This is a genomic window from Streptomyces bicolor (assembly GCF_000719285.1).
Classification (GTDB): Bacteria; Actinomycetota; Actinomycetes; order Streptomycetales; family Streptomycetaceae; genus Streptomyces; species Streptomyces bicolor.
Genome location: NZ_JOFS01000019.1, coordinates 1 through 57,671, shown reverse-complemented (window position 1 = coordinate 57,671; position 57,671 = coordinate 1). Strand labels below are relative to the sequence as shown.

Annotated in this window: 43 protein-coding genes, 1 tRNA gene and 4 pseudogenes (1 of these 48 running past the window's edge); 22 read left to right on the top strand and 26 right to left on the bottom strand. The window is 70.9% G+C overall.

The window, feature by feature from the left end:
• From IF78_RS0124470 to IF78_RS0124440, 7 genes are all read right to left on the bottom strand, one after another.
• Positions 1-592, bottom strand: the 5' portion of a protein-coding gene (locus IF78_RS0124470; protein ID WP_037641126.1) for a restriction endonuclease. The gene continues 458 nt to the left of window position 1, outside the view; the window shows 592 of its 1,050 coding nt (coding positions 1-592); the start codon lies at positions 590-592; its stop codon lies off the left edge, out of view.
• A 201-nt stretch (positions 593-793) separates the two neighbouring features.
• Positions 794-2,797, bottom strand: a complete 2,004-nt coding sequence (gene pknB / locus IF78_RS0124465) for a Stk1 family PASTA domain-containing Ser/Thr kinase (protein WP_031484583.1) — start codon at positions 2,795-2,797, stop codon at positions 794-796.
• A gap of 170 nt (positions 2,798-2,967) precedes the next feature.
• Positions 2,968-4,440: a penicillin-binding transpeptidase domain-containing protein gene (locus IF78_RS0124460; protein ID WP_031484580.1), complete on the bottom strand. Its 1,473-nt coding sequence runs from the start codon at positions 4,438-4,440 to the stop codon at positions 2,968-2,970.
• A complete protein-coding gene (locus IF78_RS0124455; RefSeq protein WP_031484578.1) occupies positions 4,437-5,876 on the bottom strand; it encodes an FtsW/RodA/SpoVE family cell cycle protein in 1,440 nt (479 codons plus the stop codon). Before IF78_RS0124455 ends, IF78_RS0124460 begins: the two co-directional genes overlap by 4 nt.
• A gap of 27 nt (positions 5,877-5,903) precedes the next feature.
• Positions 5,904-7,490 (bottom strand): Stp1/IreP family PP2C-type Ser/Thr phosphatase, encoded by a 1,587-nt coding sequence (locus tag IF78_RS0124450; protein ID WP_031484576.1) that lies wholly within the window; start codon positions 7,488-7,490, stop codon positions 5,904-5,906.
• A gap of 90 nt (positions 7,491-7,580) precedes the next feature.
• The gene (locus tag IF78_RS0124445; protein ID WP_031484573.1) at positions 7,581-8,093 is read right to left on the bottom strand and encodes an FHA domain-containing protein FhaB/FipA; all 513 of its coding nucleotides are present in this window, start codon (positions 8,091-8,093) and stop codon (positions 7,581-7,583) included.
• 10 nt (positions 8,094-8,103) lie between these two features.
• Positions 8,104-8,979: an FHA domain-containing protein gene (locus IF78_RS0124440; protein WP_031484571.1), complete on the bottom strand. Its 876-nt coding sequence runs from the start codon at positions 8,977-8,979 to the stop codon at positions 8,104-8,106.
• Positions 8,980-9,484: 505 nt separating this feature from the next.
• Between IF78_RS0124440 and IF78_RS0124435 the strand changes: the two genes are divergently transcribed.
• Positions 9,485-9,568: transfer RNA gene (locus IF78_RS0124435), tRNA-Leu, on the top strand.
• 830 nt (positions 9,569-10,398) lie between these two features.
• Here the strand turns inward: IF78_RS0124435 and IF78_RS0124430 are convergent.
• The 5 genes from IF78_RS0124430 to IF78_RS0124410 form a co-directional block, all read right to left on the bottom strand.
• A complete protein-coding gene (locus IF78_RS0124430; RefSeq protein WP_031484569.1) occupies positions 10,399-11,460 on the bottom strand; it encodes a PucR family transcriptional regulator in 1,062 nt (353 codons plus the stop codon).
• 88 nt (positions 11,461-11,548) lie between these two features.
• On the bottom strand, positions 11,549-12,262 hold the full coding sequence (locus IF78_RS0124425; protein ID WP_031484566.1) for a hypothetical protein: 714 nt from the start codon (positions 12,260-12,262) through the stop codon (positions 11,549-11,551).
• Complete coding sequence (locus IF78_RS0124420) at positions 12,229-12,840, bottom strand: hypothetical protein (RefSeq protein ID WP_031484564.1); 612 nt, start codon at positions 12,838-12,840, stop codon at positions 12,229-12,231. Before IF78_RS0124420 ends, IF78_RS0124425 begins: the two co-directional genes overlap by 34 nt.
• A gap of 218 nt (positions 12,841-13,058) precedes the next feature.
• Positions 13,059-14,591, bottom strand: coding sequence for an SPFH domain-containing protein (locus IF78_RS0124415; protein WP_031484562.1), 1,533 nt, complete (start codon positions 14,589-14,591; stop codon positions 13,059-13,061).
• Between the two features lie 104 nt (positions 14,592-14,695).
• Positions 14,696-15,211 carry a hypothetical protein gene (locus IF78_RS0124410; protein WP_031484560.1) on the bottom strand — a complete coding sequence of 172 codons (516 nt, stop codon included), beginning with the start codon at positions 15,209-15,211 and terminating at the stop codon, positions 14,696-14,698.
• Between the two features lie 408 nt (positions 15,212-15,619).
• Between IF78_RS0124410 and IF78_RS43870 the strand changes: the two are divergent.
• Positions 15,620-17,525, top strand: a pseudogene (locus tag IF78_RS43870) (NAD-binding protein).
• 170 nt (positions 17,526-17,695) lie between these two features.
• Here IF78_RS43870 and IF78_RS0124400 read toward each other — a convergent pair.
• A pseudogene (locus tag IF78_RS0124400) lies at positions 17,696-17,897 on the bottom strand (DM13 domain-containing protein); the annotation flags it as partial.
• A gap of 417 nt (positions 17,898-18,314) precedes the next feature.
• Here IF78_RS0124400 and IF78_RS0124395 point away from each other — a divergent pair.
• Positions 18,315-19,853 carry an alanine/glycine:cation symporter family protein gene (locus IF78_RS0124395; RefSeq protein WP_031484556.1) on the top strand — a complete coding sequence of 513 codons (1,539 nt, stop codon included), beginning with the start codon at positions 18,315-18,317 and terminating at the stop codon, positions 19,851-19,853.
• 81 nt (positions 19,854-19,934) lie between these two features.
• Here the strand turns inward: IF78_RS0124395 and IF78_RS43865 are convergent.
• A pseudogene (locus IF78_RS43865) lies at positions 19,935-21,203 on the bottom strand (cation:proton antiporter).
• A gap of 250 nt (positions 21,204-21,453) precedes the next feature.
• On the opposite strand from IF78_RS43865, the gene nhaA reads away from it, so the two are divergent.
• Complete coding sequence (nhaA, locus tag IF78_RS0124385; protein ID WP_031484554.1) at positions 21,454-22,749, top strand: Na+/H+ antiporter NhaA; 1,296 nt, start codon at positions 21,454-21,456, stop codon at positions 22,747-22,749.
• 207 nt (positions 22,750-22,956) lie between these two features.
• On the opposite strand, the gene IF78_RS0124380 is transcribed toward nhaA, so the two are convergent.
• Together IF78_RS0124380 and IF78_RS0124375 are read right to left on the bottom strand one after the other, a co-directional pair.
• Positions 22,957-24,066 carry an SPFH domain-containing protein gene (locus IF78_RS0124380; protein WP_031484552.1) on the bottom strand — a complete coding sequence of 370 codons (1,110 nt, stop codon included), beginning with the start codon at positions 24,064-24,066 and terminating at the stop codon, positions 22,957-22,959.
• A gap of 25 nt (positions 24,067-24,091) precedes the next feature.
• A complete protein-coding gene (locus IF78_RS0124375; RefSeq protein ID WP_031484551.1) occupies positions 24,092-24,529 on the bottom strand; it encodes an NfeD family protein in 438 nt (145 codons plus the stop codon).
• A 69-nt stretch (positions 24,530-24,598) separates the two neighbouring features.
• On the opposite strand from IF78_RS0124375, the pseudogene IF78_RS46380 reads away from it, so the two are divergent.
• Positions 24,599-24,880: pseudogene (locus tag IF78_RS46380) on the top strand (alanine:cation symporter family protein); the annotation flags it as partial.
• A gap of 818 nt (positions 24,881-25,698) precedes the next feature.
• Here the strand turns inward: IF78_RS46380 and IF78_RS0124365 are convergent.
• From IF78_RS0124365 to IF78_RS0124355, 3 genes are all read right to left on the bottom strand, one after another.
• Entirely contained in the window at positions 25,699-26,397 is a 699-nt protein-coding gene (locus tag IF78_RS0124365) for a ribosome-inactivating family protein (protein WP_031484549.1), read from the bottom strand.
• A 258-nt stretch (positions 26,398-26,655) separates the two neighbouring features.
• Positions 26,656-30,378 carry an nSTAND1 domain-containing NTPase gene (locus tag IF78_RS0124360; protein ID WP_031484547.1) on the bottom strand — a complete coding sequence of 1,241 codons (3,723 nt, stop codon included), beginning with the start codon at positions 30,376-30,378 and terminating at the stop codon, positions 26,656-26,658.
• Positions 30,379-30,530: 152 nt separating this feature from the next.
• The gene (locus IF78_RS0124355) at positions 30,531-30,893 is read right to left on the bottom strand and encodes a DUF1304 domain-containing protein (protein ID WP_031484546.1); all 363 of its coding nucleotides are present in this window, start codon (positions 30,891-30,893) and stop codon (positions 30,531-30,533) included.
• A 180-nt stretch (positions 30,894-31,073) separates the two neighbouring features.
• Here IF78_RS0124355 and IF78_RS0124350 point away from each other — a divergent pair, with 180 nt between their 5' ends.
• Positions 31,074-32,414 (top strand): glycosyltransferase 87 family protein, encoded by a 1,341-nt coding sequence (locus IF78_RS0124350; protein ID WP_078662564.1) that lies wholly within the window; start codon positions 31,074-31,076, stop codon positions 32,412-32,414.
• Between the two features lie 336 nt (positions 32,415-32,750).
• Here the strand turns inward: IF78_RS0124350 and IF78_RS0124345 are convergent, their stop codons facing one another.
• Entirely contained in the window at positions 32,751-33,401 is a 651-nt protein-coding gene (locus IF78_RS0124345) for an FMN-dependent NADH-azoreductase (protein WP_031484542.1), read from the bottom strand.
• Positions 33,402-33,532: 131 nt separating this feature from the next.
• On the opposite strand from IF78_RS0124345, the gene IF78_RS0124340 reads away from it, so the two are divergent.
• From IF78_RS0124340 to IF78_RS0124325, 4 genes are all read left to right on the top strand, one after another.
• Entirely contained in the window at positions 33,533-33,898 is a 366-nt protein-coding gene (locus IF78_RS0124340) for a winged helix-turn-helix transcriptional regulator (protein WP_031484541.1), read from the top strand.
• Positions 33,899-34,108: 210 nt separating this feature from the next.
• On the top strand, positions 34,109-35,584 hold the full coding sequence (locus IF78_RS0124335) for a DUF2252 domain-containing protein (protein WP_031484539.1): 1,476 nt from the start codon (positions 34,109-34,111) through the stop codon (positions 35,582-35,584).
• Positions 35,585-35,824: 240 nt separating this feature from the next.
• The gene (locus tag IF78_RS0124330) at positions 35,825-36,766 is read left to right on the top strand and encodes a hypothetical protein (protein ID WP_051828143.1); all 942 of its coding nucleotides are present in this window, start codon (positions 35,825-35,827) and stop codon (positions 36,764-36,766) included.
• A 106-nt stretch (positions 36,767-36,872) separates the two neighbouring features.
• Positions 36,873-37,220 (top strand): rhodanese-like domain-containing protein, encoded by a 348-nt coding sequence (locus tag IF78_RS0124325; protein WP_031484535.1) that lies wholly within the window; start codon positions 36,873-36,875, stop codon positions 37,218-37,220.
• A gap of 3 nt (positions 37,221-37,223) precedes the next feature.
• On the opposite strand, the gene IF78_RS0124320 is transcribed toward IF78_RS0124325, so the two are convergent.
• Positions 37,224-38,357 (bottom strand): acyl-CoA dehydrogenase family protein, encoded by a 1,134-nt coding sequence (locus IF78_RS0124320; RefSeq protein ID WP_031484533.1) that lies wholly within the window; start codon positions 38,355-38,357, stop codon positions 37,224-37,226.
• Positions 38,358-38,636: 279 nt separating this feature from the next.
• Between IF78_RS0124320 and IF78_RS0124315 the strand changes: the two genes are divergently transcribed.
• Genes IF78_RS0124315 through IF78_RS0124305 form a run of 3 tightly spaced genes read left to right on the top strand, consistent with a single transcriptional unit; the run spans position 38,637 to position 41,475 of the window.
• On the top strand, positions 38,637-39,497 hold the full coding sequence (locus IF78_RS0124315) for a DUF5819 family protein (RefSeq protein WP_031484531.1): 861 nt from the start codon (positions 38,637-38,639) through the stop codon (positions 39,495-39,497).
• Positions 39,494-40,732 (top strand): HTTM domain-containing protein, encoded by a 1,239-nt coding sequence (locus IF78_RS0124310; protein WP_031484530.1) that lies wholly within the window; start codon positions 39,494-39,496, stop codon positions 40,730-40,732. The genes IF78_RS0124315 and IF78_RS0124310 overlap by 4 nt, the downstream gene beginning before the upstream one ends.
• On the top strand, positions 40,729-41,475 hold the full coding sequence (locus IF78_RS0124305; RefSeq protein ID WP_031484528.1) for a TrmH family RNA methyltransferase: 747 nt from the start codon (positions 40,729-40,731) through the stop codon (positions 41,473-41,475). The genes IF78_RS0124310 and IF78_RS0124305 overlap by 4 nt, the downstream gene beginning before the upstream one ends.
• A 35-nt stretch (positions 41,476-41,510) precedes the next feature.
• On the opposite strand, the gene paaN is transcribed toward IF78_RS0124305, so the two are convergent.
• Positions 41,511-43,205: a phenylacetic acid degradation protein PaaN gene (gene paaN / locus IF78_RS0124300; protein ID WP_031484527.1), complete on the bottom strand. Its 1,695-nt coding sequence runs from the start codon at positions 43,203-43,205 to the stop codon at positions 41,511-41,513.
• A 160-nt stretch (positions 43,206-43,365) separates the two neighbouring features.
• On the opposite strand from paaN, the gene IF78_RS0124295 reads away from it, so the two are divergent.
• The gene (locus IF78_RS0124295) at positions 43,366-44,883 is read left to right on the top strand and encodes a 3-hydroxyacyl-CoA dehydrogenase (protein WP_031484525.1); all 1,518 of its coding nucleotides are present in this window, start codon (positions 43,366-43,368) and stop codon (positions 44,881-44,883) included.
• A complete protein-coding gene (locus IF78_RS0124290; RefSeq protein ID WP_031484523.1) occupies positions 44,880-45,470 on the top strand; it encodes a TetR/AcrR family transcriptional regulator in 591 nt (196 codons plus the stop codon). Before IF78_RS0124295 ends, IF78_RS0124290 begins: the two co-directional genes overlap by 4 nt.
• A gap of 37 nt (positions 45,471-45,507) precedes the next feature.
• Here IF78_RS0124290 and IF78_RS0124285 read toward each other — a convergent pair whose 3' ends face one another.
• Positions 45,508-45,993, bottom strand: a complete 486-nt coding sequence (locus IF78_RS0124285; protein WP_031484521.1) for an Lrp/AsnC family transcriptional regulator — start codon at positions 45,991-45,993, stop codon at positions 45,508-45,510.
• A gap of 190 nt (positions 45,994-46,183) precedes the next feature.
• Here IF78_RS0124285 and pdhA point away from each other — a divergent pair, with 190 nt between their 5' ends.
• From pdhA to IF78_RS0124255, 6 genes are all read left to right on the top strand, one after another.
• Entirely contained in the window at positions 46,184-47,329 is a 1,146-nt protein-coding gene (gene pdhA, locus IF78_RS0124280; RefSeq protein WP_031484518.1) for a pyruvate dehydrogenase (acetyl-transferring) E1 component subunit alpha, read from the top strand.
• The gene (locus IF78_RS0124275) at positions 47,326-48,330 is read left to right on the top strand and encodes an alpha-ketoacid dehydrogenase subunit beta (RefSeq protein WP_031484516.1); all 1,005 of its coding nucleotides are present in this window, start codon (positions 47,326-47,328) and stop codon (positions 48,328-48,330) included. Before pdhA ends, IF78_RS0124275 begins: the two co-directional genes overlap by 4 nt.
• Positions 48,330-49,844: a dihydrolipoamide acetyltransferase family protein gene (locus tag IF78_RS0124270; protein ID WP_031484514.1), complete on the top strand. Its 1,515-nt coding sequence runs from the start codon at positions 48,330-48,332 to the stop codon at positions 49,842-49,844. Before IF78_RS0124275 ends, IF78_RS0124270 begins: the two co-directional genes overlap by 1 nt.
• A gap of 81 nt (positions 49,845-49,925) precedes the next feature.
• Positions 49,926-50,894, top strand: coding sequence for an NTP transferase domain-containing protein (locus IF78_RS0124265; protein ID WP_031484512.1), 969 nt, complete (start codon positions 49,926-49,928; stop codon positions 50,892-50,894).
• Positions 50,891-52,270 carry a molybdopterin molybdotransferase MoeA gene (locus tag IF78_RS0124260; RefSeq protein ID WP_031484510.1) on the top strand — a complete coding sequence of 460 codons (1,380 nt, stop codon included), beginning with the start codon at positions 50,891-50,893 and terminating at the stop codon, positions 52,268-52,270. The genes IF78_RS0124265 and IF78_RS0124260 overlap by 4 nt, the downstream gene beginning before the upstream one ends.
• The gene (locus IF78_RS0124255) at positions 52,267-53,376 is read left to right on the top strand and encodes a potassium channel family protein (protein ID WP_037641123.1); all 1,110 of its coding nucleotides are present in this window, start codon (positions 52,267-52,269) and stop codon (positions 53,374-53,376) included. Before IF78_RS0124260 ends, IF78_RS0124255 begins: the two co-directional genes overlap by 4 nt.
• Before the next feature lie 12 nt (positions 53,377-53,388).
• Here IF78_RS0124255 and IF78_RS0124250 read toward each other — a convergent pair whose 3' ends face one another.
• Positions 53,389-54,237: an ABC transporter permease gene (locus IF78_RS0124250; RefSeq protein WP_031484507.1), complete on the bottom strand. Its 849-nt coding sequence runs from the start codon at positions 54,235-54,237 to the stop codon at positions 53,389-53,391.
• Positions 54,234-55,277, bottom strand: coding sequence for an ATP-binding cassette domain-containing protein (locus IF78_RS0124245; RefSeq protein ID WP_031484506.1), 1,044 nt, complete (start codon positions 55,275-55,277; stop codon positions 54,234-54,236). Before IF78_RS0124245 ends, IF78_RS0124250 begins: the two co-directional genes overlap by 4 nt.
• A 236-nt stretch (positions 55,278-55,513) precedes the next feature.
• On the opposite strand from IF78_RS0124245, the gene IF78_RS0124240 reads away from it, so the two are divergent.
• The gene (locus tag IF78_RS0124240) at positions 55,514-56,494 is read left to right on the top strand and encodes an NAD(P)H-quinone oxidoreductase (RefSeq protein ID WP_031484504.1); all 981 of its coding nucleotides are present in this window, start codon (positions 55,514-55,516) and stop codon (positions 56,492-56,494) included.
• 176 nt (positions 56,495-56,670) lie between these two features.
• Here IF78_RS0124240 and IF78_RS43860 read toward each other — a convergent pair whose 3' ends face one another.
• Positions 56,671-56,979 (bottom strand): hypothetical protein, encoded by a 309-nt coding sequence (locus IF78_RS43860; RefSeq protein ID WP_037641121.1) that lies wholly within the window; start codon positions 56,977-56,979, stop codon positions 56,671-56,673.
• Between the last annotated feature and the right edge of the window lie 692 nt (positions 56,980-57,671).

Genomic DNA, 57,671 nt, shown 5'->3' with positions numbered 1-57,671 from the left:
GCTCGATGCGCTGGACGCCTGCGCGGAGCGCGATCAGCTCCCTGCGGTGCTCGCCTGACGTTTCGATCAGGGCGTTGAACATGGGGACGACGGTCTTGCCGAGGATTTGGGTGATGCGCTGGTCGATGCGGTCGTCGAGGGAGACGACGTCGGTGGGGGTCGGGTTTTCCACAGGCTGTGTGCGGGCCAGGTACTCCATGTCGAGGAGGTAGGTACGTACATGACGAGCGACCGTGCTGTCGCGTAGGAGCATGGCGACATTGAGCACCGCCCGCCGGGAGAAAACAGTGAGGCTTCGGCGAGCCTGTGGATAACTACCCAGCGAGAGTGACATGTTGTCACTCTCGAATTTTCGAAGGTCAGAGCCTCGCAGTACGGCCATGCCGTTGGCTTCCAGCTCTTCACGGTGGCGCTTCGCCAGCTGCCGGATGACTTCGACAGTGACGTCGAAGTACGCCGCCACCATCGCCGTCGTCACATGCATCCCGTCCGGCAGCAGCGACAGCGCCTTGACTCTGTCGAGCACGTCGGTTCGTTCCAGCACGCTGTCGCGCAGGCTCTTCGACTCCAGCAGCGCCGATTCGTTGATCACGTTCTGCCCTTCCGCTTGTGGTGTGGCCGTACGGCCGGGGCAGAGCTCTGACTCCCCACCCCACCCGATCAACGAGTCGGGAAATGTGAAGACACGATCGATGCGGGAGCGAGTGTTCGGCGTGTGTGGTCGCGACTGCTGGGCATGAGTGAGCCCCGATGCCCTGCTCAGGGCATCGGGGCTCACTCATGCGGGCTGGTGTCAGTCCTCCGTGCGGGCGGACGTTCCCGTCACGCCGCCGAAGATCTGACCGCCGTCGCCGCCACCGCCGTTGCCGTTGCCGCCCTGGTCGACGGCGACCAGGTTGACCGCGGTGCCCTGGGGCACCTGGGTGTTCGGCTGGGGATCCTGGGCGAGGACCACGGCGTTGTCGTCCTGGGAGCCCTGGACGTTGCCCACCGTCAGACCCACGTCCTCGAGGGCCTTCCTGGCGTCCTTCAGGGACAGCTGGGTCACGCTCGGCACCGGCACTTGCTGCTGCGCGGCCGCCTTGCCGATCCGGATCTCCACCTGGGAGTTCTGGGGGACCTGGGAGCCGATCGCCGGGTTGGTGTCGATGACCTTGCCGACCTGGTTGGGGTCCTGGGTCTCCACCTCGACGCAGGAGCCGACCAGGTTGTTGGCCGACATCTGGACCTTCGCCTCGTCGCAGGACTTGCCCTGGACGTCCGGAACCGTGGACTGTTCCTTCTCCTTGGCGACGGTGAGGGTGATCGTCGAGCCCTTCTCCTGCTCAGTGCCACCCTCGGGGTCCTGGCTGATGACCACGCCCGGAGTCCGGTCGGACTCTTCGGTCTTCTGCTCGACCCTGAAGCCCTTGTCCTCGAGGTCGGACTTGGCCTCGGTGTATTGCGCTCCCTCCACGTCCGGAACTGTGACCTTCGGGGCACCGGTCGACACCACGACGTTGACGGTGGAGTTCTTCTTGACCTTCGTCCCGGAGTCCGGGTTCTGCGAGCAGATCTGGCCCGCGGGCTTGTTCTCGCAGGGTTCCTTCTTGGAGGTCAGCGTGAGGTCGCTGTTGGACGCCTCTTTCCTGGCCTCGGGCAGCGTCTTGCCGATGAAGTTCGGCACAGGCACCGTGTCGTTCGCCACACCGTCACCGCTGAACACCCACTTGCCGATCAGCACCGCACCCACGAGAACCAGCACCGCCGCGAGGACCAGCAGGATCGTCGAGGTGTTGGACTTCTTCTGGCGCCGCCGGTCCACGCGGTCGTCGTAGCCGTAGCCGCCGTCGTCCGGGTTCATGGGCGGCAGCATCGACGTGGCGCCGGCGTCCGTGGCGCGCAGGGCCGTGGTCGGCTGGTCGTCGGGGTAGCCGCCGTAGCCCACCGAGCCCATCGCGGCCGTGGCGGCGACGGGCTGGCCGTCGAGGCAGGCCTCGATGTCGGCGCGCATCTCGTCGGCCGACTGGTAGCGGTAGTTGGGGTCCTTGACCAGCGCCTTCAGGACGATGGCGTCCATCTCCGGCGTGATCTCGGGGTCGAAGACGGACGGGGCCTGAGCCTCTTCGCGTACGTGCTGGTACGCGACCGCGACCGGGGAGTCGCCGACGAAGGGCGGGCGGACCGTCAGGAGCTCGTAGAGCAGGCAGCCCGTGGAGTAGAGGTCCGAGCGAGCGTCCACCTGCTCGCCCTTCGCCTGCTCCGGCGAGAGGTACTGGGCGGTGCCGATGACGGCCGCGGTCTGGGTCATCGTCATGCCGGAGTCGCCCATGGCGCGGGCGATGCCGAAGTCCATCACCTTGACCTGGCCGTTGCGCGTGAGCATGACGTTGGCCGGCTTGATGTCGCGGTGGACGATGCCGCTGCGGTGGGCGTACTCCAGGCCCTGGAGGATGCCGATGGTCATCTCCATGGCGCGCTCCGGCAGCAGCTTGCGGCCGGAGTGGAGCAGTTCGCGGAGCGTCGAGCCGTCCACGTACTCCATGACGATGTACGGGATCGACACGTTGTCGATGTAGTCCTCGCCCGTGTCGTAGACCGCGACGATCGCGGGATGGTTGAGCGAGGCGGCCGACTGGGCCTCCCGGCGGAACCGGGCCTGGAAGGACGGGTCGCGCGCGAGGTCCGCGCGCAGCGTCTTCACCGCCACGGTGCGGCCGAGGCGGGTGTCATGCGCGAGGTAGACCTCCGCCATGCCACCACGACCGAGCACCTGGCCCAGTTCGTACCGGCCGCCGAGGCGACGCGGCTCTTCCATAAGCTACCTACCAGCCCTCTCCGTCGGTCCCGACCTCACCCTTGTGGGTGCGTCGGTGTGCCGTCCGGGCATACCGTACCCGGCTCATCTTGTGTGACCTGGCCAAGCCCGTAACCCGATACAGGACCGGTATCGCAACGTGCACCGATGTGAAGGGGACGTGAGCGGGGTCACTTCTTGCTGTCGATGACCGCCTCCATGACGCTCTTGGCGATGGGGGCCGCGAGGCCGCCACCGGAGATGTCGTCGCGGACCGCGTTCTCGTCCTCGATCACCACGGCCACGGCGACCGGCGAGCTGCCGTCGTCGAGCTTGGCGTAGGAGAGGAACCACGCGTAGGGGTTCTCGCTGTTGTCCACACCGTGCTGGGCGGTACCGGTCTTGCCGCCCACCTTGACGCCGCCGATCCGCGCCTTCTTGCCGGTGCCGTCCTCGACGACCGTCTCCATCATCGACTGCAGGATCTGAGCGTTCTCCGCGGACAGCGGCTTGCTCAGCTCCTCGGGGTCGGTCTTCTCGAGCGGGTCGAGGTTGTGCGTCTGGACCTCGTCGACCATGTACGGCTTCATCAGCGTGCCGTCGTTGGCGACGGCCGAGGCGACCATGGCCATCTGCAGCGGGGTGGCGGCGGTGTTGAACTGGCCGATGGAGGACAGCGCGGTCTGCGAGGGGTTCATGTCGTCGGAGAAGACCGACGCGCTGGTGCGGACCGGCGTGAACTGCTCCTCGGTGAAGCCGAACTTCTTGGCCTCTTCCAGCATCTTGTCGTTGCCGAGGTCGGAGCCGATCTTGCCGAAGACGGTGTTGCAGGACCACTGCAGGGCGACCCGGAGCGTCGCGTTCTTGCAGGGGATGTCGCCCTCGTTCTTCAGCACGGTCGTGGTGCCCGGCATGGTCCACGGCAGCGGCGTCCTGGTCTGCTGGTCCGCCTCCGTGTAGAGGCCGTTCTCCAGTGCCGCGGCCGCGGTGACGACCTTGAAGGTCGAGCCGGGCGGGTAGACCTCGCGCAGCGCCCGGTTGAGCATCGGGTCGTCGGGGTTGTTCTTCTTCTGGAGCTTCGCCCAGGCCTCTTCGTCGGAGGTGCTGCCACCGGCGATCGTCGACGGGTCGTACGACGGGAAGGACGCCAGCGCCAGGATCTTGCCGGTGGACGGCTCGATGGCGACGGCGGCACCCTTGCCGCCCTGGTTCTTCAGACCCTGGTAGGCGGCCTTCTGCGCGGCGGCGTTGAGGGTGGTGACGACGTTGCCGCCCTGCTTCTCCTTGCCCGTGATCATGTCGAGGGTGTTGCGGAAGAAGAGCCGGTCGTCGGTGCCGCTGAGGATGCCGTCGTTGATGGACTCCAGCTGGTTGGCGCCGTAGGCCTGCGAGACGAAGCCGGTGACGGGCGCCCACATCGCGCCGTCCTTGTACGTGCGCTTGTACTTGAAGTCGCCCGAGGTCTCCGTGTACCCGGTGATCGGGTCGCCGCCGACGATGATGTCGCCGCGGGGCGTGGCGTAACGGGCGATGAGGACGCGGCGGTTCTTGGGGTCGTCCTTGAGGCTGTCCGCCTTGACGTACTGCAGCCAGTTGTCCCGGATGAGCAGGGTGAGGATCAGGAGGCCGCAGAAGATCGCGATCCGGCGCAGGGGCTTGTTCATGACGGGCGGACCACCTGGGTCATCTCGGCGTCGGGGTTCGGAGCGGGGGCGGGCGCCGGACGGCGGGCGGTGTCGCTGATGCGCATGAGGATGCCGATGAGGGCCCAGTTGGCGATGACGGAGGAACCGCCGTACGCCAGGAACGGCATCGTCATACCGGTGAGCGGGATCAGGCCCATGACGCCGCCCGCGACGACGAAGACCTGGAGGGCGAAGGCGCCGGAGAGGCCGACGGCGAGCAGCTTGCCGAACGGGTCGCGGGCGGCGAGGGCGGTGCGCACGCCGCGCTCAACGATCAGGGCGTAGATCAGCAGGATCGCCATGACGCCGGCCAGGCCGAGCTCCTCGCCGAAGGTGGCGAGGATGAAGTCGGAGTTGGCGGCGAACCGGATGAGCTCGGAGTGGCCCTGGCCCCAGCCGGTGCCGAGGGTGCCGCCGGAGCCGAACGCCCACAGGGCCTGCATGGCCTGCTCGGAGTGGCCGCCGACGCCCTGCCGGCTGAGGGTGTACTCGCGCATCGGGTCGAGCCAGGCGTCGACGCGCTGCTGGATGTGCGGTTCGAAGGAGGCCACGCCGACGGCGCCGACCGCGGACATCAGCAGACCGAAGACGATCCAGCTGGTCCGCTCGGTGGCGACGTACAGCATGATGACGAACATTCCGAAGAACAGCAGCGACGTACCGAGGTCGGTCTCGAAGACCAGGATGAGGATCGAGATCGCCCAGACGACGAGGATCGGTCCGAGGTCGCGGCCGCGCGGCAGGTACAGGCCCATGAAACGGCGGCTGGCGAGGGCCAGGGCGTCTCGCTTGACCATCAGGTAGCCCGCGAAGAACACCGCGAGGACGATCTTCGCGAACTCGCCGGGCTGGATGGAGAATCCGGCGACGGAGATCCAGATCTTGGCGCCGTAGATGTTCTGGCCGAGGCCCGGCACCAGTGGCAGCAGCAGCAGGAAGAGCGCGCCGACCATGGAGATGTAGGTGTAGCGCTGCAGGACGCGGTGGTCCTTGAGGAAGATCAGGACCGCGATGAACAGGGCGATGCCCATCGCCGTGTACAGCAGCTGCCGGGGCGCGGCGGTGCCCGCCTGCTTGATCTGCTGGAGCAGTTTCGACTGGTCCAGCCGCCAGATCGCGACCAGCCCGAGTCCGTTCAGCAGGGTCGCCAGCGGCAGCAGCAGCGGGTCCGCGTAGGGGGCGAACTTCCGTACGGCGAGATGGCCGATGCCGGCGAGGAGGCCGAGGCCTATGCCGTAGCTGAGGAGGCCGGCCGGCACCTCGTCGTTGATCGCCAGGCCCACGTTGGCGTAGGCGAACACCGGAATGACAACCGCGAACACCAGCAGCGCGAGTTCGGTGTTGCGCCGGCTCGGCGCGCCGATCGCGCCGATCGTGGACGTGTGGTGGGTCGGCGAGTTCGTAGTACTGCTCATCGTGTGACGGGGCCTCTCACGGCTTGCCTACTGCGTGCCGCAGTTCGTGACGACCTTCTGCTCTTCCTCCGAGAGAGTCGGGCCGGGGCTTGGCGTCGCAGTCGGGGTCGGGGAGGTGGAGGAGGACGGGGGCGGGGTCTGGGACTTGGACGGCGATGGGTTCGGCGTCGGTGTCGCCTTGGACGTGAGGGAGGAACGGGTGGTTCCCGTGGTGCCTCCGGCCTCGCCTTCGCCGGTCCCGGAGTTCTTCGCGCTCTCGGCGGACTGCTGCGCGGACCGCTTCTTGCACGCGGAGGCCTGCACGGCGAGTTCGTCGATCTTCTTCTGGGCGTCCTTCAGGCCGCCCTCGGCGATGGTCGCCTCGACCGACTTCTGCCAGACCGGCGGCAGGTACTTGAGTTCGATCTCGGGGTGGTCCTTCTCCACCTCCGAAAGCGACACCCATGCCAGGTCCTGGCTGATGCCCCGGTAGAGGGCGACGTGGTCACCGTTGGTGCCGACGTAGTACTGCGTCTGCGTCCACTTCCAGCCGCCGTACAGGCCGCCGCCGATCACACCGAGCGCGAGGGCGATGTAGAAGGATCTCTTCAGCCACTTGCGGCCCTTGCGGGGCTTGACGAAGTCGTCGTCGGTGTAGTCGCCGAAGCTGCCCGCCGGGATGTAGCCGGTGGTGTCGCCGGAGCCGGGCGGGCCGAACTCGCCGCCCCCGCCGCCCTGTCCGGGGAACTGGCGGCCGAGCCCGGAGGCACGGCCTGCCGGGGTCTGCATGATGCCGTTGTCGTGCAGTTGGTGCTGGTTCTCGGCGACGGCGCCGACCACGACCGGGGTGTCGGACAGCTGCCCGGCGAGGGTGTCGTTGGTGTCCAGGTCGAGGACGTCGGCGATGATCACGGTGATGTTGTCGGGGCCGCCGCCGCGCAGCGCGAGCTGGATGAGCTCCTGGACGGTCTCCTGGGGGCCCTGGTAGCTGGCGAGGGTGTCCTCCAGCGTCTGGTGGGACACCACCCCGGACAGACCGTCGGAGCAGATCAGGTACCGGTCGCCGGCGCGGACCTCGCGGATGGACAGGTCGGGCTCGACATGGTCACCACTGCCCAGGGCGCGCATCAGCAGGGCGCGCTGCGGGTGGGTGGTGGCCTCCTCCTCGGTGATCCGGCCCTCGTCGACGAGGCGCTGCACCCAGGTGTGGTCCTGCGTGATCTGCGTGAGGACGCCGTCGCGCAGCAGGTAGGCCCGTGAGTCGCCGACGTGGACCAGGCCGAGGCGCTGTCCGGTCCAGAGCAGGGCGGTCAGCGTGGTGCCCATGCCTTCGAGCTGGGGGTCCTCCTCGACCATCGAGCGCAGCTGGTCGTTGGCGCGCTGGACGGCCGTACCGAGAGAGGTGAGGACGTCGGAGCCGGGGACGTCGTCGTCGAGGGCGACGATGGTGGAGATCGCCTCGGAGGAGGCGACCTCGCCCGCTGCCGCGCCGCCCATGCCGTCGGCGATGGCGAGCAGGCGGGGTCCGGCGTATCCGGAGTCCTCGTTGCCCTCGCGGATCATGCCTTTGTGCGATCCGGCGGCGAAGCGCAGTGACAGACTCATGCGCACCTCGCCCGTCGGCTCCGGGTACATCCGCACGGTGCCCACCCTCCGGTCGGGAGCGCGCCGGGGCCCGTGGTGTGGGTCGCCGCTGCGTGCTCGCTCCGCTCGCTCATTGTCGTACTACTTCCGCAGCTCGATGACGGTCTTGCCGATGCGGATCGGCGCGCCCAGCGGAATCGGTGTGGGGGTCGTCAGCCGCATTCGGTCGAGGTACGTGCCGTTGGTGGAACCGAGGTCCTCGACGATCCACTGGCCGTCGCGGTCCGGGTAGATCCTGGCATGCCGGCTGGAGGCGTAGTCGTCGTCCAGCACGATCGTGCTGTCGTGCGCCCGGCCCAGGGTGATGGTCTGGCCCTGCAGCGCCACGGTGGTGCCGGTGAGGGTGCCCTCGGACACGACCAGTTTGGTGGGGGCGTTACGGCGCTGGCGGCCGCCGCCCTGCTGGCTGCGCTGCTGCGGAGGCGCTGCCTGACGTGCGGTCTGCTGCGGTCGGGCGGTCTCGCGGCGCGAGCCGCGCTGAGTGACGCGCGTACCGAACAGGTCGCTGCGGATGACCTGCACGGCCACGATCACGAACAGCCACAGGACGGCCAGGAAACCCAGCCGCATGACCGTGAGGGTCAGCTCTGACATTGCCCCCGCTTCACCCTTCGGCTTGCCTATAGATAACGGTGGTGCTGCCCACGACGATCCGCGAGCCGTCGCGGAGCGTAGCGCGGGTGGTGTGCTGCCCGTCCACCACGATGCCGTTGGTGGACCCGAGATCCTGGATCGTCGAGGGCGTTCCGGTCCGGATCTCGCAGTGCCGGCGGGAGACGCCGGGGTCGTCGATCCGCACGTCGGCCTCGGTGCTGCGGCCCAGCACCAGCGTCGCGCGGGAGATCTGATGGCGGGTGCCGTTGATCTCGATCCAGTAGCGGGTGCGGCCGCCGGCCGCGGGCGCGGCGGGAGGACGCTGGCCGCCCGCGGGCTGCGGGTAGCCGTAGCCGCCGGGGCGGCCGCCGGGGGGCGGCGCGGCCGGCATGGGAGGTGCGCCCGCGGGCGCGGCGGCCGGCGGGTAGCCGTAGCCACCCGGGGCACCACCGGGCCGCCCGGCCGGGGCGGCGGGTGCGGGGGCCTGCCGGCCGCCGCTCTGCTGGTCGGTGGAGCCGGCGAGCGTACGGCTGCGCACGCGGTACAGGCCGGTGTCGAGGTCGTCGGCCTTCTCCAGGTTGACCTTGATCGGGCCCATGAAGGTGTAGCGCTGCTGCTTGGCGTAGTCGCGGACCATGCCGGCGAGCTCGTCGCCGAGCTGGCCGGAGTAGGGGCTCAGCCGCTCGTGGTCCGGTGCGCTCAGCTCCACGATGAAGTCGTTGGGGACGACCGTGCGGTCGCGGTTCCAGATGGTGGCGTTGTTGTCGCACTCGCGCTGGAGCGCTCCCGCGATCTCCACGGGCTGGACCTCGGACTTGAACACCTTGGCGAAGGTGCCGTTGACCAGACCTTCGAGACGCTGCTCGAACTTCTTCAGGACTCCCATGAGGCACCTCCTCCGTCGTTGCCTTCGTCCTGTGTCCCGCCGGGCGGGCACTGCCTTACCTGGTACTGCTTACTGATCGTATCCACGCGCCGGTGAATCGGCTGGTTCCCCCTGTCGGCCCGGTCGACGGGTGTCGACGCCCTCGAAGTTCCCTTCGGAGCTCCCCTTCGAACTCCTCACGGACACAGTCTTGCCATGGATCGTAGAGGGGGCCGCAAACCAGTGTCCCGCACCTGACTGTGGACCCCGACCGGCTCCTGGGGAGATGGGCGGTACCGGTACGAGGTTGATACGTGAACAGGTACTCGTTGATACGGAGCGGAGGGCGTCGCGGGTTGCCGGGTGCCCGGGGCGCGTGCCGACTGCGCTGGTGAGCGGCGGCGGGGCCGCTGGGCGGCGGGCTGCCTGGGGATAAGGGATGTGAACCCACCCTGGGCGCCGTGCTAATGTTCTGGATGTCGGAAGGCGCCGGACCGCAAGGGAAGGGCCCGAGGACACACCCAATGCGCGGGTGGCGGAATAGGCAGACGCGCTGGATTCAGGTTCCAGTGCCCGCAAGGGCGTGGGGGTTCAACTCCCCCCTCGCGCACTCTGGAGCACCGACGAAAGTGCTCTAGCTGCACCGACGGAATGGGCGGCATCGCGATGGCGATGCCGCCCATTCCTGTTTCTGCGGTGTGATGTCTGTCTCTGGGCACGGTGAAGCGGACCGTCGGTGGCTGAGGGCCGTCGGCGGTCCGTGTTCGTTTTGTGTGTCTTGCTTGAGCAGCTCTCGGGGCGCGCTCTGTGAGGAAGGTCTCAGCGCTGGGTGATGTGGCTCTTGGGGGTCCATGTGCCCAGCGGCTCGGTCCTGCGACGGCGGGTGGGCGTCGGCGGGGCCGTTCGCCGCCCAGGGCGATGGCGTCGGCCCAGGAGGCGAGCTTGCGGCGGTTGGCGTGGGCGAGCTGGAAGGCCAGGAGGAGGGTCTGGGCTGCGATGCCGCGGATTCGGAGGGTGTCGGCGTCTTCGAGGCGTTCCTGGAGGCGGTCCTTGGCGAAGCCGTTGATGCCTTCGACACTGTTGCGGAGCCGGAAGTAGCCCGTTGCCAGGCTTCGGAGCCGTACTGGAGGGGCTGCCAGAGGTTGGTGCCGGCTTCCGGTCATCGTCAGGATGATGGGTCAGCTCACCGGAGGCGGGCGGAAGGGCGGCGGCACACCGTGAACCCTGTCCGAGCGGTCATGTTCGGAGCCTGGGTACAGTCCGCCCGCCGTCCGCCAGTGACGACCAGGGACAGCGGGCGGCAACGGCCGTCCGCGCTTGGGTGGAGTTAGCTGGTTTCCCATCGGCATCAGTCAGATTGCCCACGCCATGCCCACAGCAACGACCCAGGCACCGGGGCGGTCACATGATCGCCCGGACAGCTCCTGGTCGGCACCCAGGTCAGACCTCGTTGCCGGGCCAGCCCAGCAACCGGGCGCCGATGACGGCGGTCTGCAGGGTGTAGCGGTGGACCGGGTTGGCCGGGTTGGTGCCGGTGAGCTTGTGGATGCGCTCCAGGCGGTAGGTCAGGGCCCGCACGCTCAGGCGCAGGCGGCGCGCCGCCTCGGCGGCGATGCATCCGGAGTCGAAGTACGCGGTGAGGGTGTCGAGGAGGGGCTGGGCGCCGCCGCGGGCGGCCTGGAGCGGGCCGAGGGCACTATGCACGAGGTCGGCCATGGCCTGCCGGTCGCGGGTGAGGACGGGGTAGACGAGCAGGTCGGCGGCGCGCAGCACGGGCTCCTCCAGTTCCAGGCGGTCCGCCAGGTCGAGGGAGTTGAGGGCTTCCTCGTAGGAGTGGACGACCCCGCCGGCGCCGGGGTGGGCGCGGCCGAGGGCGACCCGGCCACCGTCGGTGGCCGCGTGTGCCTGCTTGGCGAAGTACACGAGTACGTCGTCCTGGTCGCCGGGTGCGACGCAGACCAGGCGGCCGTCCTTGGTGGTGAGCAGGATGCGGCGCTCTCCGAACCGGGCGACCAGGGCGCTCTCCACCTGCCGGGTCGCCGGGTGCGTGTCGTCGACCGGCGTGGCGCCCTGGGCGACGGCGACCGAGTGGGCGCGGGAGAGGAGCAGGCCGAAGCGTTCCGCCCGTTCGGCCAGGCGACCCAGGTCACTTCGGCCGTAGAGCAGATCGTCGATGAACTCCCGCCGCGCGGCCTCTTCCTGCCTCACCGCGAGTTTCTGGGACCGTTCGTATCCTTCGGCGAAGGCGTCCACCGCCTGCTCCACGGCGGCGAGCACACGGTCGGCTCCGACGGTCGATAGGGCGGGCGAGAGCTCGCGGGCCGCGGACAGATGCCGGCGGACCAGAAGACGCAGTCCCAGGCCCGCCTCCGCGGCGCGTTCTCCCCGGGCGCGCAGGGACTCCAGCTCGTTCCGGGTGAGGCGGCGGCCCGTGGCACAGACGTCGGCCAGGATCCCGGCATAGCCCTCCAGGTACTCGTCGGGTATGGCTGACCGCGTCACGCGACCTCCTCGATGCTGATGCTCCGCCGGCGTTCCCCACGCACAGCGGACCAGAGTGACAGACGTCCGGCCGGACCCGCTTCACACCTCACCGAATGCCGCCCGCGCCTCGTTGCTGACCCCGGCCCATCAGGGCAGCGAAGTAGTCGCGCTCCCGCTGGTCGTCGAGGTTCACTCGCTCGTACGGATACCGCGGCCACAACGGGCTGCCGTCGATCCAGGGCACGACGGTGGGTGCAGTGTCCCACCAGCCGCGCAGCTCCAGGGTGCCGACCGGTGGCGGCATCCCCTGCCAGGGGTGTTTCGGATCGCCGGGCGGGTTGACCTCCAGGGAGGCTTCCGGCAGATCTTCGGGACCGCCGTGAGTGGGAAACAGGACGAGGACCAGCCCGTCGTCGAAGCCAGGGAGAAGGACGTAGCGCTTGGGCACGGGAGCGGGCGCTCGGGCAGCGCGGTGCAACGCCTTCACGACAGGCACCGCCCGCAGCGCAAGCCGCCCCAACCGAAGCGCGTAGCCCGCGGACAGGATTCCGGCGAGCAACGGGATGTGGTTCTGAAGGTCTCTCGCCCAGAGCCACCACAGCAGCAGCATCACCGCGGAGAACACCGCGTTGACCGCCGCAGGCCGTACCTGCGAGATCGCCAGCAGTACGCGGACCCGCCACCAGGGCACGGACCGGATGTCGGGCCCTTTGCGCGCAAGACGTCCGTCCCTGCCGGGACGGCTGAAACGTCGGGCGGCTTCGGCCAGCGACGCGTACGACAGGTTCAGATCCTGGGCTTGGTCTGCCGGCTCGAGCACGGCGAGCTGCGGCTGTGGTGGTGTCGATCTGTCCAGCAGCCCGTGCCGGACGGCGGCTTCCGCGTCGCGGCGACGCACGTGCTCGGATCGCGTGGGGCGCACCCGGACCAGCTGCTTCCCACCCGGTGCGCGATGACCCCGCCGGTTCGGGGGTCTCCGGCCCACCACAGCACTCCTCGGGGTTCGGGGTTGGCCAGGTGGTACCGCGGCGCCACGGTGCACACGGACAGCGGAATCAGAGATCCATCCGCCGGATGGCGCAGCACCACCCGTGGCGGTCCCTGGCTCGCCGGGATGGCGACCGCACTGCAGGCCGTCCAGGCATGCGCGGCCACGGCACGCCCGATACGGCGGGAGTTGACGAGCGCGGCCACCCCGACGGCGCCGGCGATGGGACCGCAGCCGACACAGAACACGGCGAGTGCGCGGAGCCAGCCGATGCCGGCCTCGTCCGCGCCCGGTCCGACGGTCAGCCCGACGACGAGGGCCGTGATCCCGGTACCGAGCCAGTACCAGGCCCGCCGACGGTGGTCGGCGACCGCGTGCGTGGTCGCGGGGAGGGCGAGAGCGGTCGTCATGTGCGTGCCGGGGGTGTGTCAGGCATGCGGGCACCGTCGCTTCACTACGTCTTCTGGTCCGGAGGTGTCGCGCCGGGCTGCTCGGGAGGGCTTCGGCGCGGAACCGGAGGAGCGGTCAGCAGTCGCTGAAGGGACCGACAGTGGCGTCTGCCGCAATCGCCGCAGGACGGGGCCCGGCGGCTCGATGCCGCGCGGGCCCCTGTGCCGGCTGCCTGCTCTCAGCCGATCTGGATCTTTCCGTTGGCCTCGGCGGCGGCCGGTGTGGTCGAGGGCTGGACGTCGCCGTTGCGCTGCGTGATGCTCTTCAGCAGCTCGGCGAGGTCGACTCCCGTGGTCGAGCTGAGGAGTTCGACGCCCTGGGCCACGTTGTCGGCGACGGTACGGGAGAGCTGGCTCGCGCCGTCGGTGGAGATGACCGTCATCTTGTCCACCGCGCTGAGCGGCTCCGATGCCTTCGCGACCACCTGCGGCAGCACCTCGACGAGCATCTGGAGCACGGCGGCGTCGCCGTACTGGGCGAAGGCGTCGGCCTTCTTCCGCATCGCCTCGGCCTCGGCCGCACCCTTCGCGCCGATCGCCGCCGCCTCGGCCTCGCCCTCCAGCCGCACCGCCTCGGCGATCGCCGCACGACGGGACCGCTCTGCCTCACCCTGCTTGAGGCCCTCGATCGCGTGCGCCTCGGCCAGCGCGCTGCGCTGCTGCTTCTCGCCCTCACCCGTGAGCCGGGACCGCTCGGCCTCCGCCTGCGCTGCCGCGATGCCGGCCGCCTTGTCCGCTTCGGCCTGCTTGACCCGGGCGACGCGCCTGGCCTCGGCCTCCTGTTCGGCGGCGTAGCGCTGGGCGTCGGCGGGCTTGCGGACCTGGGTGTCGAGCTGGCGGTCGGTCAGCGCGGCCTGCCGCTCGGCGACCTTCTCCTGCTGGGTGAGGATCTCCTGCTGCCGGGCCGCCTCGGCGAGCGGGCCGGCGGCGGCCGCGCGGGCGGCGGCCTCGTCGGTCTCGGCCTTGATCTCGGCCTGCTTCAGGTAGAAGGTCCGCTGCGCGACCGCGATCTCCTCCTCAGCCTTCAGCCGCGCCTGCTCGGCAGCCCGGCGGGCGACCGCCTCGGCGATGTCGGCCTCCTGCTTGGCGCGTGCGGCTTCCGGCCGGCCGAGGTCCTCCAGGTAGGAGCCCTCAGTGGTGATGTCCTGGATCTGGAAAGCGTCCAGCACCAGCCCCTGCCCCGACAGGCTCGCCTCCGCCTCCTCGGCGACCTGCCCGGCGAAGGCGGCCCGGTCGCGGATGATGTCCTCCACCGACATCCGGCCCACGATCGCGCGCAGGGCGCCGGACAGCACCTCCTGGGTGAAGCCGACGATGCCGTCCTGCTGCATCAGGAACCGCTGCGCGGCGGCCCGGATGGCGTCCTCGCTGCCGCCGACCTTGACGATCGCGACGCCCTCCAGGTTGGCCTTCACCCCGCGCAGCGTGACCGCGCCGCGCACCGCGACCGGGATGTGCCGGGAGGACAGGTCAAGGGTGAACTTCTGCTGCACGAACGGCACGACGAAGACACCGCCGCCGACCACGACCTTCTGGCCGCTGTTGTCGGTGAACACCCGCCCGGTCTCCGGATCGGTGGCCTTCTTGCCGCGCCGCCCGGTGACGATGAACGCCTCACTCGGACCGGCGACCTTGTACCGGCTGACCACGACCAGCGCGATCAGCACGAGGAGTACGAAGACTCCTCCCGCCGCGATGGCAACAGAACTCATGGTGATGTCCCCTCAGCCCTCCCTGAGGACGGCATGCGGTAAGAGATGTGTGGATGAGAACGGCACCTCGGCCGGGTGCCGGAAAATGGGACCGTTTCGCCGGGTCAGCGTTCGACCGGGCGGACGGACACAGCCGACTGCGACAGCGCCTGCTCGACCCAGACGTCGGCTCCCCGGCCCACGGCAACCGGGCTCCTGGCCGCGAACTTCCTCGGCTGCCCGGCCACGTGCACCAGCACCTCGCCGTAGCCCTCGGCGGGGATCGCGGTCACCACCGAGCCGGACGCGCCGATCAAGTCGGCGTCACGCGGAGCGGCGCCCGAGGAGTCATGCACCAGAGCCCGGCTGAGCCGGTAGGCGAACCAGCCGGTGAGGACACCGGCCGGCACTCCGATCACCGTGGCTCCCATCGGGCCCAGCCCGGTTGTCCCCATGACGATCGCCCCAGAGAAACCGAGCATGGACAAGAATCCGGCGATCACGGGCAGCGACAGCAGTCCGTCGACCAGGCCCTCGATCACGGCGACTCCGTCGAGCAGTCCCTCCAGTACGCCGTCAAGAACGAATGACAGGGCAAGGAGGACGACCCCCGCTATGCCGAGCCCGAGAAACCAGGCCATCCGCGCACACCGCCTCTCCTTGCCCTTCCCCCGTTGTGGCAGGCATCGTCACACGCGGACACCGGACGGGACATTGCCTGATCCCGGCAATCTTTACGCGCCTTTGATGCCGCACCCCGAACAGTTGGACGGTCGGCGGGCGAAGCCGTGCCGATGCTCTGTGACGCCGCGTCAGGAACCTGTACCGTTCCCAGCGGTGTGCCGGGAAGTCTGGTCGGCGATCTTGACGGAAGAAGGCGGCGAAGCTTCGCCGAACGGGGGTCCCGACGTGGTGCTCGTGACGGTCTTCAGAGTCGTCCTTGGCGCGGTACGCGCCCCTGCGCGGCGTCTCCTCCGCCTGAGCCGGGGGTGCCGTACGGCATGATCACGTTCCCTCAGCCCGCGCCTGGCGTGCCGCGTCCGGGCCACATGATCGTGTGCGGGGACGACGCGCTCGCCGAGCGGCTGGCCGCCGAGCTCGCCACGGTGTACCGGGAGCGGGTCACGCTCGTCGTACCGTCCTTGCCGCGGCCCGGCGCGAGCACCGGAAGGGCGCGCGCCGCCGCGCTGCTCGGCCGGCTACAGGCTGCCATGAACCGCACGGAGGACTCGGCCGATCCGGGTGCGACCGGCACAGCCCGCATCGTCGAGACCGCCGTCCTCGACGAAGCCGCCCTGGCCGAGATGGGAGTGCGTGAGGCCGCCGCGCTGGCGCTCGTGCATGACGACGACGAGACCAACATCCACGCCGCGCTGGCCGCCCGTCGTCTCAACCCCCGGCTGCGCCTGGTCATCCGGCTCTACAACCGCAAGCTCGGACAGCACCTGGAAGAACTCCTCGACCAGGCCGCCGCCCTCGCCGTCCCCGGCCTGGACCCCGAGGCGCTGGACACCTCCACCACCGTCCTGTCGGACGCCGACACCGCGGCACCCGCGCTCGCGGCCACCGCCGTCGCGGGCACCAGCAAGGTCGTCCAGGCCGACGGACTGCTGCTGCGTGCCGTGGAACGCACTCCACCCGGCCACGGCCGGGTCGCCCATCCAGGCCTGTGCACCCTGGCCCTGCTGTCGTCTACCACCAACGACCCGGCCGGAGCGGAAGGTTCGGACGCCAGCGGCCGGGAGGCGCCGATTCTGCTGCCGGACGACGACACGGTCGCGGGCGCCACCGGGCGCGGCACGGTGGTCCTCGAAACGGTCACGCACACCCCTTCCGGTTCCGCACCGCGTCGGCTGGCGGGGCGCGGACTGCCGCTCGGCTCGCTGTTCTCGCGCCGACTGCGCTGGTCACTGGCCGGGCTCCTGGGGTGCGTCCTGGGGGTGGCCGTCGCCACCTGGCTGACCACCGGGCACCACCCGCTGCACGCCGCCTACCTCACCTTGCTCGATCTCTTCGCGATCGGCGACCCGGCCCTCGACGAGCCCACCGCGCGTCAGGTGCTCCAGCTTCTCGCCGGATTGGCCGGCCTGCTGCTGATGCCCGTGCTGCTCGCGGCCGTCCTGGAGGCACTCGGCACGTTCCGCACGGCTTCCGCGCTGCGCCGGCCACCCCGCGGCCTGTCCGGCCATGTCGTCCTGGTCGGCCTCGGCAAGATCGGCACCCGGGTCCTGGCCCGTCTGCGGGAGCTCGACATCCCCGTGGTGTGCGTCGAAGAGGACCCGGAAGCGCGCGGCATCCCGCTCGCCCGCCGCCTGCGCGTCCCCACCGTCCTCGGCGACGCCACCCAGGAGGGCGTGCTGGAGGCGGCAAAGATCCACCGGGCGCACTCCCTGCTGGCCCTCACCAGCCACGACACCACCAACCTCGAATCCGTCCTGTACGCACGCTCCGTCAAACCGGACCTGCGGGTGGCCCTGCGCCTGTACGACGACGCCTTCGCCACCGCTGTCTACCGCACCCTGCGCACCGCCCACCCGCGCGCCCTCACCCGCAGCCGCAGCGTCTCCACCCTCGCGGCCCCCGCATTCGCCGGGGCCATGATGGGCCGCCAGGTCCTCGGGGCCATAACCCGTCGAGCGCCGTGTCCTGCTCTTCGCCGCCCTCGGTGTCGCCGGGCACCCGCAGTTGGAAGGGCGCACCATCGCCGAGTCGTTCCGTCCGGGCAAGTGGCGCGTTCTGGCGCTGGACACGGCGGAACCGGACGAGCGACTGCCGGACCTCGCCGCCACACCGGCGCACCACGGCACTGACCGACCCGGCGGACTCGTATGGGACCTGCACCCCGGCTATGTCCTCCGGCCCGAGGACCGCGTGGTACTCGCCGCGACGCGCCAGGGTCTGGCCGAACTCCTCGGCCGGCAGTCACGTCTGGGGGCGCGAACCACTGACGCATGAAGTGTGTCTCTTGATGAGCACTTGATCGTCGGATGTGTCTGTCCGGTTGGTGATCAGCGCTGCGAGGGGGGACAGGACCGAGCCGTCGATGTCGGCCCATCCGGTTCGTGGGCGCGCATGACTGCTCGACCGGCTCGTTCAGGCCCTCTGACGCGGTCCCGCGGACGAGGTCAGGTGCGCGCCAGTTCGGCCGCGCCGAAGGACACGTCGAAGCGGTCGCGCCACGTACGTCAGCCTCGGCAAGCTCATGGCCCGCCCCTTCTTCACCGGCGCGTCGGTCAGCCACACGCGCAGATCCGAGCCGTTGCCGGTGTCGAGGTCCTCCAGCCGTACGACATGGGAGCCGTCGGCGAGCCGTACGAGCTTCACACTGAGCTGGGGAAGGCGACGCGGAGGGCGCTCCGGCCGGAGGTGCCGTCGGTACGCCTACGCCGCCGCCACGGCCTGTGTGTATGCACGTTCATCAGGTGTCCGGTGAACGGATCTCCGGTTCCGCATAACGGTCCGATATCGCTCGCTGGCATTTTCGACTGTAACTGCGAGTCATGTGAGTTGAGTCACTAAAGGGATGGCCGTGGTAGAACTGCGCAACTCCGCAGGTGGCACCGCTCGACGCCACGGTGCGGAGCGGTCGGCATGCACCTGCCGCACGACCCGGGTGATCACTATCCGCATCCACGGACAGCCCGCCCAGCGTCGCCGATCGGACAACGGCGTTCGTTCAGAGACCGCACATCGACCGGCGGCACTTCCCCCGTGCCCCGGGCTCGCACCATCGAGGTAGCAACTGTGTCACTCGACTCCGTCACCCAAAACGTCGACGAAGCCGTCAGCGATTTCTTCGAACCGATAGCCAAGTGGCTCGGAGACATCGTCTTCTACGCGGTTCCCGTAGGCGGAACGGATCTTCCCCTCATCGTCGCCTGGCTCGTGGTCGCCGGTCTCGTCTTCACCGGCTGGTTCGGGTTCGTGCAGGTCCGCAAGTTCAGACTCGCGCTCGACGTGGTGCGCGGGAAGTACGACGAGAAGGGGTCGGCCGGCGAGGTCAACCACTTCCAGGCCCTGACCGCCGCTGTCTCCGGCACGGTCGGCCTCGGAAACATCGCGGGTGTGGCCGTCGCCGTCTCCATCGGCGGCCCCGGTGCCACGTTCTGGATGATCCTGTGCGGCCTGCTCGGCATGGCCACCAAGTTCGTCGAGGTCACCCTCGGCGTGAAGTACCGCGAGGTGCACGCCGACGGCACGGTCTCCGGCGGCCCGATGCACTACCTCCCGAAGGGCCTCGCAGAGCGCTTCGGGAGCGGCGGCGCCAAGCTCGGCAAGGTGCTCGCCGTCCTCGCCTCGATCATGGTCCTCTTCTTCGGCCTGTTCGGCGGCAACCTGTTCCAGACCAACCAGAGCTACGCGCAGGTCGCCTCGACCTTCGGCGGCGAAGACGGATTCCTGGCCTCCTCCGCCGGGGCCGTCCTCTTCGGCCTGCTCGTCGCCGCGCTGGTCGGGCTCGTGCTGCTCGGCGGCATCCGCTCCATCGGCTCGGTCACCAGCCGACTGGTGCCCGCGATGGCCGGCATCTACATCGTGGCCTGCCTGGTCGTCATCCTGAGCAACGTCACCCACGTACCGGACGCCTTCCAGACCATCCTGCAGGGCGCCTTCGAGGCCGACGGCGTCGCGGGCGGTGTGCTCGGTGCCCTGATCATCGGTTTCCAGCGCGCCGCGTTCTCCAACGAGGCCGGTCTCGGCTCCGCCCCGATCGCCCACTCCGCGGTCAAGACCAAGCACCCCGCGAGCGAGGGCCTGGTCGCCCTGCTGGAGCCGTTCATCGACACGGTCGTCATCTGCACCATGACCGCGCTGACCATTGTCATCGCCAACCCGGCCAGCTGGGGCGAGGCCCGCGAGAGCGGCGAAGCCGTCGGCGTCACCATCACCTCCGACGCCTTCGAGACCGTGCTGCCCTGGTTCCCGGCCGTGCTCACGATCGCGGTGCTGCTGTTCGCCTTCTCCACGATCCTGACCTGGGGCTACTACGGCCTCAAGGCATGGTCGTACCTGTTCGGCAAGAGCAAGGCCAGCGAGGCCGTCTTCAAGGTCATCTGGAGCCTGTTCGTGATCCTGGGCGCCCTGATGTCCCTCGACTCGCTGATCAGCCTCGCCGACTCCGCGCTCTTCCTGCTGTCGGTCTTCAACATCATCGGCCTGTACCTGCTCGCCCCGGTCGTCAAGCGCGAGCTCAACTCCTTCCTGGAGTTCGTCCGCGCCCGCAAGGCCGGCGAGATCAGCGACGACGGCGAAGAAGACCAGGAGCCGGTGAAGACCACCGTCTGACCGCCCCCCGGCGGCCCGGCTCCGGTACGGGCCCGTGCCCACCTCGCGCCTTGGTGGGTACGGGCCCGTACGTCTGCCCGTTTACGACCGACCGCCGGGCTCTGCCCCCTCGCGTCGCCGGTCCAGGTATCCGATGGCCGGAGTCGCCATGACTCCGTGCAGCACCACCGAGATCACCACGGTGAGGGCGACGATCGCCCACAGCTCCCGTTCCAGCCCGCCGAAGGAGTCCTGCCCCAGGGCGTAGGACAGGTAGAACAGCGAGCCGATGCCCCGGATCCCGAACACGGCGACCACGGCACGCTCCTTCTTCCCGATGGCGGTCCGTGCCTGTGCCAGCCACCCGGTCAGCGGGCGTACGACCAGCAGCACCAGCACGCTCAGCGCCGCGCCCGTCAGGGGCAGGGCGGACATGGCGCCGGCCACCAGGTATCCGCCGAGCAGGAACAGCAGCACGGCCGTGAGTAGCCGCTCGATCTGCTCGGTGAACTCGTGCAGCACCTTGTGATAGCCGTGGCTGCGCTCGGCGGCCCGGATGACGCAGGCCGTCACGAATACGGACAGGAAGCCGTAGCCGTGGAGCACCTCGGCGATGCCGTACGAGACGAAGGTGGCCCCCAGCGCCACGAAGCCCTCCATGTGCTCGGACAGCCGCAACGCCGACGCGCGCACCCGGAAGAACATCCACCCCAGCAGCCAGCCGACACCACCACCGACGGCCAGCCCCACCGCGCACTTGCCCAGCAGGTCGGTCAGCGCCCACGAACCGATCCAGTCCGCCGACCACCCCGTCCCGGCCGCGGCGGCGAGGGCGATGGCCGCGTAGACGAACGGAAAGGCGAGCCCGTCGTTGAGCCCCGCCTCACTGGTCAGGGAGAACCGCACCTCGTCCTCGTCGTGCTCGGCACCGAGCGGCTCGCCCACGCGCACCTCACCGGCCAGCACCGGATCGGTGGGCGCGAGCACGGCCCCCAGCAGCAGAGCGGCAGCGGGCGGCCAGTCGAGCAGTCCCCAGGCCAGCAGGGCGACGACCGCCACGGTCAGCGGCATCGTGATGCCCAGCAGCCGCCACGTGCTCGACCACCGGCGCCAGCCGAAGGGCCGGTCGATGGCGAGCCCCGCGCCCATCAGCTACACGATCACACACACCTCGGTGGTGTGCTCGACCCACAGGCGCTCACGAACGGGATCCACAGTCGGCACGCCCGCCGGCAGCAACTCGATCAGAATCCCCGCGGCGAGGAAGACCATGGGCAGGGACAACGGCCGCCTGGACACCACCCGGGGCAGCACAGCAGCACCCAGCGCCCCCAGGCCCAGAAAGACGTAGACCACGTCCGAAAGCGTCACCGCGACCTCCTGCCCGACGTGATCACTCCAGGGCAGGTGTGTACCCCGTCCGCACCGGTCCCTCGCCCGAGTGCGTCACCGAGCCCGCTGCCTGCCCGTTTGCGGCCCCCGAGGTGGGGGTGGGCCGATGGGTCGGCTCCGGTTAGGGTGTGAAGAACGCGTCAAGCAGGGCGTGGGGTGTGCCGGGAAGTCTGGTCGGCGTCCGTAGGGCCGTGTGCCCATTTCGCCGACACCCCGGAGGTTCGCCGCCTTGGCCGCCACCCCACCCCGCACCCCGTTCCTCGGTCTTCTCTCCTGGCCCGAACGACAGGCAGTGGCTCGGGCCCTGCGCACCGAGACGGTGGGCGGCCTCGTCCTGCTGGCCGCCGCGGTGGTCGCACTGATATGGGCGAACACTCCACTCAGCAGCCCCTACACCACCATCCGCGACTTCCACTTCGGGATACCCGCACTGGGACTGGACCTCTCGGTCGGCCACTGGACCTCCGACGGACTGCTGACCGTCTTCTTCCTGGTCGCCGGGATCGAACTGAAGCGGGAACTGGTCGTCGGCTCCCTGCGCACCCCGGCGACGGCGGCGCTGCCGGTCATCGCCGCCGTGTGCGGCATGGCCGTCCCCGCAGCCTTCTACGCCGTCACCGTCGCGGCCGGCGGCGGCAGCATGGACGGCTGGGCGGTGCCGATGGCCACCGACATCGCCTTCGCCCTGGCAGTCCTGGCGGTCATCTCCACCCACCTGCCGACCGCCCTACGGGCCTTCCTGCTGACCCTCGCGGTCGTCGACGACCTGGGCGCGATCCTGATCATCGCCGTCTTCTTCACCTCGGACCTCAACTACTGGGCGCTGGCCGGGGCGTTCGCCGGGCTGGTCGTCTTCTACGTCCTGCAGCGGCGACGGGTTCGGGGCTGGTGGTGGTACGTGCCGCTCGGGGTGGCGATCTGGGCGCTGCTCTACAACGGCGGCATCCACGCCACCGTCGCGGGAGTCGCCATGGGCCTGATCCTGCGCACGGTCCGCGACCGGGATGAAGAGGAATCACCCGCAGAACGCACCGGTCATCTGCTGCACCCTCTCTCCGCCGGCGTGTGCGTGCCGCTGTTCGCGCTGTTCGCCGCCGGGGTCAGCGTCTCCGGCGACGCACTGGGCAAGGTGTTCACCACCCCCGAACCCCTCGGAGTGATCGCCGGGCTCGTCGCGGGCAAGATCCTCGGGATCTTCGCCGGAACCTACCTCGCCGCCCGCTTCACCCGCGCTCGGCTCAATCCGGACCTGGCCTGGGCCGACGTCCTCGCCCTGGCCACCCTGGCCGGGATCGGCTTCACGGTCGCCCTGCTCATCGGCGAACTGGCCTTCCCCGGCACCGCCGTCGGCGAGCACGTCAAGGCCGCCGTCCTGATCGCATCGCTCACCGCCGCCCTACTGGCCGCCCTGCTCCTGCGCCGCAGGAACGCCGTGTACCGGCGCCTGTACGAGGAAGAGAACTTCGACGAGGACGCCGACGGCGTCCCCGACGTGTACCAGCGCACCGAAGCGGGCGGCGCATGACCTGGCCACCACCGCGCCGTCACCTGCTCACCGCAGCGGCGGATCTGCTGTTCTACGTTCCGGCAACCGTGGCCGCCGTGTAGGGGTGCCGCGTTGCGGCAGGATGTGCCGCGCCGGCTTCGCAGCGGCCTTCGGGCGCGACAAACGTGCCAGGTCCTCCCGCGGGGTCGGGAAGTCCCACGGCGTTCCTCGGTGACAACCGGGGGCTCAACCGCGGGACGTCTGTCCACGGCGCGGTGTCTGGGGTGACTTCGCGGCCTCCGCCTCCGCCTTGGCGTCACTCACCGCGGCGGCGGCCTCCTTCTCGGCCTCGTTCGCTGCCGCGGCGGCGTCGGACGAAGCCGTCCAGCCCGCGTCGAGCTCCGGAGTCCGGCTTTCGTACGACGTGTCGCCGGGGCCGGCCGTGGCTGCTTCCTCGGGGTGCGCGGGGCGTGGAGTGCCCGCCGTCGACTCGTCGCCGAACGCCCGGGTGACGGTCCGGACCGCCTCGGTCAGCTCGCCCGGGATCACCCAGAACGTGTTGTTGTCGCTCCTCGCCAAGTGCGGGAGCGTCTCCAGGTACTTGTAGGCCAGGATCTTGGGGTCGGCGTTGTTGCGGTGGACGGCCTGGAAGACGAGCTCCACCGCCTTGGCCTCGCCGTCCGCCCGCAGGATCATGGCCTGCTGGGTGCCCTGCGCCTCCAGGATGTCCTTCTGCTTGGTGCCTTCCGCGGTGAGGATCTTGGCTTGCCGCTCCCCCTCGGCGTGCAGGATGGCCGCCCGCTTGTCACGCTCGGCCCGCATCTGCTTCTCCATCGCCTCCTTGATGGTGTGCGGTGGATCGATGGCCTTGATCTCGACGCGGTTGACGCGGATGCCCCACTTGCCGGTGGCGTCATCGAGGACGGCACGCAGCCGGGAGTTGATCTCCTCGCGCGAAGTGAGCGTCTCCTCCAGGTCCATGGAGCCGATGACGTTGCGCAGCGTGGTCACGGTGAGCTGGTCGATCGCCTGGAGGTAGTCGGCGACCTCGTACGCCGCCGCCCGCGGGTCGGTGATCTGGTAGTAGAGGACGGTGTCGATGTTCACCACGAGGTTGTCCTCGGTGATCACCGGCCGGGGGTCGGACGAATAGACCTGCTCGCGCACGTCGAGTTTCGTGTTGATGCGGTCCGCCACGGGCACGACCAGGTTCAGGCCGGGCTGCAGCGTCCGGCGGTATCTGCCGAACCGCTCGATGTTGTAGCGGCGCGCCTGCGGGACGATCCGCACGCTGGAGGCCACGAGGAAGACGACGACGAGGGCCGCCACCAGGGCGAGGACGACAACCGGATCCACAGTGCCTCCCTGCGTGTTCAGCCGTTCACCGAAGGAGTTCGCGGGGGTAGACCATGGCCGTGGCGCCTTCGATCTCCATGACGTCCACCCACGTGCCCACCGGGATCACCAGGCTCTCGTCGAGGGCACGGGCGGACCACTCCTCGCCGGAGAGCTTGATCAGGCCGCGGGTCGCTGTGACCTCTTGCATGACCTCGGCCCGTCGGCCGATCAAGGCGTCGCTGCCCTCGCGGATGAGAGGTTGCTGGTTCATGTGCCGCAGCGCGATGGGACGGACGATGAGGAGGCCCCCTGCCGCCGCCGCACCCAGGGCCAGCAACTGGCCGAGAAGGCCGATGCCGACACCGGAGACCACGGCGGCGACCAGCGCGGCACCGGCCAGCAACCCGAAGACCAAGGTCAGGGTGAAAAACTCCGCGACACCCAGTGCCGCGGCGGCGAGCAACCATACGAACCACGGCATCGCATTGCCCTCCGTCTGGGGCCTTTCCTCCAAGCTACCGCCCTCAGGGCCGGGCAGACATCGTGCTTCCTCGGCGGCATCCGCTCGATCGCCAACGTCACCAGCAGGCTCGTGCCCGCCGTGGTCGGCAGTACATGGCGGCCTGCCTGGTCGTCATCCTGGTGCAACGGGCAACCGAGCCCTCGGCCACCATCGGCACGATCATCGAGGACGCCTTCGATCGCCAGCTGGGCCGCGGCCCGCATGAACCCCGATGACATCGGCGGCGTCACGATCACCCGCGACGCCTTTGAGACGGTCCTGCCCTGGTTCCCGTACGTCCTCACCGTCGCCGTTCTGCTGTTCGCCGTCCCCTGGCGGCCCGTTCCTTTGCCTGCCGCATCGCCGTGGAAGCGCTCTACTCCTTGCTGACGATCGGTGATGCGGGTCGTCCCGGGGCCGGGGCGGCAGGGCCCGTGGGGACTCGGTCCAAGACATCGTCCGACTGCGTCGAGACCATGTCCCCGGGCGTATCGACACCGTTGTCGGAGTCGCTGGAGAACTGGGACGTCGCTCCCAGAACTACGACGATCGCCGTAACCAGCCCGAGGACTCGCCCGCTGAGCCGGCGTCTGGCCCGGACATCCATGTCCTGCCACGCCGACCCCTGCCACGGGTCCTCAGGGTCGTACAGCTCGCCGACAGCCTCGACCTGCCCTTGCCCGTCCTGCTGGTGAGAAGCAACAGGGTCGCCTGCTCGGAGCTGCTCGGCCCGGTCCGCCGGGCGTCACGGGGATGGTCAGCCGCTGCTGATCGCCAGGGGCACCTACGAGCCCATCCGCCTGCGCGAGGCATAGGGGCTACCTGCGCGGTGGGAAACGATCACCCCGAGCGTGGGAAACGATCTTCGGAGTCTCTGCGTCGCCGCTGACCAGCGCATTCCGTCGGTGCCCCACTCTGAGAAACCGACGAAACGGGTCTCTGCAGGTGACGGAAGTCACGGCAGGGGCCCGTTTCTCGTTTCCTTGATCGTTGTGAGGCATCACACAGCCTGGTCAGGGCATACGGCAGGCCCCGCGCGTGAGCTATCTCACGGGTGGGGCCTGTCTCGGTGGTGCTGGGGTGTCTGGGCGGAGTGATCTATGCCGCTGGTGCCAGGTGGCCAGTCGGAAGACATGGCTGATGCCGGTCTAGTTGCGCAGCAGGCCGACCTCCTGTGCGGTGACGAAGACGTTGGACCCGTTGTCCATGCCGTTCGCGATGCGGTCGGCGATGGGGCGGAACCGGGAGGCCTCGGTGATGGCGATGATGTAGCGCAGCATGCCGCGCGCCTGGGCGGTGCGGTCGGTGCCGCGGATGCCGAGGTCCCTGAGGCTGTTCTCAAGGCTGAACTCGCTGAGGTTGACGGCGGTCAGCGACTGGTTCGCGACGCGGGCGAGGGCGTCGTAGCCCTCCTTGCCGAGGAACCAGTCGTCGTCGGCGTCCTCATGGTTGGGGACGTCGGAGGCGAGGTTCAGGACGAAGTCGTGCGGGGTGTCGCTGGAGGAGAACCGCACGACGCAGAAGTCGCTGAGCCGTACGATCGCGTGCACCGCGGGGGTGTGGTTGCCGCTGCTGATGACGATGTCGGCGAAACTCTGGCTCTCCGTGTTGCCGGTGACGGCGACGCCGTTGGACGAGGTCTCGGCGAGGTTGCGCAGCTGGTCGAGCATGGTCAGATAGGCGCCCGAGCCGCGGTTGATGTTCCAGCGGACCTGTGGGAAGTCGACGTGTTCCTTGCCGGCGGCGGTCTCGGCGGGGGATGTCTCGGTGTCCTTGGGCACCGTGAAGAACACCAGGATCCCGAGAAGGACGGACAAGGCGACCGCGATCAGGACGCTGGTGGGCATGGTGTGCTCCGGTTGTTCGACGTGCAGCTATGTCACGACCGACGCTCACAGCCGGGAGGTTGTTTGGCAGGCCCCTTTTGCCGTCCCCGAACAATTCCGGAGGATCGAGTTCCACATGAGGTGTCCGGACGTAACGCTGTCGTCGCTCTACGTCTCTACCTCACGGGCCTTCATCTCCGACGGCACGACGGTATCGACACCTCTTGCCAGTCGCGCGCCCAGTGCCCGGCCGCTCATGATGCACGGCACCGGAGACGGTCAGGGGCAGACCCGCCTGTACGGCTGGTCCGGAATGTAGGTGTGCCACTGCGCACGAGTCAGCTCGGCCTTCCCGGCACGGGCGCAGACAAGGGACACCGCTCGGTCCGGATCCACCACGTACCGCTGGAGCGGGACGTGCTTGCCGCCCGCGTACAGCGTGGTGCTGTCCGGGCTGAAGGCGAGCGTGTCGACGCTTCCACCGGGGGTGGGCAGAGAAGGACCGAGAGGCTGCTGGGTTGCGATGTCCCAGAATTGGACGGTCCCCGCGTCGCCGCCCACGGCGAGCGTGCTGCCGTCCGGGCTGAAGGCGAGAGCCGTGATCGCCTCGGGTGAGTCGGAGGACGGATCGACGGGCGCCGGAAAGACGTTCCTCAGGATGCCCGCTCGGTGTCGGAGGTCGCCGTCCCAGACGGCCACCCGCCCTGTCCAGTCGCCCGCCGCCAGGCCGGAGCCGTCGGGAGCGAAGGCGATGGCTCCGATGCCGTCGTGCTGTACGAGGTCATGGGTGTGGGACCGGCCCGCTCGGACGACGCGGTTGTCGGTCACGAGGAGCCCGCCGTCTCGGCTGACGGCCAGGTGTCCGCCACCCGGGCCGGGGAGGAGCGCCGTCCTCCGCCGCCGCGTGGTGTCCCATGTCTCATTGACGTAGCCGTCTTCGGTCAAACGTGCGGTGAGGAGCGTACGACCGCCCGGTCCCAGGGCGATCGCTTCCGTGGACGTCGAGGACGCCGTCGCCAGGTCCACCGTGGTCTTCGCGTGTCCGGCGGCCACGTCCCACACCGTCAGACGTTGAGGCGCCGTGTCCCAGGGGGCGGAGACTCCGTACGCGAACGTGCCGCCGTCGGGGCTGAAGGACAGCAAGGGCTCGGTGATGTCCGTGGGGACCGTCGGGTTGCCGGTGCGGAATTCGGGACGTGACGGGGTCGGCAGGGTTCGCAGCAGACGGCCGTCGCGCGTGTTCCGCAGCTGGACGACGTAGCGTTCACCGATACGTTCGGCGGTGGCGAGCGTCCTGCCGTCGGGGCTGAGCCGGACCCCGGCGAGCGGACTCTTGCGCCAGGCGCGGGTGAGGGTCGTGGTGAGGTCGAGGGTGTGGACCGTGCCCCCTTCGAGGTACCGCAGCAGGGGCCGCGAGGAGTCCCAGGCGAGACCGGAGAGCGACGCGTTGGCCAAGGAGTGCCGGAAAACGGGGGCGTCGCCGTTGGCCAGACGCCACACTCTTATCTCCTGGCCGCCGCCGGTCGCCAGGAAAGAGCCGTCCGCGCTCACGACGGCGCCAAGGGCACCCGGGTGGGTGACGTTGGCGACCTCTCGTCCCGACGTGGTGTCCCATACCCGTACCCGGTCCCCGGTGAGAGTGAGGAGCCTGCCGCCGGTGAGGCCGAGGAGGGTGCGGTCACCATCACAGACGCCGCGAGCGCTGGTCCAGGCACCGGACCGGACGCTGCGCGCGGAGGTGTCCCAGACCTGCGGGGCCCGGCCGCGCGGGCAGACGGCCAGCAGCCGGTCGTCGGCCGCCGCGGCGGCGTGCTCCCCGCTGCCGGCCGACGGGGTCCGGAAGACCAGACGGCCGTCGGTGGCGGAGTAGAGCCCAGCCCGGTCGTCGAACAGGTTCGTCACCAGGTAATTGCGGCCACTCGCCCCGAAGCTCACGCTGTACTCGTTCGGCAGGGGACCCCCGATCCAGCGCCTCGTTCGGGTGTCCCACAGCCGCTGGGTCTCGTCAGTGGTCTGGATGACGAGCACCCGGCCGCCCGGACCCGCGGCGAGTAGCGACCCGTGAGGGTACTGCCCCGAGGCGATACGGCGGTGGGTGCCCACATCCCACGTCCGCCAGGTGTTGTCGCCGGCGCTGAGCAGAGTGCGCCCGGAGACGTCGAGGAACCGCGCCGGTCCGTCACCGGGCGCCGGGTCGGTGAAGTTGTCCAGTTCGGGCTGGGCCAGTGCGCCCAGCAGGGCTCGGCGTGACTCCGGCAGCTCAGAGATGCGCCATGCGGCGACGCCGAGCAGCATCGCGGTGCGCGGGTCGGTGGTACGCAGCGCCTCGGCGACCGCGGCCACCCGACGGGCCGCGGTGTCGGTGGTCTGCTTCTCGCTGTCCTGACGCAGTCGCACGGCGGTCAGGCCGACGACCAGGGCCACCGCCAGTACGGCGCAGAGCGAGGCCGTGAGCGTCAGGCTCCGGCGCCGGGCCCGGGCGGCGGCCCGCTCCTCCGTCGCCCGCTGCTCCGCCGCGGTGACCAGGAAGGACTTCTCCTCGGACGTCAGACCGTCGTAGCCGCGGTCGTCGCCCGCGAACAGCTCCTCGGCCCGCGCCAGGCGGGTGCCCCGGTAGAGCGTGCCCGGGTCGCGGTCGTGCTCCAGCCAGGTGCGGGCGGCGTCGGTCAGCTGCCGGTGGTGGCGCAGCCGCTCCCGGTCCGCGTCGATCCACTCGCGCAGCCGCGGCCAGCAGGTGATGAGCGCCTCGTGGGCGAGCTGCACTCCGTCGTCGTCGGTGGTCAGCAGCCGGGCCCGGGTCAGCCGACCGGCGACGGCCTGCACTTCGGGGTCCTCCCACGCGGCCATTTCCTCCCAGCTGAGCGGGCGGCGCGTGTCGGCGTTGCCCTGGCCCGGCTCGACCATCCGCAGGAGCAGGTGCCGGGCGGCGTGCGCCTGTGCCGGTGAGAGTTCCCCGTACGCCTCCTCGGCGCTGGCCGCGATCGCGCCGCGCACCCCGCCGGCCGCTTCGTACGCGGCCAGCGTCAGCATCCGTCCCTTGCGCCGCCGCCAGGTCTCCAGCAGGGCGTGGGACAGCATCGGCAGTCCGCCGGGCTCGTCGAGCACGTCCTCGACGATCCGCGCGGTCAGGGTGCGCTCCACGATGAGCCCGGCCGCCTGCGCGGGACCGATCACCGCCTCGCGCAGTTCGTCCGCGGTCATGGGCCTGACCAGGAGCCCGCTCTTGTGCAGCGCCTCCGCCAGCCGTGGGTGCTCGGCGCACCGCGCGTAGAAGTCGGACCGTACGGCGATCAGGACGCGCAGTCGGCTTTCCGGGTCGCGCGCGGCGAGCAGAAGGTCGAGAAAGCGGTCCCGCTCGGCGCGCTCGCGGCACAGCGTGAAGACCTCCTCGAACTGATCCACCACCACCCAGCTCTCCGGATCGTCGGCCTCCGGTGTCAGCAGATGTCCGTAGGTGGTGGCGGGCCGGGCTCCCGGAGTGAGGATCCGAAGCACCGCCGTACGCCCCTGCTGCGCGATCTTCTCCCGCAGCAGGGGAATCAGACCGGCCCGCAGCAGGGAGGACTTGCCGCTGCCGGACGCCCCGAACACCACGGCGAACGGGGACCCGCTCCCCAGCTCGCTCAGCTCGTCGATCAGCCGGTCCCGGCCGAAGAACAGCTCGCGGTCGTCCGGCTCGAAGCGTGCGAGGCCACGGTAGGGCGGTGCGGCGTCGGCATCCTCCTGCCTCTCCTCCCCGGCCAGCGCCGCGGCCTGAGCCCACCGTGCCTCCCACGGAGCGGGGTCCTCCCCGCATGCCTGGACGTAGGCCTGGAGCACGGCCAACGACGGCAGTCGCTCGCCGCTCGCCGCTTGCGACAGGGTCGTCACCGAGAAGCCGGCCTTCTTCGCCAAGGCCCGGTACGACACACCACCCGCCGAGCGGCGCAGCTCCCGGAGATCGTGGGCGAGTCGCTGCACCGGGCCGGCCGTCGGGTCGACCGGCCGTTCGGGACGCCCCATCGCGAAGCCTCTTTCACATACAAGAAGAAAAAGCTGATCGGCAGCACAAGGTACTTTTCGTCCCTCTCGAGCGAGAACCCTTTCCGAGTGTGATGTCCGCCGGAGAGGTTGCTCGGTCCCTCCGGTGATGAAGCTCTCAGGGCACGGCGCGGTCAGCCTGCCGCGATGACCGTGGCGAGGGTCACGGCGGCGGGCAGGGCCTGGGCGAAGAGGATGCGGCGGTTGGCGGTGGCCGCGCCATAGACGCCGGCGACGACGATGCAGGACAGGAAGAAGATCTGGACCCGGTAGCCGGTCGGGTCGTCGGCGATCAGCCCCCAGACCAGTCCCGCGGCCAGGAAGCCGTTGTAGAGACCCTGGTTGGCCGCCATCGTCGCGGTGGAGCGGGCCAGCTCGGCGTCGAAGCCGGAGAAGCGGCGGCCCGGGCCGCGCTGCCACAGGAACATCTCCAGGACGAGGATGTAGACGTGCAGCAGCGCCATGAGGGCGACGAGGACGACAGAGATCAGATGCATGCGGTGATTGTGCCGGTGCGGTGTCAGTGGTCGGTCAGGCGGTTGGCCGTGCGGCGGGTGCCCGGTCGGTCTTTCGGCTGAGCCGCGAGTTGCGGGGGCCGTGAACGGTGGCCGTTCGGCCGAGGTGGCCGATGTCGCCCCGGCGCGAGATTGGAGCTCCCCTTCCCCAGGAGCTCGCCGATGCCACCCGAGTCACTCACCTTCGTCGCCGGAGTCAGGCCCGGCGGTTCCCTACTCGCCCCCGCACGACACGAGCGTTCCCCGGGCGGCCGAGAGTCGGCCCGCAAGGGCCCCCGCGTGCCCCGCGACGTGCTGTTCTGGCTCGGGTGCGCGGGCTTCGCGCTGGCGCTCGCCGTGGTCACGACGCTCACCCCGCACCGGATCTGGGGCGTCTGCGCGTCCGTCGGGTACGCCGTCGCGGCGGAGCTGGCCCGGCGCTCGCCGCGTCCCTGGAGCCGGCGCGGTGCGGTCGCCGCGCTGCTCGGATCCGTCGTTGTCCCGCTGGCGCTGATGGTCGCGGTGGGGGCCGGGCAGTCGGAGGTGCACGTCGTTCAGCGCTCCGGCGGCCTGCTGCTGGACTCCGGCAGCCCCTATCTGCCGCACCCGGCCGGCGTCGACGACTACAACCCCTACCTGCCCGGTATGGCGCTCTTCGGGATACCCCACACGTTGCTCGGCGGAACACCGCTCGCGGACGCCCGGGTGTGGTTCTGCGCGGCATTCCTGGCGTGCATGGTGGTCGCGGCGCGCGGGAGGGGCCGTAACTCCCTTTGGCGGGCTTGGACTTCGGGTAGGGGCCTCGCACGCCGGACTTCGGGTAAGGGCCCCGCACATGGGGCGTCGGGCGTGAACGCCGTGTTGCTCCTCGCGGCCTTCCCGGCCGTCGCGCTGCCGTTGGCCGTCGGCGGGGTCGATCTGCCCGTGATCGGGCTGATGTGTCTCGGGCTGGCGTTGGCGGGTCGAGGCGGGTCCGGTACGGCGGCCGGGCTGGCGATGGGCGCCGCGGCGGCGTTGAAGTGGACGGCCTGGCCGTTGTTGCCGGTGGGGCTGGTACTGCTCGCGGTGACGGCGGGGCGGCGAGCGGCCGTACGGGCCGGGGTCGTCGCCGTGCTGGTGGCCGTGCTGGCCGTGGTGCCTGTGGCCCTGGCGAATCCGCACGCCTTCGTCGAGCACGTGGTGCTCTTCCCGCTCGGTGAGGGCGGGGTGCGCTCGCCGGCGGCCAGCCCGCTGCCCGGGTATCTGCTGGCCACGTACGTCCCCGGTGGCTCCGTCCTCGCCATGGCCGCCCTCGCGGCCGCCGCGGTCGGAGTGGCGGTGTCGTTGGCGGTACGCCCGCCCCGGACCGTCGTCGCGGCGGCGGACCGGCTGGCGATCGGGTTGGGGCTGGCGATGTGCCTGATCCCGGCGACGCGCTTCGGGTACCTGGTCTATCCGCTCGTGCTGGCCGCGTGGTTCCGGCGCACAGTGAAGGACGAGCGGCCGGTGGAGGGCGAGCGGTTGGCGGGGGTCGGGCGTGGATGAGGGGCAGGGTGTGCGGTCGGCGGAGTGCGGGTCGTGCGCGGGCTTCGGGACGCCTATCTGGTGAGGGTCACCGCGCTCGCGGTGGTCGGACTCGTCGTGGCGCTGTTGCTTCCGTCGGTGGGGCAGCAGGGGGCAGGGGATCCGCCGGGGACCTCCACTGGTACGTCGGTCACTGGTGTGTCGGTGCCGGGAGCCGATGCCTCTCGGTGAGGGGACGTAGGGGAGGGGGTCGTAGAGGAGGGGGCGTATCCGAACCCCCGGCACGCGCGCGTGGGCCTTGTTCGCCACGCGCGCGTACGCCTTCCTCCTCACGCGCGCGTGCTGCCCCGACCCGCGTTACGCCGCGAGCCGCTGCGCCAACTGCTTCGCCTTCGTGGCGGCCTCGTCGAGGGCCCGCTCGCGGGAGGCCTCGAAGAGGGGGATGAGCTCGGCCATGTCCGGGTTGGCCGGGGCCATCGTGAGCTCCGGGACGATGAAGTCGAGGTCGGCGCCGAGGAAGTCGGCCAGGATCGCCGACAGGTAGTTCTGCACGTACTCGTATCCCTCGCGCGGTGTGCCCGGACCGTACGCGCCGCCCCGGCTGGCGACCACCGTGACCGGGGTGCCCTTGACCGACTGGGCGTTGCCCGCCGTACGGCCGAACAGGACCACGTTGTCCAGCCAGGCCTTCAGGGTCGACGGAATCGTCAGGTTGTACATCGGGGCGCCGATCAGTACGGCGTCCGCGCGCTCCAGCTCCTCGATCAGCTTCAGCCGCTCCGCGAAGGCCGCGGCCTGCTCGGGGCTGTGCGCGGCCGGATCGGAGAAGCCGGCGGTGTGCGCGTGGGCGGTGATGTGCGGCACCGGGTCCGTGGCGAGGTCGCGGTGGATCACCGTGCCCTGCGGGTGCTGTTCCTGCCAGGTGCGGCGGAAGGCGTCGGTGACGGCGCGGGAGGTCGAGGCGTCGGTGGGGAAGACCGAGGAGTCGATGTGCAGGAGCGTTGCCATGGGGGTCTCCAGAGGGGAAGGGGGCGGGCAGGAGCAGCTGTCCGCAGGGACTGAAACTTCGTACTCGACTATGGATAACACAGTTACTTACTTTTTTTCATCCTCATACGGCAGGGCAGTACCCTGGAGGAATGGCGGCGGGTGAGCAGAGTCACGACGTAGCGGTGTGCAAGCGGGTCGACGAGGGCATCAACCGCGTCTTCCAGCTCCTCGGAAAGCGCTGGACCGGCCCGATCGTGTCCGTCCTGACCGCGGGACCCGCGTACTTCGTCGCCCTGCGCCGGGCGATCCCCGGCATCAGTGAACGCATGCTCTCCGACCGGCTCACCGAGCTGGCTGCCGCGGGACTCGTCGTGCGTGAGGTGTACGAGGGGCCGCCGCTGCGGGTCGTGTACCGGCTGACGGAGGCGGGTGCCGCGCTGGAGCCCGCGCTCACGGAGCTCGGGGAATGGGCGAAGAAGCACCTGCCGGACGGGGAGCGGGCCGAGGGCTGCTGAAGCTGGGGCCGGGGCGGGGGCTGCGGCTGAGGCAGGGGGCAGGGTCAGGGGTCGCTTGGGCGGCGGGCGGGAGGCCGCCGAGATCGGTGGTCCGCCGTGCCGGGTTTTCCACAAGCGCGGAGTTGTCCACAGGGTGTGACGACTTTCGGCCACCGGTTGTAACGTCGGCACGAGTTGATGTTCGTGCGTGAGCGGGGGAGGCGGTCGGGTATGACCGAGGTCGGTGCGCAGAGGGCGGCGGGTGCGGAGGCCGCGGTGGAGGCGGCCGTGGTGACGTCGCAGTCGTCGTCGAAGGCCGTCGCACGTCGGCTGCCCAGGGTCGGCGGTTTCGCCGAGTGGCCCGGCGGCGGGTCGCCCAAGGAGGAGGGCAAGGCGCTGCGCGGGCGGGTTCCGCGCGGTGATCACGCGGTCCTCGATCTCGACCCCGCCCGGCCCGACGCGGTGGCCGCCGTCGAGGAGTCCAACCGGGGCCGCATCCCCGAGCTCACCCCGATCAGGGTCGGCCGGATGGCGGCGACGCCCTTCGCGTTCCTGCGCGGCTCCGCGGGACTGATGGCATACGACCTCGCCCGCACCCCCATGACGCGGATCCGCGCCCAGATCTGCGGCGACGCGCACGCGGGGAACTTCGGCCTGTACGGCGACGCGCGCGGCGGCCTGGTCATCGACCTGAACGACTTCGACGAGACGATGTCCGGCCCCTGGGAGTGGGACCTCAAGCGGCTCGCAGCCTCGCTCGTGCTCGCGGGCCGGGAGGCCGGCGCGGACGAGGACGCCTGCCGCAAGGCGGCCCAGGACACGGTCGGTGCCTACCGGCGCACCATGCGGCTGCTGGCCAAGCTCCCGGTGCTGGACGCGTGGAACGCGATCGCGGACGAGGAGCTCGTCTCCCACACCGACGCCCATGACCTGCTCGGCACGCTGGAGCGGGTCGCGGAGAAGGCGCGCGGCAACACCAGCGGGCGCTTCGCGGCGAAGTCGACGGAGCAGACCGAGGACGGTGGCCGCCGCTTCGTCGACGCACCGCCGGTTCTGCGCCGGGTCCCGGACGAGGAGGCGGCCTCGGTGGCGGCGTCGCTGGAGAGCTACGTCACCACGCTCTCCGAGGACCGCCACCCCCTCCTCTCCCGCCACGCGGTGCACGACGTGGCGTTCCGGGTGGTGGGCACGGGCAGCGTGGGCGCACGCTCGTACGTCGTGCTGCTCTTGGACCACCGGGGCGAGTCGCTGGTCCTCCAGGTGAAGGAGGCCCGCTCCTCGGCCCTGGTCCCCCATCTGGTGACGGCCGGCTTCGAGGCGCCGGAGGTGGAGCACGAGGGGCGGCGCGTGGTGCTCGGCCAGAAGCGGATGCAGGTGGTCAGCGACATCCTGCTGGGGTGGACGACGGTCGATGGACTGCCCTTCCAGGTACGGCAGTTCCGCAACCGCAAGGGCAGCGTCGACCCGGCCGAGCTGGCCGCCGACCAGATAGACGACTACGCCCGCATGACCGGCGCCCTCCTGGCCCGCGCCCACTCCCACAGCGCCGACCCCCGCCTGATCTCCGGCTACTGCGGCAAGAACGAGGAACTGGACGAGGCGATCGCCACGTTCGCCGTCACCTACGCAGACCGCACGGAGGCGGACCACGCGGCACTGGTGGCAGCGGTGCGGGCGGGGCGGATCGCGGCGGAGCTCGGGGTGTGACCGGTGCGGATGCGTGGTCGGGGTGCCTGCGGCGCCGCGCCGGCGATAGGCGGCTGCGCTTCTCGACGCCGGTCGACGCCGATCAGCCCGTCCGGCGGTTGAGGACGAGGCCTGTTCAGGGCCGAAGCGCGGTCTGGGGCGGCAGCCCCAGCAGGCCCGCGACAACGCCGGTGCTGTCCGGGCGGCGGTGCCCGGGGCTCGGATCAGCTGACGCGGCCACACGTGGCCTACGCTGGTCGGGTGACGACGCCGGAAGCTGAGCAGTCCCAGGCCGAGCCCGCTGGTGCGGGGACGCGGGGCGGTGCCGAGGTGCCCGCCGGTGGAGGCGAGCAGGGTGGTGAGGCGCAGGTGAGCGCCGAGGACGGTGGGGTTCGCCCCTGCTCGAGCGAAGCCGAGAACTTGGGGGATGCGCGGCCCGAGGAGCGGCTGGAGCGGGCCGTTCGGGCCGCCGAGCAGGCGTTGATCGAGTACGAGATCGCGGTGGAGACCTTCCGCGTCGAGGTGGAGAACTTCTCCCGGCTGCACCACCAGAAGCTCGGCCCGATGTACGCCCGCCTCGACGAGCTGGACGCCTGCATCGCCGAGGCCAAGGCCGCCCGCACCGGCGACCCCGAGGACATCCGCAAGGCCGACGAGGCACGCGCGCGTGTGCTGCCGATGCCCGGCGTCGAGGAGCTGTTCCACGGCTGGATGGACGGCGCCGGGCTGTTCCCGGAGGCCGAGGCGATGCTCACGGACCAGCCGGTACGGCCGCCCCAGCGGGTGCGCCCCAGCGACGAGGCCCGCAAGCTCTACCGTGAGCTGGCCCGCAAGGCCCACCCCGACCTCGCCCAGGAAGAGGCCGAGCGTTCCCGGCGCGAGGAGTTCATCACCCGCGTCAACGCGGCCTACGCCCGTGGCGACGAGGCGCTGCTGCGGGAGCTGGCCGAGGAGTGGGCCGCGGGTCCCGTGCCCAAGGAGCAGGGCCCGACCCCCGCCGAGGAGCTCTACGCCCGCCTCGAATGGCTGGCCCAGCGCAAGGAGATGCTCACCCTGGTCGCGAAGGAGCTGGAGGAGAGCGCGATCGGCGCGATGCTCCGCCTGGCCCCGGACGACCCGGACCGCCTCCTGGACGAGATCGCGGAGCAGCTCCTGGCTCAGGTTGCCGAGCGAGAAGCGGAACTGGCCGCACTGCGCGGGTAGGAGATCGGCCAGGCCCAAAGGGCACGGGGCTGTAGCAGGCGGCCGGTCCCTCCATCCCATTAGGAGCCCGGCGCCGGCCGGCTCAGCGTCCGGTAGCGTCAGAGTCATGCATTTCGGATCTGGCGTACCCACGGTCGAGGTCGCAGACCTCAAGGACGACGACTTCCTCCTCGACGTCCGCGAGGCCGACGAATGGCAGGCGGGCCACGCCGAAGGCGCCCTGCACATCCCCATCAGCGAGTTCGTCGCCCGCTACGGCGAGCTGACCGAGGCCGCACCGCAGGACGGCCGCGTCCATGTGATCTGCCGCTCCGGCGGGCGTTCCGCGCAGGTCACGATGTACCTCGTCCAGCAGGGCATCGACGCCGTGAACATCGACGGCGGCATGCAGGCGTGGGCAGCCGTGGGCCGTCCCGTCGTCACGGACGAGGGCAAGCAGGGGTTCGTCCTCTAGGGCCTATCCCAGAGGATGCGCCGCCAGCAGTTCCCCCAGCGCCTCCTCGTGCGCCGCCGCCGGGCCGAGCGCCAGCTCCAGGTGCTTGGCCCAGGCGTGGTACCGGTGCAGCGGATAGTCGACGTCGGCGCCGAAGCCGCCGTGCAGATGCTGGGCCGTCTGCACGATCCGCCGTACGCCCTCCGAGGCCCAGATCTTGGCCACGGCCACATCCCCGGAGAGGGGCAGCGCTCCCGGCGCCCTCGACGCCATCCGCCACGCGGCCTGCCACAGGGTGGCCTCCATCGCGCGCAGGTCGATGTAACGGTCGGCGGACTGCACGGCGACCGCCTGGAACGTGGCGATCGGATGCCCGAACTGCTCCCGCTTGCTCGCGTACTCCGAGGTCATCCCCAGCACCCGCTCGCCCAGCCCGAGCGCCAGCGCACACGTCCCGGTGGCGAGCAGCTCCCGCAGCCACTCCCACGCCCCCTCGGCGTCGACGACATCGCGCGCCGCGAGCCGCACCGACTCCAGCCGCAGCTCCCCCAGCCGCTCCCCGCTGGTCGAGAATTGCTCGGAGAGCGAGGCCCCCTCGGCAGCGCGCGGTACCAGCGCGAGGACGGTCCGGTCGTCTGCCGTGCGGGCCGGCACGACGACGAGATCGGCGTCGTACGCCCAAGGGACCATGGTCTGCACGCCGTCCAGGACCCATCCGGCACCGTCCTGCCGGGCGGTCACCGCGAGCTCGGCCGGGTCGTGACCGGTGCGGCCGTGCGCGGCGACCGTCAGCACGACCTCACCGCGCCCGGCCCGGGCGAGCAGCCCGTCCTTCAGCTCGGGGCCGCCGTACGCCTGGACGGCCGCCATCGCCGCGCTGCTCTCCAGCAGCGGCACGCGTGCGAGCACCTTCGCCGACTCGCGCAGCACCAGGCACAGCGCGACCGCGTCGAGGCCGGCCCCGCCGTACTCCTCCGTGAGGAGCAGGCTGAGCAGGTCCGCGTCCGCGAGCCGGCCCCACAAGGGGCGGTCGAAGTCGTCGGCGACGGCACCCGGCGTGAGCGCCGGGGAGGGCACGGCGTCCGGCGCGACCCCCGCGAACACCCCGTGCGCCGCCTCGGCCGCCGCCTGCTGCTCCTCGGTGAAGGTGAAGTCCACGGTCCCTGCCCTTCCACACGTCCGCACCCACAGCGATCTGACGGAGCGTCAAGATAGAACAGGTTCTAGAAGAAGGGAATGCTCCTCGGGGAGAGCCATGTGTGAGGGTCTCGTAGGGCCCACGTCGGATCCCCCGGGACCTCCGTGGGAACCGCTGGGACCCCCGTATGGTGTGGACAACGGCAGCCCGACAGGGGGTGTGCCCGGCGGGTGGGCCTGAGTACCGTTCCGGTGCGAGCGCCGAGGGAAGACGGACCGGGATCGGGGAACGAAACGGAAATGGCAGACGCGCAGGACGCAGGCTTGGCCGCCCGGCAGGGGCCGGAGGAGGAGCCGCAGGCCGCCCCGTCCGCCGTCGTGCCCTCGCCCGCGCCTCCCGCTGCCCCCGTTCCGTCGCCGTCCTCCGAGACCCCGTCGCCGTCACCTGAACCGCGAACCGGCGTGGCCGCCCTCTCCCTGCGGTACCAGATCGGCGCCGCCCTGGCCCTCGCGGTCGTGGCGATCGCCGTCTGTGTCCACATCGGCATGGTGTTTCTGCACGTGGCGCCGCCGAACACGGTCACCAAGCAGCACGGCAAGGCGATCGACGACTGGATATACCCGGAGTTCGAACAGAACTGGAAGCTGTTCGCCCCCAACCCGCTGCAGCAGAACATCGCGGTGCAGGTCCGGGCCGAGATCAACACGGCCGACGGCGACGTCCGCACCACCGGCTGGCACGATCTGTCCGCCGAGGACGGCCGGGCCATCGACGGCAATCTGCTGCCCAGCCACACCCAGCAGAACGAGCTGCGCCGGGCCTGGGACTTCTTCGTCGCCACGCACGACGCCCAGAACCGGCCCGTGGGCGTGCGCGGCGCCCTGTCCGAGACCTATCTGCGGCACATAGTGCAGCAGCGCCTCGAGCGCGCGACCGCGGCCGGCGAGGGCGGCGTCATCGAACGCGTCCAGGTCCGCTCCCGCACCACCAACGTGCCCCCGCCCGAGTGGAGCGACGAGCAGGTCTCGGACAAGCCGACCTACCGCGTGCTGCCGTGGTGGTGGGTCCCGGAGGACGGTGACGACGCCGGCGCCGAAGCCGCTGACGGCACGGGCGAGGCGGCCCGTCGTTCGGGCGCGGCCGCGGGAGGCGAACGGTGAACCGCATCTCCCTCGCGATCTCCTCCGGCATCGCCCGCGTCACCGAGTCGGCCCTCGGCCCGTACCAGACGGCCGTCATCCGCATCGGCTTCACCGCGACCTGGCTGCTCTTCCTGCTGCGCGAGTTCCCGCACCGCCAGGAGATGTACGGCCCCGACGGCGCCTGGCACTTCGATCTCGCCCAGCAGCTGATCGGGACGAACGGCGCCTTCACCGCCCTGATCTGGTCGAGCAGCCAGTTCTGGTTCGAGTCCGTCTACGCCTTCGCCGTCCTGACCAGCGTGCTGCTGCTGCTCGGCTGGCGCACCCGCACGATGTCGGTGCTGTTCATGGTCGGCGTGCTCTCGCTGCAGAACCGCTCGGTCTTCATGGGCGACGGCGGCGACAACGTGCTGCACCTGATGTGCGTCTACCTCGTGTTCACCCGCTGCGGCCAGGTCTGGTCGCTGGACGAGCGCCGGGCCAGGCACGCGCGCGAGGCACGCGCGCGTGGAGAGCGGGTCGCACCGGACCGGGTGGGCCCGGCCCTGTGGGGCGTGCTCGGGTTCGCGCTGGTCGCGGTGACCGCGGCCGGCCGCCTGGACGGCGACCTGACCGTGCCGGTGATCCTGTGGGCGGTCTGGCTCGGGCAGGCCGTGTGGTGGATCGTGGACCGCCGGGCGCGGACCGCCCAGCCCCGCATCCTGCTCGACGTCGTCGGCAACGTCGTGCACAACGGCGCACTGCTGGTGATCATGGCCGAGGCGTGCCTGATCTACGCGACCGCCGGCTGGTACAAGATCCAGGGCTCCCGCTGGCAGGACGGCACGGCCGTCTACTACCCGCTGCACCTCGACTACTTCTCGCCCTGGCCCGCCCTGGCCGACCTGCTGTCGTCCAGCGGCACGATGGTGATGCTCATCACGTACGGCACGGTCATCGTGCAGGTCGCCTTCCCGTTCACGCTGTTCAACCGGCGGGTCAAGAACGTCCTGCTCGCCGCGATGATCACCGAGCACGCCGTGATCGCGGTCGTCCTGGGCCTGCCGTTCTTCTCGCTGGCCATGATCGCGGCGGACGCGGTCTTCCTGCCGACGTCGTTCCTGCGCCGCCTGGGCGACTGGGCGGCACGCGCGCGTGGCGGGCTTTCGCGTCGGCTGTCGTCTCTGGTGCGGCGCGGCGACGGCCGTAAGCCGCTCTCGGGGACGCGCACCCCGGAGAACCCCGAGCACGCGCACGTAGGCTTCACGGCATGACCGTGACCTCCTGGAACCGGCTCGCCGAGAGTTCCGTCCTGCTCGACGGCTTCCACGCCCTCAAGCACGCCGTGCGCTTCGGAGCCGAAGTCCCGGTGGCGGTCGCCGTGGACCGGGAGGCCGCGCTGGCCCTCGCCGACGAGCTGGCCCCGGACGTACGGGACGCTCTGGAGGCGCTCCTGACGGAGGTCCCGGAGTCGACGTACACGTCCCTGGTGCCGCGCCCGCATCCCACCGCCGTGGCGGCCCTGGCCGTACGACCGCCCCGCCTCGCCAACCTCGAGAAGCTGGCGCACACCCCGCGCACCGCCCCGATCGTGGTCCTCGACAACCCCCGCAACCTCGGCAACGCGGGCGCCGTGATCCGCCTGGCCGCCGGCTTCGGCGCGACCGGCGTGGTCACCACCGGCACGCTCGACCCGTGGCACCCCACGGTCGTACGCGGCGGGGCGGGCCTGCACTTCGCGACGGCGGTGGAGCGGCTGGCGGTGCACGAGCTGCCACCGGGCCCGCTGTTCGCCCTGGACCCGGAGGGCGACGACATCCGGGGCATGAAGCTCCCGGATGACGCCGTCCTGGCCTTCGGATCGGAGCGCAGCGGCTTGTCGGCCGAACTACGCGCGCGTGCCGACCATTTGCTGGCCCTGCCGATGCGCCCCCAGGTCTCCAGCTACAACTTGGCGACGAGCGTGGCGATGACGCTGTACCACTGGAGTCTCGCCGGGGGCGCTGTCAGCGCTTAGGGCCTGTCCGGCGGATCATGCCGGCGTCGCGGGGCCTAGGCCTCCCGGCGCACCTCGACAACCCGGAATCGGTTGGCGACGAACGCCCCGTCGCACAGGGCCGAGTTGGCCGCCGGGTTGCCACCCGACCCGTGGAAGTCGGAGAACGCGGCCGTCTGGTTGACGTACACCCCGCCGGTGAGGTTGAGGGACAGCTGCGCCGCCTCCTCCAGGCACGCCTCCTGCACCGCCTGCTCGACCTCCTCGTCCGTGGTGTACGCCCCGACGGTCATCGCACCCTTCTCGCGCACCGTCCGCCGCAGCAACTCCACCGCGTCCGCTGCCGAGTCCACCGCCACGGCGAACGACACCGGCCCGAAGCACTCGCTCATGTACGCGGCCTCGTCATCCGGCTTGGCCCCGTCCAGCTTCACGATCACCGGCGTACGGACCACCGCGTCCGGGAACTCCGGGTTGGCGATCTCCCGCGAGGCGAGGGCGACTTCGCCCAGCCCCGCCGCGGCCTCGAGGCGGGCCTTCACATCGGGGTTGACGATCGCGCCGAGCAGCGCGTTCGCGCGGGCGTCGTCGCCGAGGAGACCGTCGACCGCGCGGGCGAGGTCGGCGACGACCTCGTCGAAGGTCCTGGGGCCCTCCTCGGTGCGGATGCCGTCGCGGGGGATGAGCAGGTTCTGCGGGGTGGTGCACATCTGGCCGCTGTACAGGGACAGCGAGAAGGCCAGGTTGGACAGCATGCCCTTGTAGTTGTCGGTGGAGTCGACGATCACCGTGTTGACGCCGGCCTTCTCCGTGTAGACCTCCGCCTGGCGGGCGTTGGCCTCCAGCCAGTCGCCGAACACGGTCGAGCCGGTGTAGTCGATGATCCGGACCTCGGGGCGGGTGGCCAGGGTCTTCGCGATGCCCTCGCCGGGCCGCTCGGCGGCCAGTGCGACCAGGTTGGGGTCGAAGCCCGCCTCGGCGAGCACCTGCCGCGCGACCTGCACGGTGAGCGCGAGCGGGAGCACCGCGCGCGGGTGGGGCTTCACCAGGACCGCGTTGCCGGTGGCCAGGGAGGCGAACAGGCCCGGGTAGCCGTTCCAGGTCGGGAAGGTGTTGCAGCCGATGACCAGGGCGATCCCGCGCGGGACCGGCGTGAACTGCTTGGTCAGCGCCAGCGGGTCGCGCTTGCCCTGCGGCTTGGTCCACTCCGCGGTGTCGGGGGTGCGGACCTGCTCGACGTACGCGTAGGCCACCGCCTCCAGGCCGCGGTCCTGCGCGTGCGGCCCGCCCGCCTGGAAGGCCATCATGAAGGCCTGGCCGGACGTGTGCATGACGGCGTGCGCGAACTCGTGCGTCCGGTCGCTGATCCGCTTGAGGATCTCCAGACAGATCACGGCGCGCATCTCCGCGCCCGCGTCCCGCCACTGCCGCATGCCGGACCGCATGGCCGGCAGCAGCTCGTCGAGGTTCGCGTGCGGGTACTCGACGCCCAGCTCGATGCCGTACGGGGAGACCTCGCCGCCCACCCAATCGTCCGTCCCGGCCTGACCGAGGTCGAGGCGGTTGCCGAGGAGGGCGTCGAAGGCGGCCTTGCCCGCCGCCGCGTCCAGGCTGCCGTTCTCGCCGTAGGCCTTGGGGTGCTCGGGGTGCGGGGACCAGTACGCGCGCGTGCGGATCGCTTCCAGCGCCTGGTCGAGAGTGGGCCGGTGCTTGGCGATGAGCTCGTGGGTGGTCAGTTCGGCGGTGGCCATGCGGGACCAACTCCTCGTTTCCTGAGCTCTCCGTCGAGCTCATGACCTGGGCAGAAACATGGGCGGGAACAGCCAGTCAGAGTTAGAGTAACCGAACGATCGGTCGGTTCAAGGGGGTCCGCCGCATCTGTGGAAAACCCCGTGCGGGAGGATCGCGCACATGACAGCACTCGACCTCAGCAGCCCCGTGGCCGTCGTCGGCACCGGCACCATGGGCCAGGGCATCGCCCAGGTCGCATTGGTCGCGGGCCATCCCGTAAGGCTGTACGACGCCGCTCCCGGGCGGGCCCAGGCCGCGGCCGACGCGATCGGTGCCCGTCTCGACCGGCTCGTCGAGAAGGACCGCCTCACCGGCACCGACCGCGACGCGGCCCGCGCGCGGCTGCTGCCCGCCGAGTCGCTCGCCGACCTCGCGGACTGCGCCCTCGTGGTGGAGGCCGTCCTGGAGCGCCTCGACGTCAAGCAGGAGCTGTTCCGAGAGCTGGAGGGCATCGTCGGCGACGACTGCCTGCTCGCCACCAACACCTCGTCCCTGTCGGTCACCGCGATCGGCGGCGCCCTCGCCAACCCGGGCCGTTTCGTCGGCCTGCACTTCTTCAACCCCGCGCCGCTGCTGCCGCTGGTCGAGGTCGTCTCCGGTTTCGCCACCGACGTCACGTCGGCCACGCGCGCGTACGAGACGGCACGCGCCTGGGGCAAGACGCCGGTGGCCTGCGCCGACACCCCCGGCTTCATCGTCAACCGCATCGCCCGGCCCTTCTACGCCGAGGCCTTCGCCGTCTACGAGGCGCAGGGCGCCGACCCCGCCACCATCGACGCGGTCCTGCGCGAGTGCGGCGGCTTCAGGATGGGCGCGTTCGAGCTCACCGACCTCATCGGGCAGGACGTCAACGAGTCCGTCACGCACTCCGTGTGGCAGTCCTTCTTCCAGGACGTGCGCTTCACGCCGTCGCTCGCCCAGCGGCGCCTGGTCGAGTCGGGCCGGCTCGGCCGCAAGAGCGGGCACGGCTGGTACGACTACGCCGAGGACGCCGAGCGCGACGAGCCGCACACCGCGGAGCAGGTCCCCCAGCCCGCCTACGTCGTAGCCGAGGGGGACCTGGGCCCGGCGTCCGAACTGCTCACGCTGATCCGCGAGGCGGGCATCCCCGTGCGCGAGGAGGACGAGGACCACGGCACCCGCCTGGTGCTGCCCGGCGGTGGCCAGCTCGCCCTCGCCGACGGCCAGACCTCGGTGGAGTTCCGGGACGTGGTCTACTTCGACCTCGCTCTCGACTACCGCCGGGCCACCCGCATCGCCCTGTCCGCCTCCCAGGACACCTCGCCGCAGACCCTGGCCGAGGCCACCGGTCTCTTCCAGGCACTCGGCAAGGACGTCAGCGTCATCGGCGACGTCCCCGGCATGATCGTCGCCCGTACGGTCGCCCGCATCGTCGACCTGGCGCACGACGCCGTCGCCAAGGGTGTGGCGACCGAGGAGGACATCGACACCGCGATGCGCCTGGGGGTGAACTACCCGCTCGGCCCCTTCGAGTGGAGCCGCAGGCTCGGCCGCAACTGGGCGTACGCCCTCCTCGACGACCTGCACCTGCGCGACCCCTCCGGGCGCTATGCGCCGTCCCTCGCGCTGTACCGCCACGCGTACGCCTCCGACAAGCGGGAGGGCAGCACCTCATGACCACGGCCAAGCGCGACACGTACACCCCGGAGACGCTGCTCTCCGTCGCCGTGCGGGTCTTCAACGAGCGCGGCTACGACGGCACCTCCATGGAGCACCTCTCCAAGGCGGCCGGCATCTCCAAGTCGTCGATCTACCACCACGTCACGGGCAAGGAGGAACTGCTGCGCCGTGCCGTCAGCCGGGCGCTGGAGGGGCTCTTCGGGATCCTGGACGAGGAGCCCGCGCGCGTGGGGCACACCGCCGACCGCCTGGAGTACGTCGTACGGCGCATGGTCGAGGTGCTCATAACCGAGCTGCCCTATGTGACGCTGCTGCTGCGCGTGCGCGGCAACACCGAGACCGAGCGATGGGCCCTGACCCGGCGCCGCGACTTCGATCACCGGGTCGCGGACCTGCTGAAGGCTGCCGCCGCCGACGGGGAGGTGCGCGCCGACGTGGAGGTGCGGCTGGCCACCCGGCTCGTCTTCGGGATGATCAACTCGATCGTGGAGTGGTACCGCCCCGACGGCCGCGGCATGAACGAGCGCGAGGTCGCCGACACGGTGGTGCGGCTGGTCTTCGGGGGACTGCGCAAGGAGCACTGACGGTCGCGTCGGTCCGGCCGGCGGTCGGACCGCACGCTCAGCCCTGCGGCTCCAGGTCCTCCTCCTCGAACACCAGCAGCGTGCGGGTGCTGAGCACCTCGGGGATCGCCTGGAGGCGGGTGAGGACCAGCTCGCGCAGGGCGCGGTTGTCGGGGGTGTGCACGAGGAGCAGGACGTCGAAGTCGCCGCCCACCAGGGCGATGTGCGCGGCGCCGGGGAGTTGGCGGAGCTGTTCGCGGACCGTGCGCCAGGTGTTCTGGACGATCTTCAGGGTGATGTACGCCGAGGTGCCGTGGCCCGCGCGCTCGTGGTTGACGCGGGCGCCGAAACCGCGGATGACACCGTCCTCGACGAGGCGGTTGATGCGGGCGTAGGCGTTGGCGCGCGAGACATGGACCCGCTCGGCGACCGACCGTATCGACGCGCGGCCGTCGGCCTGGAGCATCTGCAGGATGTCCTGATCGATGGCGTCGAGCGGACGCGGGGGCGGCAGGGGGGTGCCCTCTTCCGGGCTCTCGGCCATTTGTTCAGGCGCCATGTCCCCCCACCTTCCCGCCGTGGACGTACTGCGTTCATTGGAGGCTGTGGAGAACCGTTTGTCCACAGCCTCAGGGGGCCTGTAGCCAAAATGTGCCGACGACCGAACAATCGGTAGGTGAGGCGCATCACCGTTGCTGCGCCTCCCGTAGCCGCTCCCACGAGGAGGTGCCGTCATGACGGTCATGGAGCAGCGAGGCGCGTATCGGCCATCGCCGCCGCCCGCCTGGCAGCCCCGTATGGACCCCGCGCCGCTGCTGCCCGACGCCGAGCCCTACCGCGTCCTCGGTACGGAGGCGGCCGCGAAGGCCGACCCGGGCATGCTGCGCCGGCTGTACGCCGAGCTGGTGCGGGGCCGTCGGTACAACGCGCAGGCGACCGCGCTCACGAAGCAGGGCCGCCTCGCGGTGTATCCGTCCAGCACCGGCCAGGAGGCCTGCGAGGTCGCCGCCGCGCTCGCCCTCGAGGAGCGCGACTGGCTCTTCCCGAGCTACCGCGACACCCTCGCGGCCGTCGCACGCGGCGTGGATCCCGTCGAGGCCCTGACGCTGCTGCGCGGCGACTGGCACACCGGCTACGACCCGTACGAGCACCGCGTGGCCCCCCTGTGCACGCCGCTCGCCACCCAGCTCCCGCACGCCGTGGGCCTGGCGCACGCCGCCCGCCTCAAGGGCGACGACGTCGTCGCGCTCGCCATGGTCGGCGACGGCGGCACCAGCGAGGGCGACTTCCACGAAGCGCTGAACTTCGCCGCCGTGTGGCAGGCGCCGGTCGTCTTCCTGGTCCAGAACAACGGCTTCGCGATCTCCGTCCCGCTCGCCAAGCAGACCGCTGCCCCGTCGCTGGCCCACAAGGCCGTCGGCTACGGCATGCCCGGCCGCCTGGTCGACGGCAACGACGCGGCCGCCGTGCACGAGGTGCTGAGCGACGCCGTACGGCACGCGCGTGCGGGCGGCGGACCGACGCTGATCGAGGCGATCACCTACCGCATCGACGCGCACACCAACGCCGACGACGCGACCCGCTACCGGGGCGACTCCGAGGTCGACACCTGGCGCGGGCACGACCCGATCGCGCTCCTGGAGCACGAGCTGACCGAGCGCGGCCTGCTCGACGAGACCGGCAAGCAGGCCGCGCGGGACGCCGCCGAGGCGATGGCCGCCGACCTGCGCGACCGCATGAACCAGGACCCGGTGCTCGACCCGATGGACCTGTTCACGCACGTGTATGCCGAGCCCACCGAGCAACTGCGCGAACAGCGTGCCCAGTTGCAGGCCGAGCTCGACGCCGAGCACGGCCATCAGGAAGGTGCGCACCGATGACCACCGTCGCCGTCAAGCCGGCCACCATGGCGCAGGCCCTCACGCGCGCGATGCGCGACGCCATGGCCGCCGACCCCACCGTGCACGTCATGGGTGAGGACGTCGGCACCCTCGGCGGTGTCTTCCGGGTCACCGACGGGCTCGCCAAGGAGTTCGGCGAGGACCGCTGCACGGACACGCCGCTGGCCGAGGCGGGGATTCTGGGCACGGCCGTGGGCATGGCCATGTACGGCCTGCGCCCGGTCGTGGAGATGCAGTTCGACGCGTTCGCCTACCCGGCGTTCGAGCAGCTCATCTCTCACGTGGCGCGCATGCGCAACCGCACCCGCGGCAAGATGCCGCTCCCGATCACCGTCCGCGTCCCCTACGGCGGCGGCATCGGCGGCGTCGAGCACCACAGCGACTCCTCCGAGGCGTACTACATGGCGACTCCGGGGCTCCATGTCGTCACGCCCGCGACCGTCGCCGACGCCTACGGGCTGCTGCGCGCCGCCATCGCCTCCGACGACCCGGTCGTCTTCCTGGAGCCCAAGCGTCTGTACTGGTCGAAGGACTCCTGGAACCCGGAGGATCCGCGGACCGTTGAACCGATTGGCCGCGCGGTGGTGCGGCGCTCGGGCCGGAGCGCCACGCTCATCACGTACGGACCGTCCGTGCCCGTCTGCCTCGAAGCCGCCGAGGCGGCGCGCGAGGAGGGCTGGGACCTGGAAGTCGTCGACCTGCGCTCGCTGGTGCCGTTCGACGACGAGACGGTCGCCGCCTCGGTACGGCGGACCGGGCGAGCGGTCGTCGTGCACGAGTCGGGCGGGTTCGGCGGCCCGGGAGGGGAGATCGCGGCCCGGGTCACGGAGCGCTGCTTCCACCACCTGGAGGCGCCGGTGCTGCGCGTGGCCGGGTTCGACATCCCCTACCCGCCGCCGATGCTGGAGCGTCACCACCTGCCCGGCGTGGACCGGATCCTGGACGCCGTGGGGCGTCTGCAGTGGGAGGCCGAGAGCTGATGCCACAGGTGTTCGAGTTCAAGCTCCCCGACCTCGGGGAGGGGCTCACCGAGGCGGAGATCGTCCGCTGGCTGGTGGAGATCGGTGACGTCGTCGCCGTCGACCAGCCGGTCGTCGAGGTCGAGACGGCCAAGGCGATGGTCGACATCCCCTGCCCCTACGCCGGCGTGGTCACGGCCCGCTTCGGCGAGGAGGGCACGGAGCTGCCCGTCGGGGCGCCGCTGATCACGGTGGCGGTGGGGGCGCCCGCCGCCGGCGGTCCGGCCGAGGCGCCGGGCGGGAGCTCGGACGAGGGCTCGGGCAACGTCCTCGTGGGCTACGGCACCGGTGCGCCCCCGGAGCGGCGCAGGCGGGTGCGGCCGACCGCACCGATGACACCGACGGGACGCCCGTCGGCCGGGGCGGCGAACGGTACCGCCGCGCGCGAGGCCGCGCGGACGGCCGCTCGTGAGGGCACGCCGGCCCCCGAGCACGCCGCCACCGGCGTGGCACGGCCCGTCGGCACAGGAGCCGCGGCGGGGCACGGCCGTGACGCGGCACCGGCCCACGACGAGACCCGCAGCGAGGGCCCCGTGCCCGTGATCTCGCCCCTCGTCCGCCGACTCGCCCGGGAGAACGGCCTGGACCTGAGGGAGCTGCACGGCTCCGGGCCGGACGGGCTGATCCTGCGGGCCGATGTGGAGTACGCGCTGCGGGCCGCCGAGGCGCACGAACGGACGACCCAGCCGTCGGCCGAGCCGCACACGCGCGTGACGCCGGTCACTCCGGCTCCCTCCGTGCCCGTTGCGCCCGCGCAGACCCCCGTCCGCTCCTCCGCCCCGCCCGGCGGCATCCGCACCCCTCTCAAGGGCATCCGCGGCGCCGTCGCCGACAAGCTCTCCCGCAGCCGGCGCGAGATCCCGGACGCGACCTGCTGGGTGGACGCCGACGCGACCGAACTCATGCGGGCGCGGGCCGCGATGAACGCCGCAGGAGGACCGAAGATCTCCCTCCTCGCCCTGCTGGCCCGTATCTGCACCGCCGCCCTGGCCCGGTACCCGGAGCTCAACTCCACGGTCGACATGGAGGCCAGGGAGGTCGTCCAGCTCGACCAGGTGCACCTCGGATTCGCCGCACAGACCGAGCGCGGGCTCGTGGTGCCGGTCGTGCGTGACGCCCACGCGCGGGACGCGGAGTCGCTGACCGCGGAGTTCGCCCGGCTGACCGAGGCGGCCCGCACGGGCACCCTCACACCCGCGGAACTCACCGGCGGCACCTTCACGTTGAACAACTACGGCGTGTTCGGTGTCGACGGCTCCACGCCGATCATCAACCACCCCGAGGCCGCGATGCTCGGTGTCGGCCGCATCATCCCCAAGCCCTGGGTGCACGAGGGCGAGCTGGCGGTGCGGCAGGTCGTGGAACTCTCGCTCACCTTCGACCACCGGGTCTGCGACGGCGGTACGGCAGGAGGCTTCCTGCGGTATGTGGCGGACTGCGTGGAACAGCCGGCGGTGCTGCTGCGCACGCTGTGACGGCCGGCCGACCGGCGCGGTTCCGGCGGTCGGCTGCCCCCGCGCGTTCCCTGTGATCGCGGGGGCACGCATACTCGGGGGGTGACCGCGTACGAACCGCCGGGCCCGCGAGGCGCCGCCGACGCCCCGGGCGACGCCTGGCAGGACGCCGGGCACGACATCGCGTACGACGCCGTCGTGCTCGCCGGCGGTGCCGCCCGGCGACTCGGCGGTGCGGACAAGCCCGGCGTGCTTGTCGGCGGGCGGGCCCTGCTCGACCGGGTGCTCGCCGCCTGCGCCGACGCGCGCACGACCGTCGTCGTCGCCGACCCCCGGCCGACCGCGCGGCCCGTGGCCTGGGCCCGGGAGGACCCTCCCGGTGGCGGCCCGCTCGCCGCGCTCGACGCCGGGCTGCGGCACACCACGGCCGAGCGGGTCGTCGTCCTCTCGGCCGACCTGCCGTTTCTCGACGAGGGCACGGTCGGGCGGCTGCTGGCCGCCCTGCGCACCAGCGGCACCGACGGCGCGCTACTCACCGACGCCGACGGCCGCGACCAGCCGCTCGTCGCCGCATACCGCTCGTCCGCGGTGCGCCGCGAACTGGCGTCACTCGCCGACGTCGGCGGCCGTCTCACCGGCCTCCCCCTGCGCCGGCTGACCGGCGCACTCGACCTCACCCGCGTCCAGGACCCCGTCGCGTCCTTCGACTGCGACACCTGGGACGACATCGCCACCGCCAGGGCACGTATCAGGGAGCATGGGCACGTGTTGGATGAATGGATTTCCGCAGTCAAGGACGAACTGGGCGTCGACCTCGACGTCGACACCAAGGTCCTGCTGGACCTCGCCCGCGACGCTGCCCACGGCGTGGCACGGCCCGCGGCCCCGCTGACCACCTTCCTCGTCGGATACGCGGCGGCACAGGCCAAGGGCGGTGAAGGAGGCCCCGAAGCCGTCGCCGAGGCATCCCGCAAGGCCACCGCCCTCGCCCTCCGCTGGGCGGAAGAGGCCGCCGGCGAGCCGGACGTGGCCCCCGACGCCACCCCCGACACCCGCCCGGACGCCGGATGACCGCCCGCGGCATCCAGGCGGACGAGGACGCCGAGGACCTCGACGTCGAGGAGGTACTCGCCCTCGTGAAGGAACACAAGGAACACAACGGCCACTCCACCGCCGACGACCACGCGCCCGCTCCCACCTCGCACACCCCGGGCTCCCACCACACGGACCGCCACCACCAGGCCACCCCCTGGCCCGCCGCGCGCGAGATCGCGGCCCGCGCCGCCCGGACCGCTGCCCGCTCCGGCCACCGCGCACCCGTCTCCGTGCCCCTCGACGCGGCCCTCGGTCTCACCCTGGCCGCCCCCCTCACCGCCCTCACCGACCTGCCCTCCTTCGACACCTCGGCGATGGACGGCTGGGCGGTCGCGGGCCCCGGCCCCTGGGACGTACGGGAGGAAGGCGTCCTGGCCGGGCACGGCGAGCCCGAGCCGCTCACCGACGGCGAGGCCGTCCGTATCGCGACCGGCGCCCGTATCCCCCCGGACACCACCGCCGTCCTGCGCAGCGAGCACGGCCGCATGGACAGCAAGGACCGCCTGTATGGCACCCGGGAGCTCGAGCCCGGCCAGGACATCCGCCCACGCGGCCAGGAGTGCCGTAACGGCGACCAACTGCTCGCCACCGGCACCCTCGTGACCCCGGCCGTGCTCGGCCTGGCCGCGGCCGCCGGATACGACACCGTCACCGCCGTCCCCCGCCCTCGCGTCGAAGTCCTCGTCCTCGGCGACGAGTTGCTGACCGAAGGGCTGCCGCGCGACGGCCTGATCCGCGATGCTCTCGGCCCGATGCTGCCGTCCTGGCTGCGCGCACTGGGCGCCGAGGTCACCGCACTGCGCCGGCTCGGCGACGACGCCAAGGCCCTGCACAAGGCCCTCACGCGCTCCGACGCCGACCTCATCGTCACCACGGGAGGTACCGCGGCCGGCCCCGTGGACCACGTCCACCCCACCCTGCAGCGCATCGGCGCCGAACTCCTGGTGGACGGCGTCAAGGTCCGCCCCGGCCACCCGATGCTGCTGGCGCGCACCAAGGAGAACCAGCACCTCGTCGGACTGCCGGGCAACCCCCTCGCCGCCGTCTCCGGCCTGCTCACGCTCGCCGAACCCCTGCTGCGCACCCTTGCCGCCCGCCCGGCCCCGGAGCCGTACACGCTGCCCCTGAGGGAGGCGGCGCACGGGCATCCGTACGACACCCGGCTCATCCCCGTCGTGCTGCGTGGCGACCATGCCGTGCCGCTGCACTACCACGGGCCGGCCATGCTGCGGGGCATGGCGGCGGCCGACGCCGTCGCCGTCGTACCGCCGGGCGGTGCCCGTGCCGGTCAGGAGACGGAGCTGCTCGACCTGCCCTGGGCGACGGCCGGCATCGAGGTGTGTTTCACGTGAAACTTCCGGGCCACGACGCGATCGCACGTCAGGCGGACGAGCGCGTCGAGACCTATCGGGTCAAGCTCCCGAAGAAGATCGTGGAGCATCCGTTCCGCCAGGTCGCCAAGCGGGTCGTGCTGGCCCTGACGCTGCTCGTCCTGACCGCCGTGATCGTCTACGCCGATCACGAGGGCTACAACGACAACTCCGACGGCTCCGTCGACTTCCTCGACGCCTGCTACTACGCGACCGTCACCCTCTCCACCACCGGATACGGCGACATCACCCCGGTCAGTGACGCCGCCCGGCTCACCAACATCTTCGTCATCACGCCCATGCGGGTGCTGTTCCTGATCATCCTGGTCGGCACCACGCTGGAGGTCCTCACCGAACGGACCCGGGAGGAATGGCGTCTGACCCGCTGGAGGTCCACCTTGCGCGATCACACCGTCGTCGTCGGCTTCGGCACGAAGGGGCGGTCGGCGATCCAGACGGTCTGCGCGACGGGCCTGAGTAAGGACCAGGTCGTCGTGGTCGACCCGAGTTCCAAGGTGATCGAGGCGGCGGTCGCGGACGGATACGCCGGGGTCACGGGGGACGCGACGCGCAGCGAGGTCCTGAAGCGGGCCGAGGTGCAGAAGGCACGGAAGATCATCATCGCGACCCAGCGCGACGACACCGCCGTCCTGGTCACGTTGACGGCCCGGCAGCTCAATCCCGGCGCGAAGATCGTGGCAGCCGTGCGCGAGGAGGAGAACGCGCCGCTGCTGAAACAGTCCGGCGCCGACGCGGTCATCACCAGCGCCAGCGCGGCCGGCCGGCTGCTCGGCCTCTCCGTGCTCAGCCCCGCTGCCGGCATGGTTCTGGAGGACCTGATCCAGCAGGGCAGCGGGCTCGACATCGTCGAACGGCCGGTCACCAAGGCCGAGGTGGGCCGGGGCCCGCGGCAGCTGGACGACCTGGTGGTGAGCGTCGTACGCGGACACCGGGTGCTCGGATACGACGATCCGGCCGTCGGGACACTGGAGTTGACGGACCGGCTCATCACGATCGTGAGGGCGACGCCGAGCACTCAGGTCGCACCGGATGACCGGCGTCTGCCCCCAGGGATGAAGCCCATCTGACGGCGGGCTCGACTACTTGCGGTTGTACAGCCGCATCGTGATCGGCCCGAAGACCAGCACGAACAGTCCCGCCCAGCCCAGCGACCAGGCGATCTCGTCCGCCGGCCAGTCACCCGCCATCAACTCGCGTACGGCGGAGGAGAGATGGGTGATCGGGCTGTTGTTGACGAAGGCCTGCAGCCAGCCCGGCATGGTCCTCGGGTCGACGAAGACGTTGGACAGGAAGGTGAGCGGGAAGATCACCATCATGCTGACGCCCATCACCGACTTCTCGGAGCGCAGCATCAGCCCGAACATCGTCCAGATCCACGAGAAGGCGAAGGAGAAGACGACCAGCAGCGCGATCCCGGCGAGCACTCCGCCGACCCCGCCGTCCGGGCGGTAGCCGAGGATGATGCCTACGGTGAGCATCACGACGGAGGCGATCGTGTAGCGCAGGGCGTCGCCGAGCAGATAGCCGACCATGGTCGACGGCCGCCAGATGGGCAGCGACCGGAAGCGGTCGAAGACGCCCTTCTCGATGTCGGTGTTCACCGAGACGCCGGTGTACATCGTGATCATCACGACCGACATCACGAGAATGCCCGGCAGCAGGAACTGGATGTACTCCTTCGGGGACCCGGCCAGGGCGCCCCCGAACAGGTACGTGTACATCAGCACCATCATGATCGGGAACGCGGTGACGTCGAAGAGCTGCTCCGGGACGTGCTTGATCTTCAGGACCGCCCGCCAGCCGAAGGTCATGGAGGCCGACCAGGCGCTGGGTCGGGGCGGCCGCTCCCCGGCGACGAGCAGTGCGGCGAGCGACTCGGTGCTGACCGGGGCGAGGTCCTTGTTCTCGGTGGTCGTGGCGGTGCTCATGCCGACACCTCGTCCTTCTCGTCGTCGGTCTTGCTGTTGGTCTTGTCGTCGGCGTCGCGGGATTCGTGGGTGTCGTGTCCGGTCAGGGCGAGGAACACCTCGTCCAGGCTGGGCTGCCCCAGCGAGAAGTTGTCGACGGTGATGCCGGCGCGGGCGAGTTCGTTCAGCGCGCGGGCGGCCTGCTCGGCCGCGCTGTCGTCGCCGGCCGCCGCGCTCAGGCGGGCGGTGAGGGCCACCGGATCGTGTTCCTGCTGCACATGCGCGTCCAGGGCGCGGACCAGCAGCTCCGCCGCGAGGGGCCGCTGGGCGGGGTCACGCAGCCGCAGATGGACGGAACCGGCGCCCACGGACGCCTTCAGCTCGCCCTTCGTCCCCTCCGCGATGACCTTGCCCTGGTCGATGACGGCGATACGGGACGCCAGTTGGTCGGCCTCGTCCAGATACTGCGTGGTCAGCAGCACGGTCGTGCCCTGGGAGACGACCGCGCGGACGATGTCCCACACCTGGTTGCGGCTGCGCGGGTCGAGACCGGTCGTCGGCTCGTCGAGGAAGAGCAGGTCGGGGGTGTTGAGGATGGACGCGGCGATGTCGATACGGCGCCGCATGCCGCCGGAGTAGTTCTTGACCTGCTTCCCGGCCGCATCGGTCAGCCCGAAGGCCTCCAGGAGCTGCGCGGAACGCTCCCGCGCGGCCTGCTTGCCGTGTCCGAGGAGCCGGCCCAGCAGGACCAGGTTCTCGGTGCCGGTGAGGTCCTCGTCCACGGAGGCGTACTGGCCGGTGAGACTCACGCGTCCGCGCACCTCGTCGGCCTCACGCACGACGTCGTGGCCGAAGACATGGGCCTCACCGCCGTCGGGTCGCAGGAGGGTGGCGAGCATCTTCACCGTGGTGGTCTTGCCGGCGCCGTTCGGGCCGAGGACGCCGTAGACCGTGCCGGCCGGAACCGCGAGGTCCACGCCGTCGACGGCCCGTGTCTCACCGAACGTCTTCACCAGGCCGGCGGTCTCGATGGCGAGACCGGACGTCGTCTGCGTGCTCATGTTTCGGGGTCCTTCCGAGGGGGCCTTCCGCGTTCTTGGGCTACGCATGGGGAGACTTTTACGGTCGCGCAAACTCATCGGTGGCGCACAGGATTTTCGAAGGACCGGTCCAAGGTCCGAGGGGCATGGGGCCGGGGACCGAGGTGGGGGCTCGGACTCGGGCAGGAGGGCGGAGCGTTGGCCAGGATCGGAGTACGCCGACCGGGACGCGGGGGCCGAGGGGTAGCGTCCGTGCCATGCATGCGATCACGATTCCCGAACCTGGTGGGCCCGAGGCGCTGGTGTGGGACGAGGTCCCCGATCCGGTGCCCGGTGAGGGCGAGGTACTGGTCGAGGTGGTGGCCGGGGCGGTCAACCGCGCCGACATCCTGCAACGCCAGGGCTTCTACAACCCGCCGCCCGGCGCCTCCCCCTACCCCGGCCTGGAGTGCTCCGGCCGGATCGCCGAGCTCGGCCCCGGCGTCGCCGGCTGGGCCGTCGGCGACGAGGTGTGCGCGCTGCTCGTGGGCGGCGGCTACGCCGAGAAGGTCGCCGTACCGGCCGGACAACTGCTGCCGGTGCCCAAGGGGGTGAGCCTGACCCGGGCCGCCGCCCTGCCCGAGGTGGTCTGCACGGTCTGGTCGAACGTCTTCATGATCGCCCACCTCAGGCCCGGCGAGACCCTGCTCGTGCATGGCGGATCCAGCGGCATCGGCACCATGGCCATCCAGCTCGCCAAGGCCGTCGGCGCCAAGGTCGCCGTCACCGCGGGCAGCAAGGAGAAGCTCGACCGGTGTGCCGAGCTGGGCGCCGACATCCTGATCAACTACCGGGAACAGGACTTCGTCGACGAGGTCAAGAAGGCCACCGACGGGGCCGGTGCCGACGTCATCCTCGACAACATGGGCGCCAAGTACCTCGACCGCAACGTCCGGAGCCTCGCCGTGAACGGCCGCCTCGCCATCATCGGCATGCAGGGCGGCGTCAAGGGCGAGCTCAACATCGGCGCGCTCCTAGCCAAGCGCGGCGCCATCAGCGCGACCTCGCTGCGCGCCCGGCCGGTCGCCGAGAAGGCGGCGATCGTGGCGGCCGTACGCGAGCATGTGTGGCCGCTGCTGGACGCCGGCCATGTACGCCCGGTCGTCGACCGCGAACTCCCGATGAGCGACGCGGCCGAGGCCCACCGGGTGCTGGAAGAGAGCGGGCATGTGGGGAAGGTGCTGCTCGTCGCGCCGTAGGGCTGCGTGAGCGGCGGAGGAGGGAGTCGACGCGATGGGGGTGCCCCCGCGCGAGGTTGTTCGAGCGTGGGGGAGTCGGCGAGTGACGACACCGCGGCTGGGGGTCCCCCACGCCCTTAAGGCAGTGGGGGGTGCGTGCCAGGGCCCGCGACGCCGGCACGATCCAGAAGACACCCCTAGTCGCGCCGCAGCCGGAGACCGACGAAGGCGAGGCCCAGGCCGAGCCCGATGAGCACCAGCCCGCTGCCGAGCGGCAGGATCTGCATCACGGGTTCGGCGGGGCCCTCGGCATGCGCCACGGGCTGCCGTACGGGGTGCGCCGGCGGGGCGGACGGCTCCGTGGAGGCGTCTCGAGCGGGGTCATCGGCGGCACCCTCGCTCTCGGGCGTACTGCCGCCGTCGTCCTCGTCCTCCGCATCCGGCAACGCCGAGCCGTCGCCCTCCTGGTCGCCCTGGTCGCCCGCGTCGTCACGTTCGTCGCCCACGCCGCCGTCCGGCTCGTCCCGCGTCGCCTCCTCGTCCTCCAGCGGCCCCTTCTCCCGCCCCGGCCGCTGCCGCCCCTCACCCGCCCGGCTTCCCGCCCGGGACGGCCCGTCGGAGGGAGCGGGAGGGGAGGTGACGGGTCCGTGAGCGGGGGAGGCGGACGACGCCCTGGGGTCAGCGGACGCTCTGGACTCGGTAGGTTCCCTCGACTCACCAGGCTCCCTGGCCTGAGCAGACGCCTCGGCCTCACCAGACGCCTTCGACTCACCGGAGTCCCGGGGCCTGCCGGATCCCTTGGATGCCTTGGATTCCCTGGCGTCTCCAGAGCCCCGTGGCTCCCTGGATTCCCGGCCCTGCCTGGAATCCCGGTCCTGCCTGGATTCCTCGGTCTTCTTGGACTCCAGAGGCCGCTTGGGGGACTCCGTGGCCTGCCCAGACGAATCCCCGGGGGCGCCTTCGGACGAGCCCGTGGGCGAACCTGTACGCGGGGGAGCCCAGGGCGTGACCGTGGATCCCGAGGATGGCTCGATCGCACCGGCACCACGGGGGCCCACATGGCCGTAGGACACCCCAGTCCCCCACAGGCCCACCACCACACCCACGACCACACCCACGACGGGCACGACCAGCCCTTTCCCCGCCCCCGCCTCCGTCCGTCTCCGCGCCCGCCCCCACGCCCGACCCCCGCCCACCC

What these genes read in the sequence shown, in the direction of transcription:
- IF78_RS0124440 (WP_031484571.1), bottom strand. Translation starts at nt 8,979, where the DNA reads ATGGGAGTCCTGAAGAAGTTCGAGCAGCGTCTCGAAGGTCTGGTCAAC.
- IF78_RS0124365 (WP_031484549.1), bottom strand. Translation starts at nt 26,397, where the DNA reads ATGCCCACCAGCGTCCTGATCGCGGTCGCCTTGTCCGTCCTTCTCGGG.
- IF78_RS0124345 (WP_031484542.1), bottom strand. Translation starts at nt 33,401, where the DNA reads ATGGCAACGCTCCTGCACATCGACTCCTCGGTCTTCCCCACCGACGCC.
- IF78_RS0124295 (WP_031484525.1), top strand. Translation starts at nt 43,366, where the DNA reads ATGACAGCACTCGACCTCAGCAGCCCCGTGGCCGTCGTCGGCACCGGC.
- IF78_RS0124415 (WP_031484562.1), bottom strand. Translation starts at nt 14,591, where the DNA reads ATGAGTTCTGTTGCCATCGCGGCGGGAGGAGTCTTCGTACTCCTCGTG.
- IF78_RS0124445 (WP_031484573.1), bottom strand. Translation starts at nt 8,093, where the DNA reads ATGTCAGAGCTGACCCTCACGGTCATGCGGCTGGGTTTCCTGGCCGTC.
- IF78_RS0124340 (WP_031484541.1), top strand. Translation starts at nt 33,533, where the DNA reads ATGGCGGCGGGTGAGCAGAGTCACGACGTAGCGGTGTGCAAGCGGGTC.
- pdhA (WP_031484518.1), top strand. Translation starts at nt 46,184, where the DNA reads ATGACGGTCATGGAGCAGCGAGGCGCGTATCGGCCATCGCCGCCGCCC.
- IF78_RS0124305 (WP_031484528.1), top strand. Translation starts at nt 40,729, where the DNA reads ATGACCGTGACCTCCTGGAACCGGCTCGCCGAGAGTTCCGTCCTGCTC.
- IF78_RS0124325 (WP_031484535.1), top strand. Translation starts at nt 36,873, where the DNA reads ATGCATTTCGGATCTGGCGTACCCACGGTCGAGGTCGCAGACCTCAAG.
- IF78_RS0124290 (WP_031484523.1), top strand. Translation starts at nt 44,880, where the DNA reads ATGACCACGGCCAAGCGCGACACGTACACCCCGGAGACGCTGCTCTCC.
- IF78_RS0124360 (WP_031484547.1), bottom strand. Translation starts at nt 30,378, where the DNA reads ATGGGGCGTCCCGAACGGCCGGTCGACCCGACGGCCGGCCCGGTGCAG.
- IF78_RS0124460 (WP_031484580.1), bottom strand. Translation starts at nt 4,440, where the DNA reads ATGAACAAGCCCCTGCGCCGGATCGCGATCTTCTGCGGCCTCCTGATC.
- IF78_RS0124315 (WP_031484531.1), top strand. Translation starts at nt 38,637, where the DNA reads ATGGCAGACGCGCAGGACGCAGGCTTGGCCGCCCGGCAGGGGCCGGAG.
- IF78_RS0124350 (WP_078662564.1), top strand. Translation starts at nt 31,074, where the DNA reads ATGCCACCCGAGTCACTCACCTTCGTCGCCGGAGTCAGGCCCGGCGGT.
- IF78_RS0124285 (WP_031484521.1), bottom strand. Translation starts at nt 45,993, where the DNA reads ATGGCCGAGAGCCCGGAAGAGGGCACCCCCCTGCCGCCCCCGCGTCCG.
- IF78_RS0124275 (WP_031484516.1), top strand. Translation starts at nt 47,326, where the DNA reads ATGACCACCGTCGCCGTCAAGCCGGCCACCATGGCGCAGGCCCTCACG.
- pknB (WP_031484583.1), bottom strand. Translation starts at nt 2,797, where the DNA reads ATGGAAGAGCCGCGTCGCCTCGGCGGCCGGTACGAACTGGGCCAGGTG.
- IF78_RS0124260 (WP_031484510.1), top strand. Translation starts at nt 50,891, where the DNA reads ATGACCGCCCGCGGCATCCAGGCGGACGAGGACGCCGAGGACCTCGAC.
- paaN (WP_031484527.1), bottom strand. Translation starts at nt 43,205, where the DNA reads ATGGCCACCGCCGAACTGACCACCCACGAGCTCATCGCCAAGCACCGG.
- IF78_RS0124410 (WP_031484560.1), bottom strand. Translation starts at nt 15,211, where the DNA reads ATGGCCTGGTTTCTCGGGCTCGGCATAGCGGGGGTCGTCCTCCTTGCC.
- IF78_RS0124335 (WP_031484539.1), top strand. Translation starts at nt 34,109, where the DNA reads ATGACCGAGGTCGGTGCGCAGAGGGCGGCGGGTGCGGAGGCCGCGGTG.
- IF78_RS0124420 (WP_031484564.1), bottom strand. Translation starts at nt 12,840, where the DNA reads ATGACGACCGCTCTCGCCCTCCCCGCGACCACGCACGCGGTCGCCGAC.
- IF78_RS0124245 (WP_031484506.1), bottom strand. Translation starts at nt 55,277, where the DNA reads ATGAGCACGCAGACGACGTCCGGTCTCGCCATCGAGACCGCCGGCCTG.
- IF78_RS0124355 (WP_031484546.1), bottom strand. Translation starts at nt 30,893, where the DNA reads ATGCATCTGATCTCTGTCGTCCTCGTCGCCCTCATGGCGCTGCTGCAC.
- IF78_RS0124270 (WP_031484514.1), top strand. Translation starts at nt 48,330, where the DNA reads ATGCCACAGGTGTTCGAGTTCAAGCTCCCCGACCTCGGGGAGGGGCTC.
- IF78_RS0124455 (WP_031484578.1), bottom strand. Translation starts at nt 5,876, where the DNA reads ATGAGCAGTACTACGAACTCGCCGACCCACCACACGTCCACGATCGGC.
- IF78_RS0124250 (WP_031484507.1), bottom strand. Translation starts at nt 54,237, where the DNA reads ATGAGCACCGCCACGACCACCGAGAACAAGGACCTCGCCCCGGTCAGC.
- IF78_RS0124240 (WP_031484504.1), top strand. Translation starts at nt 55,514, where the DNA reads ATGCATGCGATCACGATTCCCGAACCTGGTGGGCCCGAGGCGCTGGTG.
- IF78_RS0124375 (WP_031484551.1), bottom strand. Translation starts at nt 24,529, where the DNA reads ATGCCGTGGTTCGTATGGTTGCTCGCCGCCGCGGCACTGGGTGTCGCG.
- IF78_RS0124450 (WP_031484576.1), bottom strand. Translation starts at nt 7,490, where the DNA reads ATGTACCCGGAGCCGACGGGCGAGGTGCGCATGAGTCTGTCACTGCGC.